A 57671-nucleotide genomic window follows, 5' to 3' on the forward strand; every position below is an offset into this window, starting at 1 on the left:
GCCAGCGCGAATCATTTGCATGCAAGTTGCGATCGCCCTACGGTTCCTGTGGAGATCTGAGGCATAGGCTCCCTATGTCAATAAAAGCATTGCTTTAAAGTTTTGCCCCGATTATGAATAAGTTTATCCGATTGCCACTGTTTTGTCAACTTTTTTTTCTCCTTTTTCGCCGGCGCGAGAGGCGGGAGGGATAAAGGGGTGGTAATGATTTTGCATCACAACTGCAAATAAAACCCGATAGGATGGGAATTGTTGTTCTCGAAAAAATCTATGGTTTCTCGGGTTAGAGCACCGGAATTGCCACAGAATAAAGCGTGGCTGAATTGCGATCGCCCGCTATCCTTGGCGCAATTGAAAGGGCGGATCGTGATTCTCGACTTTTGGACCTATTGCTGCATCAACTGCCTGCATATTTTACCCGACCTGAAATATTTAGAGCAAAAATACAAAAACTGGTTGACTGCGATTGGGGTTCATACTGCCAAATTCGACAACGAACAAGAAATCGACAACATAAGAAAAGCCATTTTGCGCTACGATATCGAACATCCGGTTATCGTCGATCGCGATCGCCACATTTGGGACCAATATGCAATTCGCGCTTGGCCAACCTTAACGGTTATCGATCCGCAAGGCTATGTAGTGGGTAGCGTTTCCGGAGAAGGCAAGGGCGAGGTATTAGATGAACTGATTGGCAAATTAATCGAAGAACATCAAGAAAAAGGAACGATCGCCGCGCAAGAAATCCAGACCCTTTTAGAAAAACAGCGCCAAATCGAAATCACGCCCCTTGCCTTTCCCGGGAAAGTGCTAGCCGATGAAAAAAGAGATCGCCTGTTTATTGCCGATTCCGGACATCATCGGATTGTCGTCGCCACCTTCACTGGGGAAATAAAACAGATTATCGGTAAAGGGACGAAAGGATTAAAGGATGGTTATGTCAACGAAGCGCAGTTTTTTTCACCGCAAGGAATGGCATGCGATCGCAACCAAAACCTTCTCTATGTTGCCGATACAGAAAACCACACCATCCGAAAAATTGACTTATCTGCACAAACCGTAGAAACCATTGCCGGAACCGGAAAACAAAATCCTGCCCTGCATCTGCCATCGGGAAAAGCATTAGAAACCCCTTTAAACTCTCCCTGGGATTTAGAATTAATTGAAGGAGAGATTTTATTTATCGCAATGGCCGGTTCTCATCAAATTTGGGCAATGGATTTAAGAGTTGGCCAGATCGGGATTTATGCGGGAAGCGGTGCAGAAGGGTGTTGGGATAGTTATCTCAGCGAAGCTGCATTTGCTCAACCCAGTGGCATCAGCGCGAATGGGGAAGAATTGTTTGTGGCGGATAGCGAAATTAGTTCGATTCGCGCGGTAAGTTTAGAAGAGAATGCCACAGTGAGGACAGTCTGCGGAAGTGGAGATTTATTTGGGTTTGGCGATCGCGATGGGATTGGGGAAGAGGTAAGATTGCAACATTGCCTCGGCATGGAATATGTGGAAGGAAAACTGTGGATTGCGGATAGTTACAATCATAAAATAAAACGAGTCGATCCGAAAACTGGCCTGTGCGAAACGGTGTTGGGGGGTGACAGGGAGGACGATCGCAATCTGCAAAATCAAGAGAGTAGGTTTGACGAACCCGGGGGGTTGAGTGCCAGCAGTTCCGATCTTTATATTGCCGATAGCAATCACCATAAAATTCGCCGAGTAGAATTTAATACCCTGAGTATTTCCACCTTAGAATTGCCCGGTTTGTGTGCCCCAGGGGGTTGTGTGGCGATCGCATCGGATAACGGCGATCGCGGGAGGGAAAAAAGCGGTGAAAAGGAATAATTAAGCGTTGCTGGAAGTTGGGTGAGGGTGCATTCATCGCCGGAAGGGATGGGAATAAGAGTCAGTTAGGCCCTGGGTGAATGAGATCGCGGCATTTGGGTAGAGATTTTTGTCTCAGTGCCCTTGTCTTGGATCCTTAACAATGGGAAATATCGGGATGGAATAAAAAAGCGATCGCGGCGGATCCGTGGGGTGTGGTGTAACGATCGGCAACACTGAGTGGGGAGATTCACTCCACCGAGAGGGATGATAAGCAGAGGGATTGGAGTGGAGTGAATGGGGCGATCGCGCAGTAGAGATCGAATTAAATTCGACAGGAGGATACCAGTAGGGTTAGAATTGCCTCGACTAGGTATTTCAAAAGTCTGCCTGCGGTGACAATCAACACCATAAAACGGTTCAAAAATCGGTTAATTTGTTGAGCGTATCCCATTGTAGGCAGAGTTAACCTGTGCAGAGGCGTCAATCCAATGAACTTGCTATTAAATTTCATTTCGTTATTGGGCATCGCCGGACTTTGTTTGATTGCATGGTTCGGTTCCGAGGATCGTCGCATCATTCCCTGGAATGTGATGTTTTGGGGAATTGGTTTACAAATGGTCATCGGCGCGATCGTGTTTGGCTTTGGCAGTCAACTGGTAGAAGGACTCAGTACAGTTCTAAATGCCGTGTTAGATGCGTCTGAAGCGGGGGCGAGGTTTTTGTTTGGCGGACCGAATTCGATTTTAGTTGCGGATCCAGATTTTACTGCCGGACCGGGACCTGCGGGACGATGGATTGCTAGAGCAGTGGGACAACCCTATGTGGCGGTTCCGGGCGATCGCATCGGTACGGATAACCTAAACCCTGGATTTGCGTATGTGCTGGCATTTCGTGCCTTGCCGCAGGTGATTTTCTTTTCCGGTTTGGTGAGTTTGCTTTATCGACTGAATATCATCCAACCGATCGTCAAGTGGTTTGCGGTTATTTTCCAAAAAACCATGAAAATTAGCGGTGCAGAATCCCTGTCGGGGGCGGCGAATATTTTTGTAGGAATTGAATCAGCGATCGCGGTCAAACCGTTTCTTCTCGACATGACACGCAGCGAACTCTGTGCGATTTTGGCCAGTTGCTTCGGGTCGATCGCCTCTTCCGTATTAGCCCTTTATGCCGGCTTATTGCGGCCCGTATTTCCCTCCATTGCAGGTCACTTAGTTTCCGCTTCGATTATGACCATTCCGGCGTGTTTTGTGATGGCCAAATTATTAGTACCAGAACGAGACGAACCGAAAACAATGGGGAAAATTCCTGAAGAACCGGAAATCGACCCCGAGAAACGTCCCAATCCAATGGATAGTTTGATTGGTGGAGCACTGGATGGGGTAAAAATGGCAGTGGGAATTGCCGCAGCGATTATCGCAATTCTCGGATTGGTGGCGTTGCTGAACACCTTTTTTACCACGATATCCAGTTGGATAGTGGGTGATGCATCGGCAACAAGTGAATCGCTTATCGTGCAGTTTTTTGGCAATCCGTTAGCGAATATGTTAGGGATGTTGTTTTTGCCGCTAACATTTTTAACGGGAGTTTCTTTGGACTGGCAGGAACTTTGGACCGCTTCGGTGCTGATCGGGCGAAGATTGCTGGAAACCAATATTCCGCCGTATCAAGCCCTATCTGTGCTGTCGAAAAGTGGGGCAGTCAGCGATCGCGTAGTGCTGATTGTGAGTTACGTGCTTTGTGGGTTTACTCATTTTGCGTCCTACGGGATTTTTGTGGGGGGATTGTCGGGGTTAATTCCCGAACGGCGATCGGAGGTTTCTTCGCTGGGTTTTAAAGCACTGTGGGCCGGAACTTTGGCAACATTAATGACCGGCTGTATGGCGGGATTGTTTGATTTGGGCAATCCGGCAATTTTAGGGAAATAAGCGTAGCAGAAAAGAATCGGCGAACATCGAAAACGAGGAGAATTGACGATGAAATGGAATCGGTTGTGGCCGTTGGGGTTAGGATTGCTGACGGCGTTGGTGCTGGTTTTGGCGTCGGAACCGTCGTTTGTTTTCCCGGTGGATTCATCTGCCCACAGACAAGGGTTATCTGCTAGGGCGGTAGAGGTGGGAACCCTGGTGGCGCAAGAGTCCGAGTCGGAGGATAGCGAAAATGTTGCGCCCGATCCAGAAGCGCAACCGCAGGAGGAGTCTGGCGAACCCGCCGCATCGGAAACCCCACCGGCGACGGTAGAGGAAGCGGTGGAAGGGACGCCGTTAGTGCTGAGTGAAAATCTTTACAGGGATCCGAACGGTCGGTTTCAGGTGGGGATTTTAGGGCAATACGATCCGGAATTTACTCTGGAAGATGTAACCGATGAAGTCAGTTTGGAAGAATATCGGGTGAATGCGATCGGGGGGATTGCGTTAATTGAAGCGCCCGATGGAAATTTGGCTTACACCGTGGTGGTGCAACCCTTGGCAACGACGAGAACCCGGACGAATGAGGAGTTAGCCGAAATTGCGATCGCGCAATTCGAGCGTGGGGAAGGGTTTCAACCGGGTGAGTTTCAAGTGATGAGCCCGGGGCAAATTTTGATTCCCTGGACTGGGGTGTTAAATGGGTCTCAGGGGATGAGCGGGGCGATCGTGGCCCGACAAACCGCTCGAAATGTGTATTTGCTGTTGATTTCGGCCACTGAAGCGGGGGAACCGAAGTTGGAGGAGGCGATCGCCCTGTTATCCAGTTCTCTTGCACCGCTTTAATCCTGCGATCGGGCAAGGGCTTTCTATTATTGTCAATCTGCAATAACCGAGGAAGATTGCCCGATGGTGGGAATGCACAAACCGGGAAGTGAAGTTCGCCGGAATCAGTCTCTCAAATAGCCGAGGACTTGCAGGATTTTGGCTTCGTCATCCAAGGAACCCACAATCCGGCGCATGGGCAACGGCCAAACCTTGACTAAGGTTGGGGTAGCGGAAATTTGAGACAATTCTGCTTGTTCCGGGTGTTTGGAGACATCAATCACTTTTAAGGTGTAAGGATGTCCTAAAGAGCGTTCTAAAAAATGGTGTAGTGTCTGAAGGGTAAGTTCGGTGGTTCTACTGTGACCCGAGACAAACAGGCGCAACACATAGCCTTGGGTAGGCGATCGCTCGGTGGCGGGAAACCGCAGTTTGGGAGAGATATGTTCCTCAACGATAGGGCGATCGCTTTCCTGAGACTCCAACCGCAAAATTAAATCGTGATTGTCCCACAATTGGGGAAATTGCTGACGATAAGTGGCCAACACCATTGGGTGACACAAGTCTTCGGGCCACGGACTGGGAGACCACTGGAATTGCCACAGGTCAAAAATCATATTGAGCAGTGCTTGATATCGCAAAACCGGGGGATAAGCCACTGCCGAAGTTCGCACCTGTTCCGTATCCGGATCCCGCCATCGGTCAACCGTGGCGGTGTAACAAGGCACGAGGAAATGGGGCGGTTCCGGAAGGCCCAACCATTCCTGCAAGGCAGCACACAGATGCAAATGCCAGCGATTTTGTTTCGTTGGGTCGATGCAATAAATCAGGTCTCCACCCGGTGTAAATAAAGCAATGCCTTTAAAAAGTTCGGGAAGCGAAACTTGTGAATTATTCACAGAATTGCCTGCGCGCTAAACTGGGCAACGATAGAGTCGGACACAGGAAAGGGTGAACTCGGCATCAAGACAAAAGTAGAAAGCATAGAGGATGAACCTAAAATAACTTAAATTTTCAAGTTGACCTAGGAATAGATTTTCATCCTTAACACTTTCCACTTTAGTTAGTAAAAATTGCCATTTCTCCGCAGCCAATTTCCTTAAATCCGACCTCGAAGCATTTGAGCCATTTCATTGGGAGTTGGCGATTGTTCCAGGGCAATTTCTTCAGTAATTCGCCCTTCTTGATAAAGTTCATAGAGAGAGCGGTTCATCGTAATCATGCCTTCATAAGTATCTTTCAGCATGATTTGGTGGATTTCCTCATACTGCTCCTTGACGATGTATTCTTTAATCACATCGGTATTGATGAGGATATCGTGGAAACCGGCTCGCTTGCCATCGGTAGTTTTACACAATAACTGAGCGATGATAGCCACGAGAATTTCTGAGAGAGAAACCCGAATGGAGATTTGCTCTTCAGCGGAGAACATATCCAGAATCCGAGTTAGGGTTTTCACCGCACTATTGGTGTGCAGGGTACCCATAACCAAGTGACCGGTAGATGCCGCTTTAATGGCAATACTGACGGTTTCTTTATCCCGAATTTCCCCCACCAATATCATATCCGGGTCTTGACGGAGTGCGCCTTTGAGTGCGTTAAAAAACTTCAGAGTGTGGCGACCGACTTCTCGGTGCTTGATTAAGGATTTTTTACTTTCATGGACGAATTCCACCGGATCCTCAATCGTGATCATGTGGTAGGCGAAATTCTTATTCATGTAGTCGATCATTGCCGCCATTGTGGTGGACTTACCCGAACCCGTCGGCCCGGTGACCAACACTAACCCTTTGTGGTAGCTGCAGATCTTTTTAAAGACTTCTGGCAGGTTGAGTTGCTCCATCGTCAGAATCTTGGCTGCAATGAGTCGCAAAACCATTGCCGGACCGGCTAAGGAGTCGAAGGCACTGATCCGCACCCGAACGAAACCGAAGTCAAATGCGCCATCAAAGTCCAAATTTTCTTGGAATTGTTGAATTTCCTCATTGGACATGCACTCGCGCAACCAACTCATAAAGGTATTGAGATCGGTTTTGGGATAGCCCGTATCGGTGATATCGCCGCGCTTGCGGAAGCGAGGCAGTTCGTTGACGCCAAGGTGAACGTCAGAAATGCCTTCTTCGTTAGCTCGAGAGACAATTTCGCGCAATGTGGGGTGGCCCGGACTCGGACCTGGACCTTGGGGGGCATCAGGTGCGGCGGGAGTGGCCTGTGGTGTTGGTGGGGGTGGAGGGGCTTGTTTGGCTGCGGGGGCGGGAGGTGCCGGTGGGCGACCCGGTGGGGGTGGCGGCGGCGGTTTTGGTGCTTTTTGGGAGCCACCAGGAGGGCGTTTGGCAGGGGGACGACCCGGTGGTGGGGGCGGCGGGGGTGGAACGGGTGGACGCTTGGATTGGGTCATGTGACTCTCTTAATTTAGATGCAACAAGATTCATCGAATTAGGAGCAAGGCGGCTGCAGCTTGCTGACGCTGTGGAAAAGGCAGCCTTGCGCGATCGCGGGGGTGTACTCTTTAGAATAGAAGCGAACCCCTATCTAGGTGAAAGGTTTCCCAAAACTCTGCTGGTTTTAACAGGAGGGGTTGGCTGAAAGCAAGTTGTGCTGTGCTGTGGATGAGGTCAAGCGTGAAACAAGCGATTAAAGTGTGTATTGCCCTGGGAACTCGTCCGGAAGCGATTAAGTTGGCTCCGGTGATTCAAGCGTTTGCGCGATCGCCGGCGTTTGAGACGGAAGTCATCTTAACTGGTCAGCACCGGGAGATGGTGGAACAGGTGATGCAACTGTTCCATCTGAAAGCGGATCGGGATCTTGCCATTATGAAGCATAAGCAAAGCCTGACGGATATCACCGCTCGTAGTTTACAAGGGTTGGAAGATTTATTTCAACCGGATCCCCCGCAATTGCTCTTGGTGCAGGGAGATACCACCACAGCATTTGCGGCGGCCTTGGCGGCATTTTACCAAAAAATTCCCGTGGGTCACGTGGAGGCGGGGTTGCGAACTGATGATTTATTCAATCCCTATCCCGAAGAAGCCAACCGCCGCTTGATTTCGCAACTAGCGCAACTGCACTTTGCTCCCACGGTGGAAGCGGTGGAGAATCTGCATCGGTCTGGGGTGACGGGGGAAATTCATCAAACTGGCAATACAGTCATCGATGCGTTGCTTTCCGTGGCGTCTGGTCAACCGCCTTGTCCGGTTTCCGGGTTGGACTGGGAGGGCGATCGCGTGTTGTTGGCGACGGTTCACCGCCGGGAAAATTGGGGCGCACCCCTGGAAGGGATTGCCCGAGGATTTCTGGAGATTTTAAAGCAGTTCCCCGATACGGCGCTGCTGCTACCTTTGCATAAAAATCCGACGGTGCGCGAACCGTTACAAGCGCTGTTGGGCAATCATCCGCGCGTGTTTTTAACCGAACCGTTAGATTATGGGGAGTTGGTGGGGGCGATGCAGCGCTGTTATTTGTTATTAACCGATTCGGGCGGATTGCAGGAGGAGGCTCCTGCACTGGGAAAACCGGTGCTGGTGTTGCGCGAAACCACCGAACGTCCCGAAGCGATCGCCGCCGGTACGGCGATGCTGGTGGGTACCGATTCGAGGAATATTGTGGCGGCAGCTAGCAACCTGTTACGCGACGCGAATGCTTACCATAAAATGGCCAATGCTGTCAACCCCTTTGGTGATGGTCGGGCAGCACAGCGAATTGTGGATATTGTGCTGAAGTATTTTAAGGGGTGAGAGAGACAAAAGCGGCGACGAGGAAAAGTCGCGCCAGGGCAGAGAAAGCCCACCCGAGGCTAATTTTAATGCCTCGGTTTTTTATGAAAAATATAATTACGGTAGAGTATTGTCAGAGAGTTTTATTCCTATATGTGAGAATCGGAGAGAATTTGCTTGACGCGCGCGATCGCTGCTTCTGGGGTATCCACCGCAAACACAGTCTCTGGGGATAACATTTTCAAGAACTCGTGACTTTTTGGGTTGTTATTTAACAGAATGGCCCTTTTATTTGCCTTCAGGGCCAGAGCGATTTCCGAGAGAGTTCCCGCACCAATCCCGCAAGCAATCACCACATCGCTAGAGAGGACATTAATCTGATTGCGAGCGCTTCCCATCCCGGTGACAATGGCAATATCTACTGCATCGGAGAGATTTACCGGGCGATCGCTGGGCAAAATTCCCAAGGTTAACCCATTGGCATCCTTTGCACCGTTGCTCGCCGCATCCATCACCCCTGCATTGCGACCCCCGGTTAACAAAACCCAGTAGTTTTTGGCGATGAGTCGTCCCAATTGATATGCATTTTGTAGGTCTGTTTCTGTGGCACCGTTGCCCGGCCCCATAACCCCGATAATAGTTTTTCTCATCTTCTCCTAGCCCCTGCCTTGTGACGCCGAAATTCACCGCGATGTTATGGGAATTATGACACGAGTCGAGGAAGAAAGGCTCGAGCGTTCTTGAACTCGGATTCTGACGAATCTGGAAAAGGGAAAACTGGAGAAACCCCGGAAAGAATCTGGCAGATTTGCGACAACGGAAGGCAAATTATCCGGATGTCTTGCACAAATCTGGAAATCAGACTATAGATGCACCCCTGATTGACATCATTCCCCCAGACTCGTGCTGGGGGATTTTATTAGGTGCAGACTGCAATAGGGACAGTCGGGGTTGGATTTTGAGCAAGTGTTCTGGTTTGAGTCAGCAACGGGTGAATAGAACGAGTCAGTGTACTCTGAGTGTCGTCCTCTAGCCAAAGGCTAGAGGGCTTTTTTTGGCGTTAAGGGTTGAAATTCAACTCGCCAGGGGTAAAAAACGCGCGATTCGATGGAATTTCCCGGATGGGAATCGCCGATTGGGGAAGATAGGTTGCGGATGCACCCTGATTGATATCCCCCCCTAGCCTCCCGCTAGGGGTTTTTTTATGGGGATGGGGGAGGGGTTGGAAAAAAAATTGCCAAAAACTTGTCAAATTACCCGGATCGCGCGAGCAAAACGAGAATACAGATTATAGATGCACCCTGATTGACGCCCCCCTAGTCGAGTCGGCTAGGGGGATTTTTTTTGCTTTTCGGGGTGGCGATCGCCGCGATAATTTTCCCATCCCCCACAAATCCGCCACAACACTCCTCCCATCGCAATGGAGTTGCCCTGTCCATTTGGATCCGGTTCGTGGGTTTTATTTAGGACTACCGCAAATCCTGGGATTAAGCACTAGCTGTAGGGTAGGCAAATATTTGCCCACCCTACCCGTGAAGGTGCTGCGGTGGTTCTGTTATTATTTCATTCTCGGTGGCCAGTGCGGATAAGCCCCGGGTTGTAGAGACGGGATTCATCGGGGAGAGAGGGGAGAGAAATAATTTGCCCAGTTGCTGAAAACCGAAATTTTGCGAGAAAGGGCCGGGAAAATCGGGCTTGTTTCACTTTAAGGATGCGGGGTTTTGAGAGGGGTAGCCTCCGGGTGTGGGAAGTGAAAAGGAGGGTGAGGGTCAAAGGGTAGAGGCGAGAAAGTTGTCTGAGGAGAGGAGAGGGGTGAAACGACGAAAGTTGCGAGGGAATGGACTTGAGTGGATTGAGTTGCCGGAAGGCTTTGGCAAATTGTAAAATTTTTTACTAAAATAAAAGGTAAAGAAGCGGCGATCGAAGCTGGGGGGTTGATGTGCGGCAAAAAATCAGTGAATTAGAGAAAATACTCAGGCAGAATTGCTTAAAGGTGGGGAGATCGCCTCATGGGTTTGGGTCGAGAAATGTGGCATTGAGGTGATAGAATCAAAAGTTGGCTTGTCAGCCAAAGATCGAACCGCTGTGTTCTGAAAATGCTCCTAGTTTGCGAACAAAGGAGTGATTTTGTCGTGCCAAACCAATCGAGCGCCCAAAATCTGTAACAATCACTACCAAATATAGCGCAAGTTATGACCTCTGAAATTCGTATCCTGATGTGTCCCCCGAACCACTACGATGTGGATTATGTGATTAATCCGTGGATGGAGGGGAATATTCACAAATCGTCGCGCGATCGCGCTGCCGAACAGTGGCATAAGCTGCACCACGTGCTGAAAGAACATGCCTTGGTGGATTTAGTCGATCCCCAACCGGGTTGGCCCGATATGGTCTTTACCGCAAATGCGGGATTAGTCTTAGGAGATAAAGTCGTCCTGAGTCGGTTTTTCCACAAAGAACGACAAGGGGAAGAACCTTTCTTCAAACAATGGTTTGAGGTGCAAGGCTATAAAGTATTTGAACTCCCGAAAGACTTACCCTTTGAAGGGGCGGGAGACGCGCTGCTCGATCGCCAAGGACGGTGGTTGTGGGCGGGATACGGCTTTCGTTCGGAGCTTGATTCCCATTCCTATATCGCTAAATGGCTCGACATAGAAGTGGTTTCGCTGCAATTAGTAGACGAGCGTTTCTATCACTTGGACACCTGTTTTTGTCCTCTCAATCGCGGCTATTTACTTTATTATCCTCCGGCATTTGATTTCTATTCCAATCGGATTATTGAGATGCGAGTTCCGCCGGAAAAACGGATTGCGATTGACGAACCGGATGCGGTAAATTTTGCCTGCAATGCGGTGAATGTGGACGATGTGGTGGTGATGAATAAGGTCAGCGATGAGCTCAAAGAGCAACTGGCCAAAGTGGGATTTAAAGTAATCGAAACCCCACTGAACGAATTTCTCAAAGCAGGGGGGGCGGCGAAATGCTTGACCTTGCGAACCACCGAACCGATGCAGTTGGACGTGCATGCGAACCAACCGGTGGAAAGTCGGACGATTCGCCTGGAAGGTCATCTGTTGGATACCGGGGCAATCAACCGCGCGTTAGATACGATTGTGGAAGGTGGCGGTAGCTTCCAAGTGCTGAATTTCAATTTGGGGGCGCAGCGACAAAGTACCTCCACGGCGGATATCAAGGTATCTGCGCCGTCACACCAAGTCATGGAAGAAATTTTGGCGCAGTTGATCGACTTGGGTGCGATGGATTTGCCCCAAGACGAACAAGATGCGAAACTCGAACCGGTGGAACAAGATGGCGTATCGCCGGATGATTTCTACGTGACGACGATTTATCCCACGGAAGTGCGGATCGACGGGCAGTGGGTGCGGGTGCAAAACCAGCGGATGGATGCGGCGATCGCGATTACCCGCAGTGAGTCCGGACCGGTGGCACAATGCAAGCTGCTGCGCGACTTGAAAGTGGGCGAAGAGGTTGTGGTGGATGTGGTGGGTATCCGCACGGTTCGCAAGACCGAATCGCGGGAACAACGCCACACGCAGGAATTTAGCTTTATGTCGGCGGGGGTTTCTAGCGAACGCCGGGTCGAGTTGGTGGTGGAACAAGTGGCGTGGGAAATGCGCCAAATCCGCGATCGCGGCGGTAAAGTAGTGGTGACTGCAGGACCGGTGGTGATTCACACGGGTGGCGGCGACCATTTGGCGCGGTTAATTCGCGAAGGATACGTGCAAGGACTCCTGGGGGGTAATGCGATCGCCGTCCACGATATCGAACAAGCGCTGATGGGCACCTCGTTGGGTGTGGATATGAAGCGTGGTGTGGTAGTGCGCGGCGGGCATCGCCACCACCTGAAGACGATTAATATGATTCGTCGCTACGGGAGCATTGCCAAAGCGGTAGAACAAGGTGTGATTAAGCGAGGGGTGTTGTATGAGTGCGTGAAGCAGAACGTGCCCTTCGCGCTGGCGGGTTCGATCCGCGATGACGGTCCTCTGCCCGATACGCAGATGGATTTGATTAAGGCGCAGGAAGAGTATAGCCGTCTGTTGCAAGGGACGGATATGGTTTTGATGCTGTCTACGATGCTGCACTCGATTGGCGTGGGGAATATGACGCCTTCAGGGGTGAAGATGGTCTGCGTGGATATCAACCCGGCGGTGGTGACGAAATTGAGCGATCGCGGTTCAGTGGAATCCACGGGAGTAGTAACGGATGTAGGTCTGTTCTTGAGCCTGCTGGTGAAGCAGTTGGAGGAGTTGACCAGTCCCTATAACGCGCCTAATCCTGTATAAGACTGAGGCGATCGGGTCGTGACATTGCCAGGGTGAGGGGGAATCTCTCCCTCACCCTGGCCAGGTGAAGACACAGGAAATAGAATTAGACCCTTTTTAAAATTTTGCTTCATGGAAGTGGTTTACAACCCTAAATTTTTACTAGCATATTTCACCGCATTTGTCAATGTATTTTTGGGAAATTTTGTCCAGAGGCAACGGCTGCAATAATCGCGATTTTATAACATCAGTATCCACCTTGGCTAAGGACATACCAGTGCCTTGTCCCTACAAATTATCCGTCACCGTTGGTGGTTGCAAATCGGGACTGAAAAACCCTGCAAAGTCCGCAGTATTTATTGGGTTTGTTGGCGAAGCTGCTCTCTGACCCAGTTGCGAAATTTTTTAGTCATGGAAATCTCTCCCATTTGTCTGCTTTCTGTTAAAAAGCGGGGAATTTCCTTCACGGGTATCGGGGAAAACGTGGGGCTGGTTTCGCATTCCACGTACTGTCCCGATTGTAAGCAATAAACCTGCAAACCGCCATTTTTATAGCGCCAAAATTCTAGCACGCCGAGACTGGCATAAATTTCAAATTTATTCAAATTGGAGCGACTATATTCTACTTCCAGAACCAAGTCGGGGGGCGGATCGATGTCGAGGTCGATATTGACTTTGGCGCGCACTTGCGGTTCGTTTTGGATGTAGTAGCTGCTATCGGGTTCGCAAGCGCGTTGTAAGTCTTCTCGCTTGCAGGTGAGCGAACCAGAACGCTTGATTTCTAGTCCCATTTCTTCTGCCAAAACAACAATGAGAGCCTCAATCAGTCGGTTGGAGTTTTCATGGGGCATCAAGGGGGTCATAATTTCCAATTTTCCATCGGTATAGCTGACTCTGGCGGCGCGATTTTCTCCCATTTCAGCCAGCAGGGTTTTAAAGGTTTGCCAACTGACGTTGAGAAGGGTGCGTTGTTCTCCTAGGGGGGTTGGGGTTTTAATCATAATGGTTTGGAATTGTCGGTAAAATAGGGAAGAGTTTTTATGAAGCCGATAAAAAGCGGGCGATTGAAATCGCGCCTTTGCAAGCTAAGTCCGCCTACGCGGACTAATCCGTTTTGTGAGTGTTTCTTCGGACAGGATTTTACGGGAGGCGGAGCTTCCCAGGGGGCGTTCCCCCCAGGGGGGAACGAGGGATGTTTGGGAACGAGGGATGTTTGGGAACGAGGGATGTTTGGGAACGAGGGAAGGGTTTTTATTATTTTAGCCTAGGGTGGCCAAGGGGCGGAAAAAGAGGAGGGACACAGCAAAAGCTATGTCCCTCGCAGGGGGTTTTATTGGGTGTAAAGGGGGAGGGTGGAAGGGTTTTTTGAGGGGGGTTTAGGAGGGAGGAATTATTGGGTGGTGGAGAACCATTCTACGATGGCGTCAGCGAGTTTGGCGGCGAGTTTTTTCTGTTCGCGATCGCTGACAATCCACTCAAATTCGCGGGGATTGATCATAAAGCCGAGTTCGAGTAGAACTGAGGGAGCGACGGCGGGACGAGTGAGGGCTAAGTTATTCCAAAACACGCCATAGGAGGGACGATTCAGTTCTTCCACCAGGTAGTTATGCAAAAATACCGAAAGGTCGTGAGCTTGGGGATGATACCAGAACATGCCGATACCGGCGGTATTTTCGGCATCGCCCCAGTCGGGTAAGGCATTATAGTGAATGCTGAGGGCGAGGTGAGGTTCGGTGGCTTCGATAATTTCCACGCGATCGTGAGGCCATAAATCGTCATCGCCTTCGCGGGTCATCACCACGGTTGCGCCGCGCTGTTCCAATTCCTGACGCAGGAGTTTGGAGACGATGAGGGTGACATCTTTTTCCGGATAGCCGGTGGGGCCTCGGGCACCGAGGTCATTTTCGCTACCATGTCCGGGGTCGAGGAGAATGGTCAACCCGTTGAGGGGGTTGTTGCGCGTGCTAGTGACGCGGGGGGGATGGCGCAGGGAGAGGATGAGGGTAGTGCCTTCGTAACGCAGTTTGTATCCCCACTGTTGGGAGGGTTTGAAGTTAAAGGTATATTCGAGGCGATCGCGGGTGGGTTGTTGCCAGTCCATGCGTGCCACCAGGGGATCGTCGTTGAAGGCAATGGTGTCGGTTTGGGCGGTGGTGTTATGTAAGGTGAGCGTCAGGGAGCGATCGCCTTGGTTGACGCTGACGGGGACGGGGGTTTGCAAGGGAAACAGCACTTCGGTCCATCCGGGCACCTGACGCGATCGCACGCTGCGAATCAGCGATCGCGGCGGTACTGCGCCCCTGGTTATCCGGGTTTCTTCGGCTTTAATCCAGGCTCCATAGTCCAGGCGCAACCATTCTCCTTCTCGCCCCGTCACCGCTGCTGTGGTGCCTTTTGGTAACGGCGTCAGGCGGGAATAACTGGTGGAAGGACCGGTGCGCGCCACCCCCGAATCCACCGTCACCTCGGCAATTTCAAATTGCGTGGGTGACATAATTTCAATATTGCCTGGGGCAACCTCGGTTTTGGTTTTTCCGTTGAGGGAGATTTGATAGCGCGGTGGTCCCAAATTGCCTGGGTTTTGCGGTGCGCTGGTGCAACCTTCAAAATGGCCGATTTCCACCCGGGTGGGGTTGTTGGTGGCGGTTAAAGCGGCGAGATTGGAGGGGAGAGAAACGGTTTCGGTGCGCGCCATCAGGGGGAGGCGTTGATTTCCCACTTGCACCGAAACGGTGGCATTCGGTTGGGCGATCGCTTCAAAACAAATCAGCTCTCCGGGCATGCGGGCAATATCCACCTTTGGCGTCAAGGAGTCTGAGGCAAATGCCACCCCTTCGGGCACTGGGGGCACGTCAGATTCGCGGGTGACTTTGATTTGCAATTCTTGGTCTTGATAGCGCAGGGTAAATACATTGACGCCCAATTCCAGGGGAAATGTGGGGGCAAAATGACCCCCGGGACTGCGCTCGATCGGGCGATCGTTGATATAGACTTGTCCTTGCGGTGGCGCAGTGCCAATTAAAAAGATTGTCTCCGAGGTGGTTTTATGTTCTGCACTCGGGTACGCCACGAATAGTTTTTGTTCTGCCCATGCTGGAGAGACCATCATAATAGATGCAATTGCTGCTAGTCCTAGAATGTTTCGCATTTGGAAATCTGGATAAAGTAACACAACAAGGGTGAAAGAAGGAGGCAGACTATAATTCCTCTAACTTTTGATAAACGGCAAGCAGGGATGGAAGCTCTTCCCACGGCACGCGGGTTAAGCGATCGTTCAATGAGGAAAAGACCCAATCGGGAGACATTACCGACAATACCGCACCCAAGCAAGCTTTGGGACGAAAACGCCGTTTTTTAACATACGGCTCATCGGGAATTTGGTCAATAAAATTTTGCGCGTTTTCTACTAATTCTGTGTCTGAATTGGAACGAGTTTTAAGAGAATTGAGTAAAAAGGTTTCCAAAGCGCCCTCACTGTGGGGCGGTACCGCGATCGCCAGCACTGTTAACCGATGGCTTTCCGGAGGCGTTTTCCGCGGGTCTGTGCGCGCATTGACCCATTCCCCCAGTTGCAGATTGTCCCTATTTTCTAATTGACTGTCCCTTGCCCACTGGGCGATAATTTCTACAGATTCCGACTGGTTGCGGGTATCGCGATCGAAAAATACCACAATTTTTGCCACTCGATTCTTCGGTTCTCTCTCCCGGCGCGTGCGTTCGATCGCTGCTTTCAGTTTGACCGGAATTTCATCAATTCCGCCACAGCCCCAAATACCCACTTCTCCCTCGGATTTTTCGGGATGCGCGTAACCAGTTTAAGACTTCGTTATTGCGATCGACTTGAAAGTTAATCACTTTTTTTTTGATGTTATGACTACCCCAATCGCTGGAGAAAATAGCTGATGAGAATTGCGTCGGTCTTTCCTTCGCCAAAAATCATCCGTTTCATCAGCGCAACTCCAATTCATACTTATGGCGGCTTTCATACGCCTCGCGACCGGTTAGCGGCCAAACTTCTGGAATCCCCGCCTCTGCAGAGGGTTTAATCGTGAAGATGCGAACTGGGTCTTCTTCTGAATTGACAACTGCCCCATTTTCGCCGTAGAGCGCTTCTAAAAAGCTATCGGCAAATTCAATACTGTGTGAAGTCACAAAGAGCTGGTTATTAAATTCATTGGCATATTTAACTAACAGCGGAATAAATGGGGATTGTGCTGCTGGGTGCAACGTCACCTCTAATTCTTCAATGCAATGGACGCCGTTTTGAAAGATTAACATTTGCCCGAGTAAGTAAAACCATCGCCGCATTCCATCACCAAACGAATAAAGCGGGAGTCGTCTTCCATCTGTAGTGGCGATCGCCACCGGCGCAGGGGTACCATTGGGATAGGGGATCAGATCGATGTCAAGGACTTCGGGAAAGGCTTGCTTCATTTCTGCAATAAATTGACCAAAAATATCATACCGCTTGAGTTGGCTGAAGATGCGAAGGTCTTCTCCGAGGGTTCTATGGTCTAAAATTTCATGTAATGTAGCCGAGCGAAACTGGGGTTTTGCCTCAAATTGAAATTGAGGAAAATATAACTGGTTTTCTAATTTTTCGCCATTGAATTCAACGCTCCATTTTCCTAAATAAGTATCGGGAATATTTCGATGCTGGCTTCGGGTTTCAGCGGTTGGCGAGCGCGCGGGTATAAGCTGGGTGAATCCTCTAGTTTGAGAAGAGAAACTGCCGGACAATTGGCCTAAACCGAGCGGATCTAGGAGAGATAATTCGGCGGCGGGATGAAAGGACGATTTGAGGAGATAGGGTGAAGGAGTATCGAGAGTTTTTGCTGAGAGGGTAAAGGTATAGGGGAGGGAAGAGGTATCTCGAAATAGGCTAAAAATTTTTTCGCCCAGGTCTAACGGGCCGGAAACTGCATTATCCGCTCGGTTCAACACCACCTGACCCATAACGGCGGCTAAATTAAGACCGCAGGCATGGGTGTAAATTGCTTCGAGTATGCTACTTTTTCCCGCATTATTTGGGCCAAAAAAGAGATTAATTTTGCCTAGGTTATTGAGGTTTAAGTGTTTGAACTGACGGAAGCCTTCGATCGCGATCGCGTCATATCGACTGCGAGGGCGATCGGATGGGGAATTGGAATTAGCTGGCGGCATAGGTTGAGTGAGGGAGAAGGGGTGGCATGGGATTATTATAGCGTTTTTCGGCGCGCATTTTTCGGACAATTTATGGAAAAAAAGAACCAGAGGGCGCACCGACGACCCGAGGGAGAATCGGGGTGGCGTCTAGGGAGGGTCAATAATATTTTAGCGGGGGTCAAGGGGGCGGGCTAAAATAATGCCAATTTGTCCATCTACAGCTTCTACATAGGATTGCAAATCTGGAGAGATTTTCACTTCGCCACTGGGAGAAGCGTGAATAAATCCAATTTTGCCATCGGGATATCGATAAACGAATCCGGTATGGGTGACATCGAGTCCGGGGATATCCGTAGCGGTGGCGATGATATCTCCGGGTTGCAGGTGGGGGTAGAGGGTGTAAATTTGATGTTGGGGAATGTATTTGAGTTGAAGTTGATTGAGATTTGCTTCTACATTTTTCAGGCATTGATAATTGGCATTGCTGGCGGCAATTTGGGGGTAGCTGTGCCAGTTGGCGGTCATAAAGTTAAACTGTTTGTGCAGTGGGAAACCGCCGAGTTTTGGGGTAATGTTTTCGACAATATTGCGCGTTTGGTTATCATTAATCCAGTCAGAAAAGTAGTGGAGTCTGCTACAATAGCCGTTGAGCTGTCCGTGACGATAGCGCTGTTCGAGCAAGCGATCGCGAAATCCGGGGTAAGAATAATCTTCCTGGGCAATTCCGCGAGCGATCGCCAATACGGTTTCCACAAATAGTACGCAATCAAATCCTTGCAGGGAAATGGTCAATTGCTCTTGATTGGACTTGTCTAATAATCCGGCGATATAGGGAGTCCCGAGGAATTGTTCGGCGATCGCCTGGATAATTTCCCCCAAGGAGCGATCGAAGAGGTTGCGGGCGATCGCATTTTGCATCATCCGGGCAAAGCGGCGACCATTTTCATCTGGGGGAACCTGCAATCTGGGAGGCAAAACTGGCTCGTGCAGTGGGGGATAATTTTGCAGTGTGGGTGCTTGATTTTCGCTCCAATCTGCGGGAAGTTCGTGGGGGGCGTCATTTTGCGGTGCAGAAGCCGAGAAAGCGGAACGGGGGGGTGCTGCAACCATGAGCGAGTCAGGGGTAGGCGGTGCAGAGCCATCCAGGAGAGTGGCGGGAGCGACGATCGCCGCGCCTAACAGAGTAAATTGTAGCATATTTTGGGGAGTGAATAAATGAAGCATTGGGGAATTTTTGGTCAGTAAAGGTTACTCAGAGAACGCTTCTCGTTTTTCCGGGACAAATTAACTGAACCGGACAAGAAAGCCAGGGTTACATTGTTCGGATAACGAGTCAAACAGAAGCCAGGTGAGAGTGAAAAAGACTCGAAAAATTTCAGGCAATTTTACCGCTATCCGATGGCGGGATAATCGGGAGAGTCCGAGGGAGAAGATGAGCCAGAAGTGGTGGGAGAAACGCCCAAAAAACAGGAAATGGCTTGCCGGACAAGTTAGCCTAGGAGTCAGGGGGAATGCAAGGGAGAGGAGTGGAAATTTACCCAACTTACCAAAGTTTTACCATTACGGTCACAAAAAATTGGCCCAGATTGAGGGGGAAAAGGCTGATTTGGCGGTAGATTGGGGGGAAATGGAGGGGAGGAGGGGATTGAGCACAGGTGGTAAGCGGGGGTAAGGGAAGGAAAAATGAGAGGCTGAAAAACGGCGATCGCCAGGGACAATGCGCCGGTGGTGGGAGAGTGGAAGTAGCGGAGAGGAAAGGGGAAAGGGGGGTGGGATTTGGCTGTTGTTGAGGCGATCGAGTGGGGCGATCGCCTGGATGAGGAAAAGCGGAGGTAGCGGGGGGAGAAACCTCCAGGGCGACAGTTCATGCTTGCGGATTCCTTGGAGGGTGAAAACCGGGGGCTATCCTGACTCATTGGCGATCGCAATAGGGGAGATTTATGTTAAACTGAGTCTTGTTGAAAATTGAACGGCAACAACCATCGTGAGGGAAAGCTCGTGGCAAAAGCAATGAAATAAAGGGATTCTCAAACAATAGATCCGGCACTCATCGCGAGAAAAATTTCAACCCCGAACGCAAGGGTAAGCTTTTGAGTACAAGGTCACGAGGCGATCGAGTCTGGTAAGATGCAGGTTGCACGAGCGAATCCATTTGAAAGCGGGCGCGATCGGCAACGGCGGACCGGGCGAAACGGTGGCAAAATTAACGCAGTATGTAGGCGCAAGAAACGCAGCGTTGGGCAATTTTTATGACTAAATTTGTGTTTGTAACCGGCGGCGTAGTATCCAGTATCGGCAAAGGGATAGTCGCCGCGAGTTTGGGACGGTTGCTCAAATCGAGAGACTATTCCGTGTCGATTTTGAAGCTCGACCCTTATATTAATGTAGATCCCGGCACCATGAGTCCTTTCCAACATGGAGAGGTGTTCGTCACGGAGGATGGTGCGGAAACCGACTTGGACTTAGGACACTACGAACGCTTCACCGATACCTCGATGTCGCGTCTTAACAGCGTCACCCAAGGGTCGATCTATCAGGCGGTACTGAATAAGGAACGCCGGGGGGATTATCAAGGCGGAACGGTGCAGGTGATTCCCCACATTACCCATGAAATTAAAGAGCGGATCCATCGGGTGGCGAGAAATACGAATCCGGATGTAGTGATTACCGAGATTGGCGGAACCGTGGGGGATATCGAATCTCAGCCATTTTTGGAAGCGATTCGCCAGTTTCGCAAAGATGTGGGGCGCAATAACGTGCTTTACATCCACGTGACGCTGGTGCCTTGGATTCCGTCGGCGGGGGAAATGAAGACGAAACCGACGCAGCACTCGGTGAAGGAGTTGCGCTCGATCGGGATCCAGCCGGATATTTTGGTCTGTCGCTGCGATCGCCCGTTGCAACCGGGACTGAAGGACAAAATGTCAGAGTTTTGTGACGTGCCGGTGGAATGCGTCATCCCCGCACAGGACGCCAACAGCATTTACGAAGTGCCCCTGATTTTGGAACGGGAAGGGTTGGCGCAGCAAGCGATCGAGCTGCTGCGACTGGATGAGCGAGAACTGGATTTAAGCCAGTGGCAAACCTTGGTAGAACGGCTATATCAGGGTGGAGAACCCCTGGATGTGGCGATTGTCGGGAAATACGTTCGCCTCACCGATGCCTACCTGTCGGTGACTGAAGCGCTGAAACATGCGGCGATCGCGCTGGGAGTAGAGATCGACCTGCACTGGGTCAACTCGGAAGATATCGAAGCTTACGGGGCGAAAAAATATCTGCAAAACGTTCAAGGCGTGCTGGTTCCCGGCGGTTTCGGCATCCGAGGGGTGGATGGAAAAATCGCCGCCATCCAATACGCCCGAGAAAATACCCTGCCATTTCTCGGCTTATGCTTGGGAATGCAGTGTGCGGCGATCGAATGGGGCCGTAACGTGGCGAAGCTAGAAAATGCCAATAGCGCCGAATTCGATCCCAATACCAGCAACCCGGTAATCAACCTGTTACCGGAACAGCAAGATGTGGTGGATTTGGGCGGTACCATGCGACTCGGATTGTATCCCAGTCGCCTGATCCCCAACACCCTCGCTGCCCGTCTCTATCAAAAAGAGGTGGTTTACGAACGTCACCGCCATCGCTACGAATTCAACAATGCTTATCGCAATTTATTCCTCGAAACGGGATATGCGGTTAGCGGTACCTCTCCCGATGGGCGACTGGTGGAAATTATCGAATTTTCCCATCATCCGTTCTTCATCGCCACTCAATTTCACCCCGAGTTTCTCTCGCGACCGAGTACCCCTCATCCGTTGTTTCTCGGTTTCCTGCAAGCGGCGTTAGCCCACAGTTCCGAGTCACCCGCCCCGGTGGAATCCGAACAGCGATCGCCGGCCCTGAGTTCTCCAGGCCAATCTCGAACCACGACAACGGGCTGAAATGCTGGGAAAAGCGGTGTGAGGAGGTCTTGTGACGTATTGGGTCAAGTTCATTTATGACAGAGAAACCTACGTGGTCGATCTAGAACGGATCGGTGCGTTTTGTCAGTCTCCAAATGGCAAGCTAACCTTTTGGTTGCCAACCAGCCGCAATCCCGTTGTCATCCATCCGCGAAGCAATGCAGAGGCTTATCAAAAGGTGCTTGATTATCTGAAAAAAACCACCCAATACTCCCTAGACGCCTATTGGGTAAAAATTCACTACGAACGAGAAGAATATGACATCGACCTGAATCGAATTAGTTCTTTCTCTTGCTCTCCCGGTAGCCGGAAAATTTCTTTTTATTTGCCCGATAGCGGAATGCAAATTATCATTCATCCGCAAAGCAATCCGGAAGACTATCGCAAGGTAATCGAGTACGTACACAAAACCACGGGATTTCACTTGGACGGCTAAACCAGTGGCGAGGTTGCCCTAAAATGAGTGAATCAGGACTATTAATCCCTTGTTTCTCTCCCCTGATTCACTCATTTACAATTACTTCACTTCTACCCGTTGCCAAGCTAATTTGGCTGCACCGACAATTCCGGCGCGGTTGCCTAATTCAGCCACGACTAATTGCAAATCCCCCCGACAAATCGGCAACACCCGGCGCTCGATTTCTGCTCTCGTGGCGCTTAAGAAAAATTCGGCGCTGGCACTGATTCCGCCACCCAGCACGATCGCTTCGGGTCCGAATACATAAATCAAACTCGCCAAACCGGCACCGAGTTGATGTCCGTAAGTTTCCCAAAATTCCAACGCTTGGCGATTGCCTGCTTTAGCTGCATGACCCAATTCGTCGGGAGTGGTTCGGGTGGCGCGTTGAATCGCCTGCACCGACAGATGCTGTTCTAAGGATCCTTGGTTGCCGCTATGGCACTCCGGTCCGTAGAGATTCAGGGTAATTAATCCCAACTCCCCAGCGGTGCCCGTATGACCGGTAAACAATTTGCCATCGAGAATAATGGCACCGCCCACGCCAGTTCCCAGGGTCAGCATTAGCAGGTTGCGAAACTGGCGACCGGCCCCTAACCAGGCTTCTCCCAACCCGGCGCAGTTGCCATCGTTGGCCAAAATCACGGGTTTGCCGGTTTTTTCGGATAGCCAGTTTCCCAAGGGGACATCATGCCAATTAGCAAGGTTAATCGCTACTTTGGCAATTTGTCCCGAGGGGTCTACAGGACCGGGGGTACCGACTCCGATCGCCAGAGTGCGGTTTTCTGGGTCGAGGGTGGCGATCGCTTCTGCCATGACGCCAAATACGGCTTCTGGCGTGGAGGGTTGCGGCGTCGCCACGCTGACGGCTTGGTGACAGTGACAGCTTCCATCGGCACCAAAGCGGCCTAATTTTATCGCACTTCCCCCGATATCCACGCCGATAACGTAAGGGGTATTGTTGGGTTCTATTACCACATCGGCATCTGTAGTCATAATCTAACCTAAATTTTCCTCTGCTTTATTGTACGAGGTGACGTTAACCTTGGCATAGAATCAACGGGATGCGCGCCGCTTCCAGAACCCCTAGGGTGTTTCGCACTGCATCCGATACAGTTGAGTATAATGCCCGCCTCGAGCCAATAGTTGGTCATGGGTGCCGATTTCCACAATCCGCCCTTTGTCTAAGACGGCGATCCGATCGGCATTTTGCACCGCCGACAATCGATGGGCGATCGCTAACGTGGTGCGATTGCGGCTTAGATTGTCAATTGCCTCGCGAATTGCCCGTTCGGAAATCGTATCTAAGGCACTGGTAGCTTCATCTAAGATTAAAATATCCGGATCTTGCAGCAAGGTGCGTGCGATCGCCAATCGTTGCCGTTGTCCTCCGGATAAGCAAATTCCGCGATCGCCAATCTTCGTCTCGAATCCTTGGGGCAATTCTAGAATAAATTCATATGCATTTGCTTGTTTCGCGGCCTCAATCACTTCCGCCTCGGTGGCATGCGGTTTCCCATAGGCAATATTCTCCAACACCGAGGCATTAAATAACACAGTTTCTTGAGTGACAATTCCCATCGCCTTTCGCAAGCTTTTGACATTGAATTCCCGCAAATCCCTGCCATCTAGGGTAATTTTACCCGCAGTGGGGTCGTAAAACCGAGGTAACAACTTCGCCACGGTGGATTTTCCCGCCCCTGATGCCCCGACTAAGGCTAAGGTTTCTCCCCGGTAAAGCTGGAAATCGATGCCGTCCAAAACCGGTTGGGCGCGATCGCCATAGGCAAAGGAAACGCGATCGAAGCGGATTCCTTGGGCGATCGGCACATAATGGCAATTCCCATTTTGAGAAAAGGGTTTGTTATCTCGCCGCAAAAATTCATTCACGGCTTTTATACTGCTGGCGCGATTGGCAAATTTGCTGCGAAATCCGTTCAATTGGGCAATTAAGGGCAACAGGCGAAACAGCAGGAATAAATAAGTCAGCAAAATTGCTGAAAGCGAGGCCACTTGGGTGGGAAAAAATGCATTTCCCAGTCCGACAATTAGCAGAATGGCAAATAGACTCATCACTTCCGATAGGGGGGCGATCGCTGCCGAGTTGGCTTGGGCTAAAAAATCGGCTTGTTCGCAGTTTTCAATCGCCTGCAATAAGCGCCGATATTCTTTTTCTTCATTGGCGGTGGCTTTGATGAGTTGGATGCCAGTCAGGGTTTCCATCACGCGAATGGAATATTCTTGTGAGGTTTCGGAAAAGCGTTTGCCAAAATGCCGAGATCGGGCGATGAAATGCTGATTGACGGCGGCGATCGCGCCGACAACTGCGGTGGAAACTAGGGTTAATGGGGGCGAAATCGAAATCAACAATCCGAGAAATACCAATACCGCGATCGCCGCGATCGCCATCCGAATTCCATTGCGAATCGAACTCGCCGCCCGATTGATTTCAATTCCCAAACAGTTGACCAAATCCCCGAGTTTTGTGGTATGATAAAATTCTAGGTCAATTTCGAGTAACAGTTGAATTCCTCGCCCCCGCAAATCCGCAGTCAGCGATCGGGTGAGGGAATTGGCCATAATGGCATTTCCATATTGCGCTAAATTTCGCAACATTACCAGCAATACCACCCCGCCCGTCATCGCCGCTAAATGATGTGTGGGCGACAGCGCATCAAATGCCGTGACGAGGCGATCGAGTATTAACGGTGCATCGCTAAAATCCACCGGATTGCCCACAAATTCTACCAAAATCGGCACGATTAAAGTGGCGCTGACTCCATTAAAAACCGATTCGGCGAGACCCAGAAAAATGGCGATCGCAATAGCCCCGGGATGGCGTTTCACTAAATCCAAAAGCAGTTTATTTTCACTCATAGATAGATAGCCATTTTCGATGCAAATAAAATCCTTTTTTAGGTGGTAAAGTGCCCAGCATATTCACCGATATATTCCGATTATTGCCCCTTTAGCAACCCAGCGCGATCGCCCTTGTCCACGCAAATAATGCCTTCGGTGACTAAGCGAGAAATCAGCGGTAAAATATCAGCCTGTAGGTCAAACTGGGGCAATCGACTAATAACCTGTTTGAGGGTAAAAGTTTCCTTGGCAAACAACCAGTCCAAAAACTCCCGAGGTAAGCCTTTCAGGGCAATGGATTTATTTCCCACAAAAATGTTATATTCATCGTTTTCCAGGGATTCGATTCGCACTCGTTGAAAGGGCGGACGCTTAAATTGGGTATTGAGTTTATCCCGAAAGATATCGTAGCCCATTTGATAGGGAAAAGAATAGGGAATGGGTGGTTTTTCTAAACTGGCGAGATAGTTAGCATATTGGGTACTGAGGGAAGGGTCGAGTAAGTAATCGATGAGGCGGTGAATTAAGCCATCAATTTGAGCCGTCATTTGGGTAGAATCTTGAGGGGCGATGGGGGATAGGTTTTGACGCCACTCTTCTTTTTCCTGCAACTGCGTGACTAACCAATCGACAAAATCAACGCCGGTTTGACAGTCAATTCCTAAGGTTAAATGCAAGGAAGGCTCATCTACTGCGATCGCATAATGCCAATGACCCCGAGGAATATATAAAACATCACCGGGATTGAGGATGCAGTGCAGATAAGGGTCTGTAGTCGGCGGGGATAAATCCGAGGAGGGATGAACGGATAAAGGGTATTTAAAGGTGTCTCTAAACACCAACCATTCTTTTTGTCCGGCAATTTGCAAGATAAAGACTTCATGGGTGTCGTAATGACACTTAAATCCCTGTTCTCCGGGCCAAGAGCAGTAGCTATTGACCTGGGTGCGATGACCGATTTCATAGCGCAATGCGGCGGCAAATTGGGCGATTTCGGGCAAGCGGGTATGGAGGCGATCGATGATGAGGGTTGCACCTTCTTGACAGCGCTGGATTAAACTATCGCGATCGTCGCTTGGGGATAAGATTTCGCCATGTTTCGAGAACCGCAATTCCGGATGACTGATATTATGGAAATTTAACAACTCGTTGAGTTTGTCCCAGGAAAATAGATGACTCAGTTTGTCTGGCGATTCTGCTTTGATGAGTAATCCTTCTTGACTCCAATTCTCCGAAAAAAATTGTTTCAAAGAATAGGGATACAGGAGGCGGGAAAAGGCTTTCATTTTTTTTGTAAAGTACCGCATTATTTTAATGTATCATGCTTCAGGCATTTTTCAACATATAACCAGATATTTTTGGCAAAAAATAACGCACCTAATCTGGTGCGTTAGAAACAGCAATTCTTGATTAATAAGCCGAGAAATGGTTTAGTCGCCAATGGAGTTTAGCGGCGACCTCCGGCATCTACATCGTAGCCATAATCCACATCTTGGCCATCCATTGTCAGGGGAGTGCGGGTGCGACGGGGGGGATGAAGGGTGGTGACTTTAATTTGGATGCGGGGTTTTTCGAGAACGGCGGTAGAAGAAGAATTGGCTGGCATAATCAGTGACCTCCTAGTTAAAAATTACGGGGTATTTGGCGTAGAATTACGCGCTTTAATAAGAATTAAATGGTTAGATTCGGATGGAGAATTTGAGGGGGAATCAATCAAAACGGTTCGCGTCAAATTCGTAGTTGAAATCGGAATCTTCTGAACCCGGATTGGAATTGCGCGATCGCCCGCCAGTTTGGGTAACATTCATTTGAATGCCGCCGGGGGTCACCAGAGAACCATCGGGGCGGGTGATTGTATAAGCATCGAAGTCGTCATCATCCATATCGCCGACGAGGGTTAAGGGTTCCCCGGGATTAACGGCGATCGCGCCTTCCCCTTCCGGAATGCCATCCACGAGAATTTGCCCATTACCCGTATCGAAGAGGAAACTATCCGGTTCCGTGCGCGCTACAACGGTGCCAGTGAGGGTCATCATGCCCATGCCGGTGAGCGGATCGGTGGCGACGGGTGCGGGTGTAACCGGCAGGGGTGCCAGGAGCGATCGCGCCCCTGCGGCGATTTGTTGCGCCATTGCTGGATTATACATGGGATTCCCACTGCCGATCCGACCTTCTGCCGCGCCGTACATCACAAAGTGTTCCCAAGGATCTGCCCCTGCTGCTACTACATCCGGATTATTGCTTTCGTAAAAACTGCGGTCGAACAGTTCCGGCATCCGCCCTTCAGAGGCTCCGTAGCGGACGAAATGCTGCCAGGGATCGGCTCCTGCCGCCGCTACATCGGGATTGCGGGTTAAATAGTCGGAGGTATTGAATCCAGACCCGATTGCCGGATCCGCGATCGGCATGGTGGGATTCAGCGGTTGAGCGATTTGTGTGCCGCCCAGAATCGCCGATCCATCGGCACGAGTAATGGAAAATGTATCGATTTCCGTCCCATCCCATTCTCCCACTAGCACATTGACTTGTTCCCCGAGGTTCAACCCCAGTTGATTCGCCCGCAAGGGTTCGGTATCGACGATCGCACTTCCGCCGGTCCAATTCAAGATAAAATCATCGCCGTTGTCGGCAAATCCGCCCACCGTTCCGGAAATCACTGCACCCGGTTGGATGCCGATCGCGGTGTTGGTTGGTTGTACGAAATCAAAGTCCATTGTTCTCATCCTCGGTCTGTTTCAGCGTTATTCTTAGCTTCGGCGATGAATCTAAAATAATTATTAAGGCAACATGAGAAGATTCTCACTGAGGCGGCGATCGCTTCCCTGGGGCAGATTGAGGGTTTACGATAAAACCAGATAACCCCACAGGCGATCGCCGCAAGGAAAGCAAAGATGACGGAGATTTTACCCATTGGCAGCGTCTTGACCACCGATGCCCAAGGATTTATTATGAATGAATGCAGTTTGGAGAAAATCTCGCCGCCGTGGAATCTAGTGGTGGAAGAGATAAAATCGGCTTATTTGCGCCATTTAGGCAGCACCCTACACAGCATTTACCTGCGCGGATCCGTACCGCGCGGGCAAGCAATACCGGGCATTTCTGATGTGGATACCTTTGCGGTGGTTTTGGGCGATCGCGAAGCCTTGGATTTGTCCTGGAAACGCGAATTTCAAGAGTTTATTACCACACAGTATTCCTTTTGTCAAGGGGTTGAACTCACATTAATTCCCCTCACCGATATTTTCCAAACGCGCCGCGATCGCCCGAATCCAATTCAACTGTTAATCAAAACTCAAGCCCTCTGTATTTTTGGCGAATCCTCGCGGGAGATTCTCCCGGGAATTAAACCGGGAATTGATGCTACAATTCAGGCATGGACGATTCGCCGCGATATTACCAAAGTCATGGAAGATTTGCAAGCCTTAGAGAACGATGGCACATGCGACGAACGGTTCGTGCAAAAAGTTTGTAGCTGGATAATGAAGCGCATTCTTCGCACCGGCTTTGAGTTAGTGATGGAACGAGAGGGCGTTTATACCCGGGATTTATATCCCTGTTGGGAAATTTTTTCCCGCTATTATCCCCGAGAGAAAGACCACATGAAACGAGCATTACAATGGGCGATCGCACCCGGAACTAACCCCCGGGAAATCCGGCCTTTTTTAGAGAGTTTTGGCGGCTGGTTAATCGCGCAAGTTGAGGAAAACTTGTTGCCAAAATAAGACCATTTTCACAGCATTAATAATGTAAAAGTGCAAAAGATTTCCAACGTTTTTGTACCAGTATGCTGAGTCTCGGGTGGGGCGGATTAAAAAATAGCCCGCGTCGGCGGGCTTTGTCCGAATAGTCCCACCCTGAAGGGGTGCGGATATTTTCACACCCTTATTCGTTTCGCATTTTGGGATTGACAAATTCGTTCAATCCTTCTCCGAATAAAGATAATCCCACCACCATTAGGGTCATGGTACAACCGGGGAAAAATGCGGTCCACCAGATACCAGTGGGAAGGGCATCGAGAGCTTGACGCAAATCGTGACCCCATTCTGGCACTTCTTCGGGAAGGCCCAATCCGAGAAAACCCAATCCGCCGAGGACCAAAATTGCATCAGCGGCGTTGAGGGTAAACAATACCGGTACGCTTTGGATCACATTTAGAAATAAGTAGCGCGAGAGGACCCGCCAGGTGGAAGCGCCCATTGCTTGCGCCGCTTCGATAAACAGTTCGGTTTTGACGCTGACGGTGTGATTGCGAACCACCCGATAATATTGGGGAACATAGGCGATGCTGAGGGCGATCGCGGCATTCCAGATTCCGCGTCCCACCACAAATGCCAGGGTAATCGAAAGCAACAATCCGGGCAAGGTGTAAATGGTATCCATTAAGAATAACAAAACCCGGTCTAATCTTCCCCCTAAATATCCGCTAACCAAACCGAGGGGAACCCCGATCGCCATACTGAGTGCGGTTGCCAAAATCACCACTTTCCAGGCGACTACACTGCCCATCAAGGTGCGACTAAACACATCATATCCCAGGCGGTTGGTACCAAACCAATGGGTCCAGGAAGGGGGTTCGTGAATCGGGTTGCTCAAAAATTCGGTGGGGTCTTGCAGGATTCCCCACTGGATGAACAACGGCGAGAAGATGGCAATCAAGATGAAGGTCAGGGTAATGGCAAGTCCCACCCACATCATTTTGGTGGAGAGGGTGGGGCGATCGGTTAACCGCAAAAAGCGCGGTACGCGGGATTTGGTGATGGTCATCGATGGAATTACCTCAGGGCGGAGAGTATTTTACAACAATCTAATTGGGTTGCATTCCCCAATCCGGGCGATCGGGAAATTTCAGACAGTCAGTTTGCTGGCTCAATTCCCTTCATTTCCCCATAGCTGGCGCGAGAACGTGGGTTTATATTTACCATGTTTTGTCAATTTTGTCGAGAGTTTTTTAGCAGTTGGGAAAATATTTTGCTCTGGTAACTTCACCCCGGGCAAATCCCCCACAACCCATGTCATTGGTCATTGATTATTGGTCATTTGTGGGTGGTTATTTGTCATTTGTCCTTTGTCATTGGTCATTGGTCATTGACCGACCTACTTATTCTAAAATTGGCAGATGGTTGAGGCCAATTTTGGCGGCGAGTTGGGTATTTTCATGGGGGAAGGGAATTCGGTACTGAATGCGCGGTAACAAAGCTTGCCATTCTGGTGCGGTTAAGGGGGTTTCGATGAGAGAAATTTCGGGGGTTTCTTCTCCCGCGTCCAGGTCTTCTCGGGAGAATAAGTTTAAGCCAATAGTAGCTAAAATTAAATCCGGTTGCATGTCCGAACTCTCCGGAAGGGTGCTGCATTCGATGAGGATGGTGATGTTTCCTGGGTTGGGATGCTCGATGATGGGGGCGATCGCAGTTTCTAATTCTTGCAGGAGGGTTTCCTCGGGTTGATTCCAGTCGGGAAGGGCGATCGCATTGGTCTCGGTGAGGTTGAATTGAGCCAAAAAACTCTCGTCTATCTCTCCAGATTTGACCGCTTTTAAAATCGCTCGCACGTGAATCACTTGTCCGGGAGATTCTTGATGTTCGAGTTGAACGATACTGAAAGCTCCTTTAAATCCATAGCTGCGACAGAGTTCGAGATAAGCGGGAAATTCGACCGCATAATACATGAATGAGTTAATATTCCAATAGCTGACATGAGTGGGGTCTTGAAATGCTCCCCTGCCATCGGTAGAAGGGACAAAAATATCGACTTTTCCGTTTGGTTTGCAAATCCGCCAAATTTCATTCATGGTTTGAATTCTATCGGGCAAATGCTCGATAAAGTCATGCGCTCTAACTTCATCGACGCTACTATCGGGAAAGGGAAATTGTTGGGTGAGATCGGCGACAATATCCACGTTAGACCAGGGATAAATATCCACGCCGATATACCCGGGTGGTTTTTTTGCTCCACATCCTAAGTCAATGCGAAGGGGTTGGGAGGTTGGGGTTAGTATCTGCGGTACGGGAGGGTGCTGTGCGAGTCCTGCGCCGTGGAGGGAACAGTAATGTTTGGTCGGATGAAAAGACTGTTGCAGCAATGAGGAAATATCGTAAGTCGAGCCGTAGGAAATGTCTAAGGGAATTCCCCATTTTTGTTTAAATATTTCCCAGTTTTTTAATAACAGTTTTTGGCGATATTTTTTGCCTTGGGTTTTAAAGCTTTGACTGCCAAAATGATGGATAAAGCAGCTTTGGGCGATCGCAGCTTGGAAGCCGGCGATCGCGGCGCGGATGCAAAAGTCGTCGTCTTCAAAATTACCGAGGCCGTAGCGGGTATCTAATCCGCCAATTTTGTCCAGTACGGTGCGCTTAATCAGCAAACAAAATCCCACTACCCGCCAGGAATATACCATTTCTCCCTGCCGTTTTTTCCCCCATTCGCTGGCAAATTCTGCTAACCCTTCCAGGGAGTCGATGGGGTAGTTGACTTCGGCAATTCGTTGCGGGCCGGAAATGTAATTGGTCACCGGTCCGACGAGACCGACTTGCGGATGGGTTTGGGCAACGGCGAGCAATCTTTCCAGCCAATTCGGCGTGACCACCGTATCGTTATTGAGTAAAAGAACATAAGCTCCTTCGGCGATCGCCATGCCTTGATTATTACCCACCGCATAGCCGAGATTTTCGCTGTTGAGAATCAGTTTCACCCTCTGACAGCAATCAGGGGGTGAATTGGCCGATTTCTGCTGCGATGCTTGCCACTGACGCCGCCATTTGATTAAATATTCATCGGTGCCATCTGTTGACGCATTATCCACCACGATCGCTTCATAAGGAATCGTGGTATGCTCCTGAATGCTGGCCAAGCATTTTTGGGTATAATCGAGCTGATTGTAAGCCAGGATAATAATCGAGACGAGGGGCGATCGCTCGGTTCCTGCAAGGGGCGGATGCACGGATGGCGCTGGATTCATCACGGCTTCAATCTCCGATAATTTTTAACTCCCTATTGTACCAGTTCGCGGCGGTGGGAAAAATCAGTCAATCCACATGGATACCGGGCGATCGCCGATAGGGACACAGCACTGCTGTGTCCCTACGTTACCACTGGAAAAAAAATCGTTGATTTTCCGGTCGGTAGAACCTACGGCGTTGCCTTCGAGAGCGGATCGCAATCAGAGGAAACCGGGAAAAACCGGGCTACAGATGCTTTTCAATCTGTTCGCGATACTGACTTTTTTGCTTAACGCCTTTCATTTCATGCACCAGGTCTTTATTTTTGAAAAACTGAACCGTGGGGGTACCGATGATGCCGGCATTATCGGCAATTCCGGGGTCTTGGTCGATGTCGATTTCCACGAAATGAATTTTCCCCTCGAATTCATCCACCACCTTGTTTAAAATCGGTTTGAGGGTGTGGCACGGCCCGCAGGTGGGGGAGACGTATTTCACCATAATCACGCGATCGCTCTCGTGGTAAAGCTTCCGCAAGGCATATCCCCCGGCGTGGCGCGTTTCTTGGATATCGAAGGTCTCTTCCGTATCTGCTGCTTGCGCTTTTTCTTCCGGTTCTGGCGCTTTTTCCGACTCTTCGGTTTGATGGAACTCTTGCGCTAACCCTTTTTCGGCTAACAAACGTTCCGCCAACATCGCCCCCATGCAACCGGTTCCCGCCGCCGTGACTGCTTGGCGGAATTCGTGGTCCTGGACGTCACCCACGGCGTACACGCCTTCGACGCTGGTTTCTACGGAGTTGGGTTTGGTGACCACGTAACCGCGTTCGTCGAGTTCTAATTGCCCTTTAAACAGTTGCGTGTTCGGGGTGTGACCGATCGCGTAGAACAATCCCTTGACGCGCAGTTCGTGTTCTTCCCCGGTTTGCTTGTTCTTGATTTTTATCCCTTCCATGCGACCATCTTCGCCACCAAACACATCCTGTGCCTCGGTATTCCAGTGAACGGTGATTTTCGGGTTCTTTAACACCCGGTCTTGCATCGCTTTCGAGGCGCGCATTTGATCCCGGCGCACTAACAGGTTCACGTGACTGCCGTATTTGGTCAAATATACGGACTCTTCGGCGGCGGTATCGCCTCCGCCCACTACCGCGAGATCCACTCCTTTAAAGATGGGACTCGCCCCATCGCAAATGGCGCAGGCGGAAATGCCGTGACTCCAGAATTGATGTTCGTTGGGCAGTCCTAGGCGTTTCGCGGTGGCACCGGTGGCAATCACGAGGGTGTGGGTCTTGAATTCCCGTTCGTCGGATTTGACCACAAAGGGACGCTGACTCAGGTCTACTGAGGTGACATCTTCGGTGTACAGTTCCGCCCCCCATCGCTTCGCCTGTAGTTTCATCCGTTCCATGAGTTGCGGTCCGGTGATGCCTTCGGGAAAACCGGGGTAGTTCTCCACTTCGGTGGTGGTCATCAGTTGCCCGCCAGGAATACCTCCCACCTGAAACCCTTCAAATACCACGGGTTTCAGGTTGGCGCGGGCGGCATAAATGGCGGCGGTGTATCCGGCAGGTCCAGATCCGATAATGACTAGGTTTTCAACTGCAGGGTTTGCCATTGGCTTCTATCCAAACTCATAACGACTTCGTTTTAAGCCTATTATAACGGCTTGCTAACCATTATCGGTGATTTGAGTCACCTCAACCGATGGAGGGGGAGGAAACTGAGGCGATTTCAAAACAGCAATCGGTTTTTGGTGATTGTGAATTGTCAATTGGCAACTCAATCGGGCGCGGGAGAAAAACCGCGCTGCAGAATGTGGGGCGTTGAGCGCTACGATAAGGTCGAGATGTTAAGGGTGATAACAAGCGATGGAACGAGTGCTAGAACCGGAAGTGATGGATACCTGGGAAGATGCGGTGGAATACGATGCGATGGATTTTGTGGAGGTGAATACGGCGTTTGCGGAAAGCGCGATCGCCCTCGGACCACAAGCAGGAACCATCCTCGATGCCGGCACGGGAACTGCCCGGATTCCGATTATTATCTCTCAGCGTCGTCCCGAGTGGCACATTACCGCGATCGACTTATCGGAAAATATGTTGAAAGTGGGGGCGCAAAATGTGCAGCAGGCGGGTTGTGAGGCGCAAATTCAGCTAGATTTCGTGGATGCGAAGCAGATGCCTTATCCCGACGATCGCTTTGATTTTGTCATCTCCAATAGCATCGTGCATCACTTGAGCGACCCGATGCCATTCTTCCGCGAACTCAAGCGGGTGCTAAAACCGAATGGGGGGATATTTTTGCGGGATTTAATGCGGCCTGCGGATGTGGCAACAGTGGATGGGTTGGTTGCCCGGATTGGCGAGGAGTATAACGAGTATCAGACGAAGTTATTTCGCGATTCTCTGTTTGCTTCCTTTACTTTACCGGAAGTGAGGCAAATGCTGGCAGATGCTGGGTTGTCGGGGGTGGAAGTATATGCCTCTTCCGATCGCCATTGGACCGCCCAGCGCTCTTGGCAACCGGAACGGTAATTCGGTCGAGGATTATACGCGATCGGCGGCAGAGCCTCCAGAGGTCGTTCCCAGCATGAGCTGGGAACGAGGGTGTTATACTAAGGGGGTATAAGTGTGATAGACGCGATCGCCGAAACAGACAAAGCGAACTTGGGCGATCGCCGGATTGGCGGAGAGAAACTGCTTCACCTCTCCCACGGCAATTCGGGCGGCGCGGTCCAGGGGAAATCGATAGACGCCGGTACTAATTGCCGGAAAGGCGATAGTTTTGATATCATGTTGTAGGGCTAAGTGCAAGCTATTTCGGTAGCATTGGGCGAGCAATTCATCTTCGCGATCGCCCCCGCCATGCCAAACCGGACCGACGGTGTGAATCACAAATTTAGCTGGCAAATTGTAGCCACTGGTGATTTTAGCCTCTCCGGTTTGGCATCCGTGAAGTTGGCGACATTCCTTTAATAAATCCGGGCCGGCGGCGCGATGAATGGCACCATCCACGCCACCGCCGCCGAGGAGAGTTTCATTTGCTGCATTGACGATCGCATCGACCTGTTGTTTGGTAATATCGCCTTGGATGACTTGGATTTTCTCGGTCATACGCTCACTATTAAAACGAGGACATGGAGGAATCAGCGGGAATGAGGAAAGAAATCCAAAAATGGAAGTCGTTGCGATCGCAGCTTGTCTTCGAGAATCAATGGTGCAAAGTTCGGCGCGATGAAGTGCAACTTCCCAGCGGCGAAATAATCGATGACTTTTATGTAAACCTGCGCCCCGATATCGCCCTGGTCTTTCCCCTAACTCAGAATAACGAAATTGTCTTCGTCCGTCAATACCGACATGGGGTAGGAGAAATTTTACTCGAATTACCCGCCGGAGCTTTCGATCCGGAAACTGAAATTGCCGCCGAAGCAGCAGCGCGAGAAATGACCGAAGAAACCGGCTATATTTCCGAAGAACTGATTCCCCTTGCTACCCTTTACGATAATCCGGTGAAAGACACGAATGCCATTCATGTCTTTTTCGCGAAAAACGCGCGCGATGGCGGGGGGCAAAAGTTAGACTTAACCGAACAAATCGAGGTAGTATTAGTGCCCGTTTCGCGAGTCATGGAAAAAATCAACCGGGGGGAAATTTGCGTTTCGGGCAGTGTTGCGGCTGTTTTTTTAGGATTGAATTTTTTAAACCAACAAAAAAACATAACTTAAAAAAAAGGTGGGCATTCGCCCACCTTTTTTTTTACCATCCCATCGTGCCCGAACTGCCTTTAAACGGACCGACAATTTCCTTGGTAATCCAACCGCCGTAAAAATCCCCTGCTTGGGCGTCTACTTGTTCGCCATCCACATAACAGGCATCCATTTGATTGGCATAAAACCCCAGAGAATTTTTGATGGGAGAAAACTTCGACGTGGGTACGGGGTAAGACCACGCCCCATTTTCCACTGATTTATCGCCGACGGTGACGCTGTAGTAATTCGCCACCCCTTTCCACTCGCAGAAACTGCGGCGATCGTTTTTGCTGATATATTCCATTTTGATGTCTTCCGTGGGAATATAGTACACCGGCGGGTGACTGGTTTCGAGGACTCGTTGGGCGCGATGGGTATCCGCAATGGTTTCGCCGTTGAAGATAACTTGAATGTGTTTGGAGCACTCTTCTAAGCGCGGAGGGCGGGGATAATCCCAGACAGATTCTTGTCCCGGACCGGGTTCGATTCGTTGAGGGCGCATAATCATTTTAGAGGGTCGTTGTTTGGGGTTGTATGGAGTTTAATTTAGTTATTATAGCGCGGCTAAATTATTTTTTCAACTGGGTTTGGGGAGAATTGGCAAGGAGTTGACCCAGGTTGTGCTTTCACCCTGGGCGAGTCAGGGATTGCTCCTCATTTTCACAAATTTATTTTCCGACTTGAGGAGGGTTAGCAGAGGAAAGTGCTGGGTTTCCAGGGGATGCCGGATTGGGGACACTGGGGGAGACAGGCGATCGCACTCCAAAAGCGATGCACCGCCCTCTATTTTCTGGCTGATTCAACTCACTTTGCGATCGCCCATCTCGGGGAAAAGGAATCCCGGGGGAATAAAACCGGGGAAATGGCGGTTAAAAATGCATTCCTTGGGCGATATGCGCTTTTTTTATTGTTAATTAATTGGGAAAAGCCGATAAAATGTTCCCAATCGGGAGGGAAGCTTTTTTATCCCCGATGGGGGAAAGAAAATCCGGAAGGGTTGTAAAACAACTGAAAAATACCCCCTTTGGGGGATGGCAAAATACCGGAAAAGATGTTTGTTAAAATTGAGAAAAAGTAAAACGCAGGAATCGAAAAACTTTTATAAAATTGCTGCGTCTTTTTTTTAGAAGCAAGTAAAGCTAGGAGTAGAAAATCGATGAAACCTTATGCAACAGTATCCACTTTAGTATTAACTGGAATTTTGTCTTTGACGGCGGGTCTGTGGGGGATAGAAGCGGCGCGGGGGGAAATGGCGGAATTGCCTTTCTCGCGGATCTTGGTAGCGAAAGGCGATCGCGACTTTGATGATGATGACTTGCCGCGATCGGTGCAAAGTGCCGTGGTGCGGGATTTATCGCGCCGTGCCAATATTTCCGAACGTCAGATCCGGGTGGTGGAGGCGAGTGAGGAAACCTGGCCCGATAGTTGTCTGGGACTGTCTAGAGGAGGAGAATTTTGCTCGCAAGTGCTAACCGAAGGATGGCGGGTGGTGCTGAGCGATGGACGCGATCGCTGGGTGTATCGCACTGACGAAACCGGGGCGGTGGTGCGCCTCGCCGCCGGTTCAAACGTGACCGGTAGCGTGCCCCAATCGGTGGCTAATTCGGTCTTGCGCGATGTGTCCCGGCGGGTGGGACAACCGAGGGAGAGCTTGCAAATTGCCAAAGCGGTGCAGAAAACCTGGCCGAATGGATGTCTCGGGGTTTCTCGCCCGGGACAGGTCTGCACCCAAGCGCTGGTGGAAGGATGGCAAGTGACGGTCATCAGCGATCGCAACCCGGGACAGCGGTGGATTTATCATACCGATAGTAGCGGCGATCGCATTGTGCTAGCCGAGAGCTACGACAGTCAATCCACCCGGGGGTCGGGGTTCGATACTGCGGAGATTGCGCCCTTGCCGATTCCGCACAACGAATTGCCACAACCCCTCTCGCGAGGGATAGTGTTTCGGGCGATTAGCAGTGGCGGATTTGCCGGACGCACTTACGAGACGGTGCTGATGGAGGATGGTACCTTGATTCAAGTGCAGCGCGGGTGGGGAAATGCCACCGATCGCGATCGGCGCGTCACCCGGATTCCTCGCCGGGACTTGCGCCGCTTTCAGCGCTTGCTGGCACGCGCCCAGTTCGCTCGCTACGATGGGTTGAGCTATGGTGCCCCTGAAGGCGCTGCCGATTATATTACCGTAACGCTTTCTAGCGATTCGAGTACCTGGCGATATGCGGATATCGTGCAAGAAAACTTGCCGGACCATTTGCAGCAGGCGATCGGCTCCTGGAATCGGATCGTCACCCAACTTTACCGCTAATCGCCGGATGTCAAATTCCCCGCCAACCGTGGGTTTTTAGGGAAATCTGTACTTTTTCGGGATCCCACCGTGGCGTCTTTTGACCTTCAATCCCTCCGGAAGCACCGGGGGGACGTTTTTTCTGTGGGTGGCGATCGCCTAGGGGGGGGAGTGCCAGGGGGAGGGAATTTGTCGCCTCTGATGTGGAGCGATCGCTCCGGAAGCCGCGATCGTTCGTTATTCTTCAGGTGGGGAGGAATCCGACGCTTAACCCTACTTTTGGGGAACTCGCATCTGAGGTGTTGATGTCTACGTTGCTGGTTTGGTGGTTTTCCATCCCCCACACCGGGCGCGGTTCCCGAGAATTCGGGCGCGACTGGGGTTCACTGATTTCACAGGAGGTGCTATGGATACCGAGAACAAACGCCCCCCAACCAAACCCCCCCAACCCCTGATTCTTGCTTTTATGCTGACTGGGGCGCTGCTGCTGCATACTCATCCCAAGGTGACGCCGGAGGCGCGGGCATTACCCGATCCGATCGCCACCGCGTCAAAATTTTTGCACAGTACCCGCACGTTTCTCAGTCACACCATCGATCCCTACCGTCTTCCCGACGCGATCGCAGAAGCAGTTCGCCAAGACTTATCCCAAAAACTCGGAATTGAGGTTTCCAAACTGCAAATTACCGACTACCGTCGCGAAAACTTGCCCCAACCCTGTGATGACAAGGCGATCGCCGAGAAAACTTGCGATGGCGCGCCGCAGGAGGGATGGCGGATTGTGGTCTCGAATTGGTGGGTCTATCGCAGCGATTTGCAAGGCGACGCGATCGCCCTGGAGACTCCGGATGTTCCCACCAGTTATCTGCCCGATACGGTAGCGAGTGCGGTGTTAGAAACTGCTGCGCGCCGTTCCGGTTTACAAATCTCCGAGTTGAGTATTGAGCGGATCGACTCGCGCCAGTGGAACAGTGCTTGTTTGGGATTGCATCCCCCCCATACCCCTTGTTACCAGGAAAAAATCCCGGGTTGGCAAATCGCGATCGCCACTCCACAGGGTCGTTACATCTATCACACCGATAACACAGGCGAGGTGGTATTGTTCAATTCTGCCTTATCCTCCGCCCACAGCAACCCCGTGGAACCCCCTTTACCCTCAGAACTCGTGGTAGCGGTCAAGCAAGATTTATCGGAAAAAGTGGGGATTGCGCCCACAGGGTTGCAGGTGATGGAGTATAGTCGCCAAACGTGGGGCGATCGCTGTCTGGGTCTGCTCAATTCCGATGCAGTTTGCCAACCTCTCCCCGTGGACGGATGGCGGTTGGTGTTATCCAATGGTGAGACCCGCTGGGTTTACCGCACTGACGCCGAGGGTCACACCGTGGGATTAGAAACCTCCATCCCGGACGAACTGCCGCCGTCAAATTCTCAATAAGCAATCGAGCATTTTACCTTTTTTGTTTTTCAATCCAAAAAATTGTCAGTTGTCAATCCGTTACTTTTATTCCGTCGCACATTCAATTTGCATAATTGCCGATTAAATTGAAAGCGCCTTTTGCCGGGGATAGTCTCACCAATTCGGGGTGCTAAACCTGGGAAATCATTGATTTTTTGTCCCATTAGGGTGATTATAGGCGTCAAATTGGCGAAAATTGGCGAAAATCAGAGGATTGAGCCTTGGGGTTCCCGGGAAAAATGGCAGAGCAAATTATGCAATTTAAGTGAACTTTATTAAAACTTTATTAAATCTACGGTTTTCCGGTCGAGATTGTGTTGATTTTAGTCTAAGGGTTTGGTAGAATTCCTTATCAAACAGTAGATGAGTTCGGAAATGACGATCGTTCACCCTGGACATTTTGAACCCCCTTGCCAAAACGTTGCTGGCGATCGCGAAACTGGCGCGTTGTCGGTAGTCCGCCCAGAGGAACCGACATTTTACTATTTCGCCTATGGGTCTTGCATGTGCCCGGTAGATTTGAAGCGATCGCTCGGAGAAAGCACCTATCCCTACATTGTCGGACCGGCGACCTTAGAGGGGTATCGGTTAGTGTTTTATGGGTATTCCGACTTACGCAACTGCGGCGTATTGGACGTAGTGAAAGACCCAAGCGCCTCAGTGGAAGGGGTATTGTACCGACTTCCCCTGCGACTGAGCGATCGCCTAGACGAGCGAGAAAAAGGCTATCATCACGAAATCATCCCCATCCAGTGCGGTGGGAAAAATTACCCCGGAGTCCGCACCTACGCGGTGGATAACAAACTTTCCGAAGAGCTTCCGCCGAACGACTGGTATTTTAACGTGGTATTGCGCGGTGCGGTAACTTGCGGACTGTCCGAACAATATTGCTGGCGGTTGTTCCATCGGATGCATCAATTGCAAACCCGCCATTCTCAAAACCGACCCTTAAAATCAGCATGAAAAAGCGATCGCCACCTCAATCAGGCCCAGAGAATATCCATCTGGAGGGGGGTAAAATTGGGGTGGCCAATCGCGAGGGTGGGGAAGTTGGGAAACCGCACCGATAAATGCCCGGGGGAGACGGGAGAAGGGAACCGAGAATTAAGAAGAACTCGAAGAAACCGGAGAGACGCGACGTTCCAGGGAAATTTCCAAGCGATCGCCCGGTTTGGGATCCATGACGCGAGTGGAAATATGGTGCTTCGCCAACAGCGATCGCAAATCTTCCACACTTCCCTTTGCGCGAATCATCGACATCAGCAGACCTTCAAACACCACATCGCCGCCTGCTGCTGTGGGGAGCATCACTTGCGGTTGGAGCATTTTTGCCGCTTGTAACGCACTATCTTTGCCTTTAATAATCGGCCCTAAAACCGGAATCGAGAGGTCTACAATCGGGGTAATTACCACATCAACGGGCGCTTCTTGCTGCAGGGAGGGAGAGTGATAGCCGTGCGGTTCGTAATACAGACTGATACCGGTTTCGAGATTTTTGAGAATATAGGCATTTTCCACTAAAAATGGGCCGATAGGGGAACCCGGGATCGCTTTAATTTCGAGGCGATCGCCCAATACAAACTTGCCCCCATGCGCCAGAGTAGTCACTTGGGGATAACCGAGGTCCTGGACCACCTTCGCCGCGTTCGGGGAAGCCACCACTGGAATTTGGCGATCGAGTTGCTTTAAAGTAGGCGGATGGGCGTGGTCTTCCAACCCTTGAGACAATAAAATCAAATCGATATTATCGGGAATGGGGCGCTCAGTTCTGCGGAAGCTTTTAAATAACCAGGTTTGATTGCCGAAGACTAACGGACCGACGAACCAGGGATCGAGGAGGATCCGTTGTCCTGCCATTTCAATCAGCCAAGAATTACTGTCTAACCAAGTCAGGTGCATGAGTAAAGCGTGATTTTGCGATGACATCTGAAGATTATTGTACGCAGTCGTTACAATCGTTAACAAGATTTTCAGCCGATCGCTCGCAGGGAGGCGCACCAGAAGCGGGTCGCATCAGGTAGACGATCGCGCCCACACAGACTCAGCCAGAATCGTACATTTAACCGAACCACAACCTAAGATGGTACAAACTCCAGTAAAAACCAGCTCCTCCAAAGAACTCGCCATGCAGGCGGTGGAATTAATTCGCCAAGCGGGATGCGAATATGGGGATATCCGATTATGTACTTACCGACATCAAAACCTAACCGCCCGCGATCGCTCCTTAAGCAATTTAGCCGATAACGTCAGTTCCGGGTTTGGCGTGCGCGTGTTATTCAAAGGCGCGTGGGGATTTGCCGCCAGTCATCGGCAAACCCCGGAAGAAGTGGTGCGAATTGTTGCCCTAGCGGTAGAGATTGCCAAAGGGAGTCATTTAACCCAACAGACCCCCGTGCGCTTGGCCCGGGTAGAAGCGTATCGCGACACCTACATCACGCCCATCGACATCGATCCGTTTGCCATTCCCATCGGGGAAAAAGCCGAACTGCTGCTGACGATTAACGATCGCCTGTTAGGATATGAAGCCGAAGGGGTAAAAAAAGCCTATTCGTTCCTGCGCTTTACCCGGGAAGATAAAATCTTTGCCTCCACCGAAGGGTCGGCGATCGAGCAAACTATTTATCGCAGTTATCCTGGATTTGGCTGTACGGCGATCGCCAATGGAGACGCCCAGAGTCGCAACTACGAACGAGCGCCATTAAATGTGGGCTACGAACATATCGATAAAGCGGATTTGTTGGGACAAGTGGAACGAGTGGCGGGGGAAGCGATCGCCAAAGTTCATGCGCCTTCATGCCCATCGGAGATTCGGTCTACGTTAATTCTCAAACCCACCAATTTGTTTTTAACCATTCACGAATCCGTGGGACATCCCACCGAACTCGATCGCGTGTATGGGTACGAAGCGAACTTTGCCGGTACCAGTTTTGCCACCCCCGAGCATCTGGGCGAACTACAGTATGCCGCACCTTGGGTGAATTTCAAAGCCGATCGCACCCAACCTCGGGGACGGGGAACGATGGGATATGACGATGAAGGCGTCTTAGCACAAGAATGGCATGTTGTCAAGGATGGGATTTTAGTAGATTATCTCACCGACCGGGAAACTGCCCACCGACTGGGACGCGGCAGTAGCAACGGAGCGGCATACGCCGATAGTTGGTACAACGTGCCAATGGTCAGGATTCCCAATCTCGGATTGGAACCCGGACCCGAGGGCGGGAGTCACACCGCTACCCTAGAAGAGATGATTGCCGACACCGAGGAGGGGATTTTAATTGACGGGATTGGCAGTTTCTCCATCGACCAACAACGGCGCAACTTCCAATTTGGCGGCGATGCCTTCTGGCAAGTGAAGCACGGCAAAATTGTCGGCATGTTAAAAGATGTGACGTATCATTCCCACACCACCGAGTTTTGGAATCGGGTGGATGCGATCGGGCCGCAGTCAGAGTGGATGCAATGCGGCACCAACATGTGCGGGAAAGGAGAACCGATTCAGGTGGCCCAGATGACCCATGCTTGCGTGCCCGTGCGGGTGCGCGACATCGCGATCGGCGGCAGAACCTAGTCTGTAGCGTCTTTCCCGCAAGTCTATCTATTCTGGAGGGCTAGTGCGCGGATGCGCGGGTTAAAGATGACGGACAACAGAAAAAGGGAAAAGGGAAACGGGACGAGAATTGATATGCCGGGTTTTCTCTTTTCTCTTTTTTTAGGTGTTTTGCTACGACGGAATCTTTGTCAAAAAAATACAAGGAAAGGGGATGGGTTTATCAAAAATTCAAACAACTTCCACCGCAGGCCAGTAAAAGCCGGTTAAACTATGAATCATAAAAGCGAGTAAATTAAGTCCTTTATAATACTTCTATGCAATGGCAACTCAGCGCCCCGGGGTTTGGGGTCAGCTCCCGATGGGGGAGGGCACAGCTTAAATGGGGGGAACGAAACAACTCAGCAGGGGGGAATAGAAGGCGGATTGGGGTCTTTCCCAGACGCTTGGGGAGAGGGGCGATCGCTGCTTCGCGCGGTACCCCCGAGGAGAGAGAAAATTGGGGTTCCGGTTCGCGCTTCGGCGCTGGGTAGGGATTTCTAATGACCGCGCCATAGCGGTTGAATATGTGGTGTCAGACAACAGCGATTCATGCACAGAGCCTCTGGCGATTCAATTATCAAGCGCGCAGACCTCGACCTGTTTCATCGGTTGATGTCTCCGGTTTGGATATTCGATATCGAGAGAATGCAGATTTGGTGGGCGAATCAGGCGGCGTTAAAGCTGTGGAATGCGGCGAGTTTGGAAGAACTGCGCGATCGCGACTGGGATCGGGTTTCGCCGCCGACGCAAACGCGACTGCAAACCTATTTAGAAAAATTTCAGCAGAGAAAAACCGTGGTGGAACAATGGACGTTTTATCCAGAAGGGAAAGCAGTATCTGCCTGTTGTCTTTGTTCCGGGATTTGGATCGGGGCGGGGCGGTTGGCGATGTTGGTGGAAGCGCTGATTGGGGAGCAAATCGAGCGCATCGAGTCCGATCTGCGGCGATCGACCGAAGCATTGCGCCACACCAACACTCCGATATCCCTGTACACCTTGCAGGGATATCCGATCGTGCAGAATCCAGCGGCGATTCGCTGTTATGGTGACGAAAGAGAGAGGGAGGGAGTGGGGGAAAACGGCTTGTGCAGACGGTTTGTGGATGGAAGCATTGCCGATCGCGCCATGAGTTGCATTCAAAGGGGGGAGGTGTTTGCGATCGAAGCGCAGGTGCAAACCCGCAGGGGGATCCGATGGCATGCGATCGAGATTCACCCCACCCCGGATCCGGTAACGGGAAAGCCCAGTGTGTTGGTGAATGAAAAAGATATTACGGAACTGAAGGAGACCACTTCAAAGCTCAACCAGCGCGATCGCCTCCTGGAAGGGGTGGCAAAAGCGACCAATCAACTGCTGACCAATCCAGACCGGGAAACGGCGATGTCTCAAGCCCTAGAGGCATTGGGAAGTGCCGCCCAAGTCGATCGGGTTTATTTGTTTGAAAATCATCGCGATCGCGAAAGCGGGGAACTGTTGATGAGTCAGCGATGGGAATGGGTAGCATCTGGCGTGACGCCACAAATCGATAATCCAGAGCTGCAAAATAGCCCGTATAGTATAGCTCCTTGGTGGTATGGGAACCTCTCTCAGGGTGAGGCGATTAGCGGTTTGGTGCGAGATTTGCCCTTACCGGAACGAGAAAGTTTAGAAGCGCAAGAGATTCTCTCGATTTTGGTGGTGCCGATCGCGATCGAGGGAGAATTTTGGGGGTTTATTGGGTTTGACGACTGTCACCAGGAACGTCAGTGGTCCGAGACGGAGAAATCGATTTTGATGGCTACAGCGGGCAGTTTCGGCGGCGCGATCGCCCGTCAGCGTGCCGAGGACAAACTGGCACAATTAAACCAGCAGCTCGAAGCAATGGTGGAAGAACGCACCGCCAAGTTAAAAGCAACCAACGAGCGATTGAAAGCGGAAATTGCCGAAAAAGCTCACATTGAAAACCAGTTGCGGCACAATGCCTTTCACGACGGTCTCACGGGGCTGCCCAATCGCACGTTATTTATGGAGCAGTTGAACGAAGCATTGCAAGTAGCCAAGCAAAATCCAAATTATTTATTTGCGGTGTTGTTTCTGGACTTGGATCGGTTTAAAATTATTAACGATAGTTTGGGTCACAGCGTGGGCGATCGCCTGTTGGTGGAAATTGCCGCGCGCATCCGCAAAACCCTGGCGGTTCGACCGCACAGCTTTCGGCACAACGAGCATCTGGTGGCGCGACTCGGCGGGGATGAATTTGCGATTTTGCTCAAGGATATTCGCTCGTTACGCAACGCGCGCCGGATCGCCGATCGCCTGCAGTCCTCTTTGACTCGTCCGTTTGACCTGCACGGGCAAGAAGTGTTTACTACAGTCAGTATCGGCATTGCCTTGAGTTCCACCGGATACGATCGTCCGGAAGAGTTGCTGCGCGATGCCGATATCGTGATGTATCGGGCCAAAGCCTTGGGACGCTCTCGCAATGAAGTATTCGATACCGCCATGCACGATAGCTTTGTGCGAGCGATCGAGTTGGAAAATGACCTGAGACGGGAACTGGCTGATGACAAAAGGCGAGCAGAGCGCTCTCGCTTGCATCTCACTTCTGCCAGCAAAGCCGCCCATCAGACAGAAAAGGTGGCGGAGAACCCGGAATTAAATGGCTCTTCTGCCTCTCTTTTTGTATCAAATCCTTTGCCGAAGTCTTCTACTTTCCTCCTTCACTATCAACCGATTGTGGCCTTACAATCCGGTCGCATCGAGGGGTTTGAGGCGCTGGTACGCTGGCAACATCCGAAATTTGGCTTTGTTTCTCCGACAGAATTCGTCCCGATCGCGGAAGAAACCGGCACGATTGTCTCTTTGGGTGAGTGGGTTCTGCGCGAGGCGTGCGAGTGCTTGCGAATCTGGCAAGATACATTTCCCGACTATCCGCCGTTAACCATTGCGGTGAATCTTTCCAGACGCCAGTTTTCTCACCCAGATTTGATCCGGCAAATCGATCGCATTCTGGAAGAAACTGGGGTGGCCCCGGAGACTCTGAAACTGGAAATCACCGAAAGCGCGATCGTGGATAATCCCGACGTGGCGAGGGAGATGCTCCTCCAACTTCGCGATCGCAAAATTAATTTATGCATGGATGATTTCGGCACCGGATATTCTTCTTTAAGCTATCTGCATCGCTTTCCCCTAGATACCTTGAAAATCGACCGCTCTTTTATCAGTCGGATCGGCGTGGAGGGCGAAAATTCCGAAATTGTCAAAACCATTATTACCCTCGCCCACGATTTAGGTATGGAAGCGATCGCCGAAGGGGTGGAAAATTCCGCTCAATTGGAACGATTGCAAAGGTTGGGCTGTGCGATGGGTCAGGGCTATTTATTCGCCCCACCCCTGGAAAACAACTCCGTGGGGGAATTACTCCGCAAAGATTGGAAAATTGCCATGAATTTTTGAGAGAATAGCAATCTTAAATTTTCCATTTATCTTCCTTGGCGATAGCGGGAAGCGTACTCCTGGTAGGCGATATATACCGCTTCGAGAAAGACTTCGGCAGTAACTTTTTGCGGCACTTTCTCCAGGGCGATCGCTCGTTTTGTCTGGGTGGCTAAATTGCGACTCACTTGCACTTTCGCTTTAGACGTCAGGGTATTTCTACGTTGCAAATATTCTCGAACGATGGCAAAATCATCCGGCGTTAGCAATGATAAATCCCCTACTTCTAGCAAGTCATCGGCTAAAGAATGAGCGGTTTGCGAAAGGGAGAAATTTGCCTCGGCAATGGCTTGTTCTTCTTGAATCACTAAAGTTCCCGCCACCCAATCGCCCAGGCGCTTTTCCCGCTTGCCAAAGACGATAAAACCTACGCCGATTAACAACAAATCGTCCACCGGACGCAATAAAGCGCGAAGGCTGGCTTGTTGCATGCCGCAAGGACGTCCATCATCGCGAATCACCCGAATGTTTACTCGTCGCTTACCCGGGGTTTGACCCTGCCACAGCACCTCAAAAAACACGAAATAACCAGCGTAAATGACAAAGAGCACGAACAGCAGAATTGCTATCAGCCACAGTTGCAGGCGATCGCCACTCCCCGCCAATCTTTCGATAAATCCAATTAAATAAATCGACGCGAAAAACCACAGAAACACTATCCCCAGTTGAATTAACGTCAAGTATAAATAATCCACCATTAGAGCATAAGCGCGGTTGCCAATTCCTGCTAAAGTTAGCTCTAATTCGACACTTTCTGGCGTTTGCAGCCGGATTTTATTAAACAGCTTCATAGGTATTAATCGGGAATTTCGTTAAATTATCGGCACATGCCAGTTAGGAAAAAGAAAACCGCCCAGAATGATTTCGCCTCAAATCTGGCTTTTTCAAACCGTTTGCGCCGTCAGTACAGGCGGGAGGAAGTTTTTGCCATACCCTCAGGATTCCCAAGCGTCAGTATCTTGCAACTCTAAGCCCAACCCTTCGCGACGGGCGCGCAGGTCGTAGTAAATCATCGCTTTCAGGGCTTGCCAAAATGGCACAAGCACGACCCCACTCCCAAGGCTAATTAACAACAGCAATATAAAATGGATGGTTACATATAAACCGGTTTCTGGGATAAGAAAAAAGGAGAGAATGACCCGCAGAAGGGGGTCTAGAAGTTGGAGCAATATCACTATCGGTAGAGTAATCAGATAGGCGAGGAGAAATACTCCCACAATCCGCCACGCTGAATACTTCGTCAGTTCCCAGCTTCGCGAAATTCCCCCCGCAGCATCCAGGTTTTCTTCAATGGCGATGGGTAACTCGACCACGGATAAACGGCTAAACAACCAGAGATATCCGATCGCACCCACTAGGAAAGCGATCGTGCCGACTAAAATTCCCACTAACGTGCCCGCGATCGCATTTTGCGAACCGATCGCCACACCAATGGTAACGCCGACGATCGTAAACGCAATAGTTGCGCCAATCAATGCTCCCAGGAAAATCAGGGAAATCAAAATCCCTGCCCCTAGCAACCGCCACTTTTTCGGATCCACCTGGCGACGGGCTGACTCCACGGTTTCCGGGCGTTCCATCACTTCCGCAAATGCCAGACGCGAAATCATGGCGAAAATCGCACTGCATTTCGCCCACCCATAAATCGGAATTAATACCCACAGATAACCAGTCAATGCCAGAGTACAGTATAATTTAAAGCGATCGCGATACAGGCGCAACGCCCCACTGACGGCATTGCCCACACTCAGGGGTTCTATCCGGGGTTGGTTTCTCGGCGTTTTCGACATAATCCTCATTCTCCTATGCTGATTAAGATCGAGTTTAAGGCTATCTTAGACGAAATTACCAAAATATCGAGAAAATCTTTATGAACGTTCAACGTTGGATTGCAAGGCGCGAACCGAACTGGAAACGGTTGGATGCATTGTTGGCGCGCGTAGAAAAACGGGGCATCAAATCTTTACAAGCCACGGAAATCGAAGAACTCGCCAGCTTATATCGGTCAGTTTCGGCAGATTTAGCCCGCGCCAGAACCCAGCAGGTGGGTAATATTATCCTCCAAGACTTACAACGGTTAACCTCACGCAGCTATCACCTGATTTATCAAGGCTCTCGGCGTCAGGAATGGGGCGCAGTAGTGGAGTTTTATCGCCGGGGTTTCCCCCGGATTGTAAAGCAAACTTGGCCTTACATTGCTGTAGCCACCGCTACATTCTTTCTCGGGGGGTTAGTGGCTTGGTGGTATGGGTGGCAAGACCCGACATTTCTCTCCCTCGTTGTGCCTCCAGAGTTAATCGAAAAAGTGCGCGACAAAGGGGAATTGTGGATGGGTTCTATCGTCGGCATCGAACCCCTCGCCTCTAGTGGCATTATGGTGAATAATATCCGGGTTTCTTTTGCCGCTGTTGGCGGAGGAATCACCGCCGGAGCCTACACGATTTTTATTATGGCTTACAACGGAGTGCATATCGGCGCGATAGCCACGTTAGTGGGGCAAAATAATTTGGCTTACCCATTTTGGGCGTTTGTCTTTCCTCACGGTTCGTTAGAATTACCCGCTATATTCTTGGCCGGCGCGGCGGGTTTGCTCATTGGCAGAGCGCTTTTATTTCCCGGTCGCTATAAGCGCGTGGATTCTTTAAAATTCTACGGTTATCAAGCCGCTCAGTTAGTGTTTGGCATCGTCCCGATGTTGATAATTGCGGGAATAATCGAAGGGTTTTTATCTCCCAATCCCGCCATTCCGGACTTTTTAAAATATGTAACTGGCATGGGTTTATTTGCGGTTTTGGTGGTGTATATTACTCAGCCATCAAGGCAGCAGTTTTGAGTTGGTTTTTACTAACTTTGCCGGGATGAAAAGGTAGGGACAAGGGGGTTTCTCTTGTCCCTATTTCTTTAAGTGAGATTAAATCCGATTGCGGGCTTTGAGTTGCAAATAGCGGTCTACTAATTGTTCGCTAATTAAGTTGGCAGGGGCATCGAGGACGAGGACGCCTTTTTGTTTTAATTGGGCAAAGGCAACCTGACGCTGGGATAACAGGTCGATCGCGATCGCACGCTGATAGATTTCCCTAGGGTCTTCCGTAGGGGTTTGGGCAATTGCATCCACTTGCGGATCGCGCAGGGTGACGCAAAATGGCAGATAGCGCGGCGTCAGGCGTCGCAAGGCGGCAAACAATTCCGCCGAAGCGGTTGCATCTACGATATCTGTAATCATCACCACCAATGCCCGTCGGGTTTGCTGACTCACTAGGCGCGTCACCGCACCTACATAGTCGGGTTCGAGCAAGACCGGTTGAATGGGAGTGAGAGTTTCCATTATGTGAGAAAACTGATGCTGGCCGCGTTCTGGGGGCAGCCAACTGTGTATATCGCGATCGAACACCGCCACTCCCACGCGATCGCCGCGATTTAATCCCGCCAATACCAGGGAGAGGGTGGCATTCAAGCCCCAGTCAAACCGCTTCATCCCCTGCACCTGCGCCGTCATCAACCGCCCGCGATCGAGCACAATCAGCAAGGTTTGCTCACGTTCCGGTTCCAACACCCGCACCAGAGGGCGATGTCGGCGCGCGGTGGCTTTCCAGTCGATCGCCCGGGTATCGTCCCCGACGCTATATTCGCGCAGTTCTGCAAATTCGGTTCCCATGCCGGTGCTGAGCCTGCGGCGCATGGTACCGGTGGACTGCAATGTGAGGCGAATCGAGAGCGATCGCAGGCCCACCAAATCCGGATAAACCGCCACTGTTTCCGAGGCTTTCACCGTCCAGTGAGACCAAATCCAGCCCCAGGGACTCAACTGGCGCACTTGAATGTCCCCCCAGTGATATTCGCCCCGTTTGTCCGGTTTGATAGTATAGCTCAGCCGTTCGGTGGCGTTCGGCGGTAAGGAGAGGCGCAAAGTGCGATGAGACGCGGGAAAGGCGATAGGATAGGCATCGGCGATCGCGATTTCCGCCGAGTGAGAGCCGGAACGCACCCACAGCACCACCGGATTATCCCGTCCGATGGAGAGTTTTTCCGGCACATCGCGGGTCACTTCCACCCGCCGCCCCCGCACCCGCTGACCCTCGACCAGGGCCACGAGTAAGAGAATCCCATCGAATCCCAAAGTTCCCACAATAGCGATGGTGGGCGAAAACAGAACCGCCAACAGGATGGCGATCGCGATGCCCACACCGAACAATACATAAAGAAGTTTTGACGGAATCACGGTTGTAAATCCTCCCTAATTCTGTAACGATATGATATCTCGATATCTCACTTACGCTTACCTCGGTACCGGCACTTGTTTGAGCAGGGAGGCGATCGCGCTATCCACCTGTACCCCATCTAACAGGGCATCGGGTGTGAGGATAAACCGATGGCGCAACAAAGGCAACGCCACCGCCTTCACATCATCCGGGGTCACATACTCTCGCCCGGATAGCCAAGCCTGCGCCTTGCTGGTTCGCAACCATGCCACTGCCGATCGCGGCGAAGCCCCCAGTGCTAAATCCGGATATTGACGCGATCGCTGCACCAATTCTAACAGATAATCCAGCACCGGTTCTGCCACTCGCACATCCTTGACCTCCTCCCGCGCCGCGAGAATTTGTTGCACCGTGGCGATGGATTTGAGTTGGGCTAAATCCAACCGTTTCGCCTCAAATCCTGCCTGAGAATTGAGCAACATTTGCTTTTCCGCCCCCGGATCGGGATAATCCACCACCAGTTTAAATAAAAAGCGATCGAGTTGAGCTTCCGGAAGCGGATAAGTTCCCTCAAATTCCAGAGGATTTTGGGTAGCGATCGTCCAAAACAAATCCGGAAGTGCCATGCTTTCTCCATCTAGCGTTACCTGCTGTTCTTCCATCGCTTCTAGCAGGGCGGATTGGGTTTTTGGCGGTGTGCGATTAATCTCATCCGCCAGCAAAACTTCGGTAAAAATTGGGCCGCGCTTTAATGTAAAACTGCCAGTATTCATCTCGAAAATATTCGTTCCCAAAATATCCGAAGGCAAAATATCTGGCGTCAGTTGAACCCGGCGAAAATCCGCTTGAATTAATCGCGCCAGTACCCGCACTAACAGGGTTTTTCCAGTTCCCGGAACCCCTTCGAGAATCACGTGGCCCCCCGCCAGCAGGGCCACGAGTAATTGTTGCACTACGGTAGATTGACCCACCACGATTTTTTCTAGCGCCTGACCTAGGCGAGTGACAGTAGTATTAGTTTGGCTCATGTTGTTCTGTGATTATTCAAGAATTGTCCGGTATTGAGCTTTTGCACTTTTATCGGTTATCTCCACCTTTATAACAGAAATTGCTAGGGTTTGAACGTTCAATTACGAGAAAAACCGGTTGCGGATGGAACTCCATTTTTTTACCCAACCGAGCAATTCCGAATCGCTCAGTTTTCCCGGATGCGAAGCGGTTTGCAATTGCTGTAGAATATCCGCAGCGGGACGCCCGGTTTGCTGCGCCCAAGCATTGGCTAAAATTTCTGGTTCTACGGGCACTTGTCCCAATCCTAATGCTTGTTGCAGTTGTCGTTGTTCTTCCTTCCCCAAGCGGTGGATAACGAAGTCACGAGTGCCCGCTTTTTGCAATACTCCTGCTAAGGCTTCGATATAGGCTTGGCTATTATTAATCTGAGGAGTGGGGAGGGTTTCTATTTGCCCGAAACGCCGATTTTTGGCACTGATTAAAATTAGCAACAGAATCAGTGCTTGCACCAAGACGGGAAATACGGGAGTTTTGGCCAAATAATCGGTTAGAGTAGCCGTTTGTTGTTCTTCGAGTACCTCTGGGTCGCGGTATCCGTGAATGTATTCATCCACCAAAATCGGGCGATCGCCTGTGGCGACCAATTGCGCCAAAAACGGATAGTTCCCCGGTTCGTTTTGATAGGCATTGGCGGCTAAATGACGGGTGGAGGCGAAAATTACTTTGCCTTCGCCAATGGTAGTTTCCCAAACAATTGCGCCGAATTCATCGCCGAGTAATTGGGTTTCTCGTCGCGTTTGCCGTCGCCGCGTTGCAATTTTTATCTCTCCTACAGGACTGTTTTGCCGAGTCACAAATGGCGCTTTAGTTGCGGGTGTCATTATCCCTAGCATAACCAAAGTGTTGCCTTTTTTTACCCACTCTGTTTCAGTTTGGGATAGGGATGAAACTCTCAAATTTCTGTAGACTCGCAAGAGGAGGGTTTCTCTGCCATTGGAGTGGCGATCGCTTAGTTTTTCAAAGGGTTTTTGCCAGCGTTCGATGGGGATATTTTGCCGTTCCATGTAAGCATACCACGCCCCGTAGCCATCCGGGTCGCGCCCATAGGTGGAACCGCTATTATACTGACTGCTGGCTGGTGCGCCGAGAAAGGTAAAAATCGCGATCGCCGCCACTGCGATCGCGCCAAATACCCATAACCGACGCGAGGAAATATTGCTTGTCATTTTTCACCTTAACCTGGTATAAGTTTAAAAAATAAACCACAACTGAGAAGCTAATTTTGGGGTAATTCAATCCGGCGATAGGCTTCCTTACAGCGTTCGTAATCCTCGGCGGTGATTTCGGTATTATTAAAGCACAGTTCTTCGTGAGCGTTCAATAAGGTTTGATACGCACTGAAGGTACTTTGTTGCTGAATTAAACGGCGATATTCGCCATCGGTACGACTGAGTTGATAGGGAACAATTCCGCGATCGCTTAATTGCCGTAACATCGCCATATACAAGCAGCGACAAGCTTCGCCGTAGTTTCCCTGGCGCTGAAACTGAAGCGATCGCTCTAGCCAAACCTTGGTGGGACGAGTTTCTGACACCGAGGGCACTAGTTTCTTTCTCTCCCCGCGCCAGTTTTGCCACCCAGAGAGATATGGGAGCAAAAGCGGGGACAAACGCCACAGCAACCACAATCCCAAGGCGATCGCGATCGACCACACCAGCACTATTCCCCCTTCTCCCAAGTGCGGAATCTGTAATTGCGGCGCATCCGGAAAGGGAATGCGCGACAGTTGCAATTCCCACCACTGAGAAGCGCGTTGTTGCAATTGCTGCAGTTGCCACCCCCAACTGGTGGTTTCAAACTCTTCGGTTGCCATTATTTTACCTCCCGTTTTACCTCATAGCAGCTAGGATAAACCCATTTAGCGCGATCGTCTAGGGTGGGGGGATAAAGGGAGTGATAAATGGCTTCGGCAACTGCTTTTGCTAATTTCGGGGGAACGGCATTTCCAATCTGCTTGTATTGTGCGGTTTTCGACCCCACAAAGGTAAACGTATCGGGAAAAGATTGCGCTCTAGCACACTCGCGCACTGTGAGTCTTCTTACTCCTTCCACAGTGCCGGATTTCGGCATTCCTCCCTTCATTAAATACTGATGATATTCCAATAAAATTCCATCCGGATCGAGAATGGGGGTGCGGTTTCCACCTGCTGTTGCTGGAATCGTGCGACAGGGTTCGTTTAAGTTAATCGGTCTGCCTTGACCATTTACTAACATTCCCGCCCAAGGACTGGGGCGAAGCACGGGGTTTTTTGCATAAGTAACTTTAGCCGTATTTGGCTCATCTGCGGGAACGTCAGCCAGTGCTTCCCCCGCCGAAATATAGGGATTTGGCGTACCCTTACCGTGAGTTTTTTCTGGAAATTCAAACAAACATTTCCCCAAAAAACCGACAAAAAATAGGCGGTCGCGATGTTGCGGGACGCCATAAGATGCGGCGTCCAATACATCAATATAAACCGAATAGCCCAAGCGGCGAAACTCTCGATAAAGCCATTGGGAATATTCAATATGTTTTGTGGTTTGCAATCCAGGAACATTTTCCATCAAAAATGCTGGCGGACGGATTTCTTTCACCGCCCGAATAAATTCCGGTACGCGATCGCGCGGGTCTGCTTTCGCAAGCTGCTTACCGGCTACGGAAAAGGGCTGACAAGGCGGACCTCCTGCTACTAAGTCAATGCCTTGAAACTGGGTAAAATCAATTTTACGAGCGTCTTTTGTGATAAGATGGGTGGCAGGGAAGTTTTGTTGGTAGGTGGCGATCGCCCACTTTTCGTTTTCTATGGCCGTGGTAACATTCCACCCTGCCATATGAAGACCCAGGGAAAGTCCTCCAGCCCCGGCAAATAAATCTATTGCTGTTTTGAAGTGCTTTTGCAAATGAATATTTTTCATAGGTTAACCTGCGCTGAATGTTGTGTAATACCCGACAGCCCTTGCCTCGGCTTGGACGCAATCGGCCAGTTATTTATTTTTCAAATATTGGCACAGGTAGCGGCTTTTGTCAAGAGATAGTTGAGGTCAACGAATCCTTCTGGATTTTAATCCCATTCTTACCTACTCGTAACTTGAATCTGGTAAACTAAATGACCAAACAAACTGTAGATAACCAACGGGCAATGGAAGCCTTGGAGTCGGCTTGGAGGAGTGTGGACGACGAAAGAATTTCCCCGCGGTCCTCCGTCGCTACCAATATAGAGGAAATTATTGCTGTCCCCAGAAATATTGCTTTCAAATATATTTTAGTGACGGGAACTCTGGCTAAATATGTAAATTCTCAAATTCATCCGAGAGCATTACAAGCCAGTAGCGAATTACCGGGAGCGTATGATGCGCGGAGTCTATGCCATTCTGTTGTCGTTCCATTTGAAAAAACCAAAGGGAATCTCTTTGGTCTTTCTAATGAACCTTTCCTCAGCAAGCCAGCCAGAAATCGAGAACACGACCGCTCGAACCCTTTACAAAACAAGAAATTAGCCAATGCTTTGCATGATGTTCTAGATTGCATCAATGCCTTTTCTCCCGCCGAAGTATTCCGCAGTTTAGTTTATATTCTCAGGCTGGCGAAACAACGAAGCGAAAGGATAATAGAAGCTACGATAGAGCCGGAAGAGCCAAATTACGATCGCGTGATTCGATTTGTGCAAAATTTCCTCCAAGAGGCAGAGGGAGGAGTGCGTTTAGTGGCAGTTACGGGAACTTTTTTATCTCTGCTCAACCAAGAATTTGAAGTAAAAGTTTATCAACCGAAGGTTTCCGATCGCTTTGCTCGAACCGCCGGAGATATTGAGATTTTGCACCAACAAACGTTAATAAGTGCGACGGAGTGCAAGCATCGCCCCCTGACTCTTGATGATATCAGACACGGCATCAGAAAGGCAAAAGAGTATGGCGTGGCAGAATACTGCTTTATTTATGCGGAGGGACTAGAGAGAGAGCGAGAGTCGGATATCCAAAGTGAAATTGCTGAACGAAGAGGAAATCTCGATATTCTTCTCATTAATATTTATCGGGTTTTACCTGCTTGGACTAGCGTCCTCAATCCGAATCGGCGGTTACTGTTTGGCGAGAAAATCGTGGAAATATTGCGAGATATTCGGCAATTCGATAGTGCTAAGACAGCCGCTAACCTCTGGAATGAATCCTCGTAAGGCGGTGGTTCACTAGCAATTAGAAACCGGGGTTATTCACAACATATTGAGGAAATTGCCATGAATTCGGGTCAGGAACACCGATTTCTTGTGCGGTTTATCTAAAACCACACCTATGCTCTAGCCGATTTCTTCCAAAGAGGCGATCGCCGCCCTTAGCCTGTACAATAGAATTGAAACTCGAAACGCCTAAGGTTTACATTCCTATGACCCAAACAACTGTCCCCATTTTAATTAGTGAAGAGGATGCCTTGTCGGTGGTGGACTCGGCGATCGCACAGTCTGAAGCAGAAGGAGTGTTCGTCAGTCTCAGCGCTGGGGAGTCCTCCCTGAGTCGGTTTTCCGAGAATCAAATTACGCAAAATATCAGCCGCAATCGGTTTAAGCTCACAATTACTAGCTATTTTGGCAAGCGCAGTGCTTCCGCTTCCACCTCGGAACAAACTCCAGAGGCGATCGCGCAAACCCTGCGGCGATCGGAAGAACTGGCGCGCATTGCACCGGAAGATCCGGAATGGGTACCTTTGCTCGAACCGCAAGTTTACGACGCGCGCATCCCCGGATTTGACGAAGCAACTGCCACGATTACGCCTCTCACGCGGGGCGAAAAGGTGCAACAAGTGTGCCGCTTGAGTCGCAAGGCGGGGGTGGAAGGATTCGGCACTCTCAGCGCCGAAGTCTCCTTACAAGCAGTGGGCAATTCCCTCGGATTGCGAGCCTGCAATCAAGGCACAGAGGCAGATTTCAGCTTTACTGCTAAGGTTGATGGCGGATCGAGTTGGAATCGTCGCACAGCTTGGGCTATCGATCGCATCCCCATGCCAGAAATAGCTCACAAAGTTATCGATCGCGCCTTTGCCTCCCAAAACCCTCGCAAAGTGAGTCCAGACAGCTATCCGGTTATCTTTGATGCCGCCGCTTTTGCCGATTTATTGCCTTGGGTAATTTGGAACATGGACGCCCGGGCCGCCGATGAAGGGCGATCGTTCATGTCGCGCACCGATGACTCAGGCAAACCGGTGGGCAACTATGTGGGAGAACAACTGTTTAGCCCCTTGGTACAGGTGCAGCGCGATCCGGGTCATCCCTGGTTGCAGTCGGGCACCTTTTTCAACGATGGATTGAGCAATCGCTATCTGAAGTTAATCGAAAACGGCATTCCGCAAACGCTCTCCTACAGCCGCTATTGGGCGCAGCAGCAGGACAAAACTCCCACTGGTACGCTGTACCCGATCGCGATGACCGGTTCGGATAAAAGTTTATCCGACTTAATCGCCGCTACCCCGCGCGGAATCCTCGTCAGTCGCGCCTGGTACGTGCGTTACGTCAACCCCCGCACTCTGGAAGTCACCGGCATGACCCGGGATGGCACTTTCTGGATCGAAGACGGCGCGATCGCGTATCCGATCGAAAACCTGCGCTTTAATCAACGTTTACCGGAAATGCTCCACCAAATCGATGCCCTCAGTACCCCGCAACGATTTGGCGGTTGTGTGGTTCCCGGGGTGCGCGTTAAAGCCTTTAACTTCACCAGTATTACCGAGAGTGTATAAAACCGGGAATTAAAATCGCGCCTGGGCGTTCCCTGGCTCAGCCAGGGAACGCCCCCCTGGAGGTTCCGCCTCCGAGTATATCTCATTCCCGCATCGCAAGTATAAAGGCGAATGATGCCAGTTTCATCGTTGGGATTTGCTGCTATAATCTCAAACAGTCGCAAACCCAAATTCTGTTGGAGTCAATCGGTCATTTATGAAACTTCCCATCCAAGCGATTACTAACTTGTATCGCAACGC

General features: G+C 50.6%; 47 protein-coding genes (1 of these 47 running past the window's edge). 20 read left to right on the forward strand and 27 right to left on the reverse strand.

Features of this window, described 5'->3' with window-relative positions; genetic code table 11:
• Positions 1-270 precede the first annotated feature (270 nt).
• The 3 genes from LKK83_RS26445 to LKK83_RS26455 all read left to right on the forward strand — a co-directional run bounded on the left by LKK83_RS26445 (position 271) and on the right by LKK83_RS26455 (position 4571).
• Positions 271-1839: a thioredoxin-like domain-containing protein gene (locus LKK83_RS26445; protein ID WP_324634464.1), complete on the forward strand. Its 1569-nt coding sequence runs from the start codon at positions 271-273 to the stop codon at positions 1837-1839.
• A gap of 470 nt (positions 1840-2309) precedes the next feature.
• Positions 2310-3746 (forward strand): NupC/NupG family nucleoside CNT transporter, encoded by a 1437-nt coding sequence (locus tag LKK83_RS26450; RefSeq protein WP_324634465.1) that lies wholly within the window; start codon positions 2310-2312, stop codon positions 3744-3746.
• 48 nt (positions 3747-3794) lie between these two features.
• The gene (locus LKK83_RS26455; protein ID WP_324634466.1) at positions 3795-4571 is read left to right on the forward strand and encodes a hypothetical protein; all 777 of its coding nucleotides are present in this window, start codon (positions 3795-3797) and stop codon (positions 4569-4571) included.
• A 104-nt stretch (positions 4572-4675) separates the two neighbouring features.
• Here LKK83_RS26455 and LKK83_RS26460 read toward each other — a convergent pair whose 3' ends face one another.
• Together LKK83_RS26460 and LKK83_RS26465 are read right to left on the reverse strand one after the other, a co-directional pair.
• Positions 4676-5449: a circadian clock KaiB family protein gene (locus tag LKK83_RS26460; RefSeq protein ID WP_324634467.1), complete on the reverse strand. Its 774-nt coding sequence runs from the start codon at positions 5447-5449 to the stop codon at positions 4676-4678.
• A gap of 200 nt (positions 5450-5649) precedes the next feature.
• A complete protein-coding gene (locus LKK83_RS26465) occupies positions 5650-6948 on the reverse strand; it encodes a type IV pilus twitching motility protein PilT (RefSeq protein ID WP_324634468.1) in 1299 nt (432 codons plus the stop codon).
• 211 nt (positions 6949-7159) lie between these two features.
• Between LKK83_RS26465 and wecB the strand changes: the two genes are divergently transcribed.
• Positions 7160-8284, forward strand: coding sequence for a non-hydrolyzing UDP-N-acetylglucosamine 2-epimerase (gene wecB, locus LKK83_RS26470; RefSeq protein WP_324634469.1), 1125 nt, complete (start codon positions 7160-7162; stop codon positions 8282-8284).
• Between the two features lie 128 nt (positions 8285-8412).
• On the opposite strand, the gene LKK83_RS26475 is transcribed toward wecB, so the two are convergent.
• Positions 8413-8913: a TIGR00725 family protein gene (locus LKK83_RS26475; RefSeq protein WP_324634470.1), complete on the reverse strand. Its 501-nt coding sequence runs from the start codon at positions 8911-8913 to the stop codon at positions 8413-8415.
• A gap of 666 nt (positions 8914-9579) precedes the next feature.
• Positions 9580-9702, reverse strand: a complete 123-nt coding sequence (locus LKK83_RS26480) for a hypothetical protein (protein ID WP_324634471.1) — start codon at positions 9700-9702, stop codon at positions 9580-9582.
• A gap of 753 nt (positions 9703-10455) precedes the next feature.
• Here LKK83_RS26480 and argZ point away from each other — a divergent pair.
• A complete protein-coding gene (gene argZ / locus LKK83_RS26485; RefSeq protein WP_324634472.1) occupies positions 10456-12570 on the forward strand; it encodes a bifunctional arginine dihydrolase/ornithine cyclodeaminase in 2115 nt (704 codons plus the stop codon).
• Between the two features lie 335 nt (positions 12571-12905).
• Here argZ and LKK83_RS26490 read toward each other — a convergent pair whose 3' ends face one another.
• From LKK83_RS26490 to LKK83_RS26510, 5 genes are all read right to left on the reverse strand, one after another.
• Positions 12906-13550: a Uma2 family endonuclease gene (locus LKK83_RS26490; protein ID WP_324634473.1), complete on the reverse strand. Its 645-nt coding sequence runs from the start codon at positions 13548-13550 to the stop codon at positions 12906-12908.
• A gap of 389 nt (positions 13551-13939) precedes the next feature.
• Positions 13940-15697: an N-acetylmuramoyl-L-alanine amidase gene (locus LKK83_RS26495; RefSeq protein WP_324634474.1), complete on the reverse strand. Its 1758-nt coding sequence runs from the start codon at positions 15695-15697 to the stop codon at positions 13940-13942.
• Between the two features lie 49 nt (positions 15698-15746).
• Positions 15747-16328 carry a hypothetical protein gene (locus LKK83_RS26500; RefSeq protein WP_324634475.1) on the reverse strand — a complete coding sequence of 194 codons (582 nt, stop codon included), beginning with the start codon at positions 16326-16328 and terminating at the stop codon, positions 15747-15749.
• Between the two features lie 169 nt (positions 16329-16497).
• Positions 16498-17712: an AAA family ATPase gene (locus LKK83_RS26505; RefSeq protein WP_324634476.1), complete on the reverse strand. Its 1215-nt coding sequence runs from the start codon at positions 17710-17712 to the stop codon at positions 16498-16500.
• Between the two features lie 150 nt (positions 17713-17862).
• On the reverse strand, positions 17863-18918 hold the full coding sequence (locus LKK83_RS26510) for an N-acetylmuramoyl-L-alanine amidase-like domain-containing protein (RefSeq protein WP_324634477.1): 1056 nt from the start codon (positions 18916-18918) through the stop codon (positions 17863-17865).
• A gap of 910 nt (positions 18919-19828) precedes the next feature.
• Here LKK83_RS26510 and LKK83_RS26515 point away from each other — a divergent pair.
• From LKK83_RS26515 to LKK83_RS26525, 3 genes are read left to right on the forward strand one after another with little or no spacing between them, the layout of a single operon-like run.
• Complete coding sequence (locus tag LKK83_RS26515) at positions 19829-19951, forward strand: hypothetical protein (protein ID WP_324634478.1); 123 nt, start codon at positions 19829-19831, stop codon at positions 19949-19951.
• Positions 19944-21626: a CTP synthase gene (locus LKK83_RS26520; RefSeq protein WP_324634479.1), complete on the forward strand. Its 1683-nt coding sequence runs from the start codon at positions 19944-19946 to the stop codon at positions 21624-21626. Before LKK83_RS26515 ends, LKK83_RS26520 begins: the two co-directional genes overlap by 8 nt.
• Positions 21627-21657: 31 nt before the next feature.
• Positions 21658-22083: a hypothetical protein gene (locus tag LKK83_RS26525; protein ID WP_324634480.1), complete on the forward strand. Its 426-nt coding sequence runs from the start codon at positions 21658-21660 to the stop codon at positions 22081-22083.
• An 81-nt stretch (positions 22084-22164) separates the two neighbouring features.
• Here LKK83_RS26525 and LKK83_RS26530 read toward each other — a convergent pair whose 3' ends face one another.
• The 5 genes from LKK83_RS26530 to LKK83_RS26550 all read right to left on the reverse strand — a co-directional run bounded on the left by LKK83_RS26530 (position 22165) and on the right by LKK83_RS26550 (position 27677).
• Complete coding sequence (locus LKK83_RS26530; RefSeq protein ID WP_324634481.1) at positions 22165-23100, reverse strand: ROK family protein; 936 nt, start codon at positions 23098-23100, stop codon at positions 22165-22167.
• A 90-nt stretch (positions 23101-23190) separates the two neighbouring features.
• Positions 23191-24981: an ABC transporter ATP-binding protein gene (locus LKK83_RS26535; protein ID WP_324634482.1), complete on the reverse strand. Its 1791-nt coding sequence runs from the start codon at positions 24979-24981 to the stop codon at positions 23191-23193.
• 80 nt (positions 24982-25061) lie between these two features.
• On the reverse strand, positions 25062-26270 hold the full coding sequence (locus LKK83_RS26540; RefSeq protein ID WP_324634483.1) for a cupin domain-containing protein: 1209 nt from the start codon (positions 26268-26270) through the stop codon (positions 25062-25064).
• 140 nt (positions 26271-26410) lie between these two features.
• Complete coding sequence (locus LKK83_RS26545) at positions 26411-26569, reverse strand: hypothetical protein (protein ID WP_324634484.1); 159 nt, start codon at positions 26567-26569, stop codon at positions 26411-26413.
• A 103-nt stretch (positions 26570-26672) separates the two neighbouring features.
• Positions 26673-27677 (reverse strand): hypothetical protein, encoded by a 1005-nt coding sequence (locus LKK83_RS26550; protein ID WP_324634485.1) that lies wholly within the window; start codon positions 27675-27677, stop codon positions 26673-26675.
• 177 nt (positions 27678-27854) lie between these two features.
• Between LKK83_RS26550 and LKK83_RS26555 the strand changes: the two genes are divergently transcribed.
• Positions 27855-28685 carry a nucleotidyltransferase gene (locus LKK83_RS26555; protein ID WP_324634486.1) on the forward strand — a complete coding sequence of 277 codons (831 nt, stop codon included), beginning with the start codon at positions 27855-27857 and terminating at the stop codon, positions 28683-28685.
• 160 nt (positions 28686-28845) lie between these two features.
• On the opposite strand, the gene LKK83_RS26560 is transcribed toward LKK83_RS26555, so the two are convergent.
• From LKK83_RS26560 to trxB, 3 genes are all read right to left on the reverse strand, one after another.
• Positions 28846-29727: an ABC transporter permease gene (locus LKK83_RS26560; protein WP_324634487.1), complete on the reverse strand. Its 882-nt coding sequence runs from the start codon at positions 29725-29727 to the stop codon at positions 28846-28848.
• Between the two features lie 334 nt (positions 29728-30061).
• Complete coding sequence (locus LKK83_RS26565; protein WP_324634512.1) at positions 30062-31918, reverse strand: glycosyltransferase; 1857 nt, start codon at positions 31916-31918, stop codon at positions 30062-30064.
• Positions 31919-32144: 226 nt separating this feature from the next.
• Positions 32145-33515 (reverse strand): thioredoxin-disulfide reductase, encoded by a 1371-nt coding sequence (gene trxB / locus LKK83_RS26570; protein ID WP_324634488.1) that lies wholly within the window; start codon positions 33513-33515, stop codon positions 32145-32147.
• Positions 33516-33768: 253 nt separating this feature from the next.
• On the opposite strand from trxB, the gene LKK83_RS26575 reads away from it, so the two are divergent.
• The gene (locus LKK83_RS26575) at positions 33769-34434 is read left to right on the forward strand and encodes a class I SAM-dependent methyltransferase (RefSeq protein ID WP_324634489.1); all 666 of its coding nucleotides are present in this window, start codon (positions 33769-33771) and stop codon (positions 34432-34434) included.
• Positions 34435-34509: 75 nt separating this feature from the next.
• On the opposite strand, the gene LKK83_RS26580 is transcribed toward LKK83_RS26575, so the two are convergent.
• The gene (locus LKK83_RS26580; protein WP_324634490.1) at positions 34510-35013 is read right to left on the reverse strand and encodes an O-acetyl-ADP-ribose deacetylase; all 504 of its coding nucleotides are present in this window, start codon (positions 35011-35013) and stop codon (positions 34510-34512) included.
• Positions 35014-35054: 41 nt separating this feature from the next.
• On the opposite strand from LKK83_RS26580, the gene LKK83_RS26585 reads away from it, so the two are divergent.
• Positions 35055-35624, forward strand: coding sequence for an NUDIX hydrolase (locus LKK83_RS26585; protein WP_324634491.1), 570 nt, complete (start codon positions 35055-35057; stop codon positions 35622-35624).
• A 31-nt stretch (positions 35625-35655) separates the two neighbouring features.
• Here LKK83_RS26585 and LKK83_RS26590 read toward each other — a convergent pair whose 3' ends face one another.
• The gene (locus LKK83_RS26590) at positions 35656-36150 is read right to left on the reverse strand and encodes a DUF427 domain-containing protein (RefSeq protein ID WP_324634513.1); all 495 of its coding nucleotides are present in this window, start codon (positions 36148-36150) and stop codon (positions 35656-35658) included.
• A gap of 654 nt (positions 36151-36804) precedes the next feature.
• Between LKK83_RS26590 and LKK83_RS26595 the strand changes: the two genes are divergently transcribed.
• The 3 genes from LKK83_RS26595 to LKK83_RS26605 all read left to right on the forward strand — a co-directional run bounded on the left by LKK83_RS26595 (position 36805) and on the right by LKK83_RS26605 (position 40354).
• Complete coding sequence (locus LKK83_RS26595; protein ID WP_324634492.1) at positions 36805-37956, forward strand: hypothetical protein; 1152 nt, start codon at positions 36805-36807, stop codon at positions 37954-37956.
• Between the two features lie 385 nt (positions 37957-38341).
• Complete coding sequence (locus LKK83_RS26600) at positions 38342-39370, forward strand: hypothetical protein (protein WP_324634493.1); 1029 nt, start codon at positions 38342-38344, stop codon at positions 39368-39370.
• Positions 39371-39754: 384 nt separating this feature from the next.
• Entirely contained in the window at positions 39755-40354 is a 600-nt protein-coding gene (locus LKK83_RS26605; protein WP_324634494.1) for a gamma-glutamylcyclotransferase, read from the forward strand.
• Positions 40355-40495: 141 nt separating this feature from the next.
• On the opposite strand, the gene LKK83_RS26610 is transcribed toward LKK83_RS26605, so the two are convergent.
• A complete protein-coding gene (locus LKK83_RS26610; RefSeq protein ID WP_324634514.1) occupies positions 40496-41290 on the reverse strand; it encodes an MBL fold metallo-hydrolase in 795 nt (264 codons plus the stop codon).
• A 181-nt stretch (positions 41291-41471) separates the two neighbouring features.
• Between LKK83_RS26610 and LKK83_RS26615 the strand changes: the two genes are divergently transcribed.
• Together LKK83_RS26615 and LKK83_RS26620 are read left to right on the forward strand one after the other, a co-directional pair.
• Positions 41472-42962, forward strand: a complete 1491-nt coding sequence (locus tag LKK83_RS26615) for a TldD/PmbA family protein (protein ID WP_324634495.1) — start codon at positions 41472-41474, stop codon at positions 42960-42962.
• Positions 42963-43532: 570 nt separating this feature from the next.
• On the forward strand, positions 43533-46418 hold the full coding sequence (locus LKK83_RS26620; protein ID WP_324634497.1) for a sensor domain-containing phosphodiesterase: 2886 nt from the start codon (positions 43533-43535) through the stop codon (positions 46416-46418).
• A 26-nt stretch (positions 46419-46444) separates the two neighbouring features.
• On the opposite strand, the gene LKK83_RS26625 is transcribed toward LKK83_RS26620, so the two are convergent.
• Positions 46445-47248, reverse strand: a complete 804-nt coding sequence (locus LKK83_RS26625; protein WP_324634499.1) for an RDD family protein — start codon at positions 47246-47248, stop codon at positions 46445-46447.
• A 144-nt stretch (positions 47249-47392) separates the two neighbouring features.
• Positions 47393-48247 (reverse strand): DUF975 domain-containing protein, encoded by an 855-nt coding sequence (locus LKK83_RS26630; protein ID WP_324634500.1) that lies wholly within the window; start codon positions 48245-48247, stop codon positions 47393-47395.
• A gap of 80 nt (positions 48248-48327) precedes the next feature.
• Here LKK83_RS26630 and LKK83_RS26635 point away from each other — a divergent pair, with 80 nt between their 5' ends.
• The gene (locus LKK83_RS26635; RefSeq protein WP_324634501.1) at positions 48328-49290 is read left to right on the forward strand and encodes a stage II sporulation protein M; all 963 of its coding nucleotides are present in this window, start codon (positions 48328-48330) and stop codon (positions 49288-49290) included.
• 78 nt (positions 49291-49368) lie between these two features.
• Here LKK83_RS26635 and LKK83_RS26640 read toward each other — a convergent pair whose 3' ends face one another.
• From LKK83_RS26640 to LKK83_RS26660, 5 genes are all read right to left on the reverse strand, one after another.
• Positions 49369-50676, reverse strand: coding sequence for a DUF58 domain-containing protein (locus tag LKK83_RS26640; RefSeq protein ID WP_324634502.1), 1308 nt, complete (start codon positions 50674-50676; stop codon positions 49369-49371).
• 57 nt (positions 50677-50733) lie between these two features.
• The gene (locus tag LKK83_RS26645) at positions 50734-51684 is read right to left on the reverse strand and encodes an AAA family ATPase (protein ID WP_324634503.1); all 951 of its coding nucleotides are present in this window, start codon (positions 51682-51684) and stop codon (positions 50734-50736) included.
• A 102-nt stretch (positions 51685-51786) separates the two neighbouring features.
• On the reverse strand, positions 51787-52893 hold the full coding sequence (locus tag LKK83_RS26650) for a DUF4350 domain-containing protein (RefSeq protein WP_324634504.1): 1107 nt from the start codon (positions 52891-52893) through the stop codon (positions 51787-51789).
• Positions 52894-52943: 50 nt separating this feature from the next.
• Positions 52944-53540: a DUF4129 domain-containing protein gene (locus LKK83_RS26655; protein ID WP_324634505.1), complete on the reverse strand. Its 597-nt coding sequence runs from the start codon at positions 53538-53540 to the stop codon at positions 52944-52946.
• Positions 53540-54622 (reverse strand): DNA cytosine methyltransferase, encoded by a 1083-nt coding sequence (locus LKK83_RS26660; RefSeq protein ID WP_324634506.1) that lies wholly within the window; start codon positions 54620-54622, stop codon positions 53540-53542. The genes LKK83_RS26655 and LKK83_RS26660 overlap by 1 nt, the downstream gene beginning before the upstream one ends.
• Before the next feature lie 191 nt (positions 54623-54813).
• Between LKK83_RS26660 and LKK83_RS26665 the strand changes: the two genes are divergently transcribed.
• From LKK83_RS26665 to LKK83_RS26675, 3 genes are all read left to right on the forward strand, one after another.
• A complete protein-coding gene (locus LKK83_RS26665) occupies positions 54814-55878 on the forward strand; it encodes a restriction endonuclease, SacI family (RefSeq protein ID WP_324634507.1) in 1065 nt (354 codons plus the stop codon).
• A gap of 206 nt (positions 55879-56084) precedes the next feature.
• Positions 56085-57431 carry a TldD/PmbA family protein gene (locus tag LKK83_RS26670; protein ID WP_324634508.1) on the forward strand — a complete coding sequence of 449 codons (1347 nt, stop codon included), beginning with the start codon at positions 56085-56087 and terminating at the stop codon, positions 57429-57431.
• Positions 57432-57627: 196 nt separating this feature from the next.
• Positions 57628-57671, forward strand: partial view of a YkvA family protein gene (locus LKK83_RS26675; protein WP_324634509.1) — the start only. 259 nt of this gene lie beyond the right edge of the window; the window shows 44 of its 303 coding nt (coding positions 1-44); the start codon lies at positions 57628-57630; the stop codon falls past the right edge of the window.

The sequence above is a fragment of the Phormidium sp. CCY1219 genome (assembly GCF_035615515.1).
Taxonomy (GTDB): Bacteria; Cyanobacteriota; Cyanobacteriia; order Cyanobacteriales; family Laspinemataceae; genus CCY1219.

Coding starts and splice junctions, on each gene's coding strand:
- LKK83_RS26445 (WP_324634464.1), top strand. CDS start 271: ATGGTTTCTCGGGTTAGAGCACCGGAATTGCCACAGAATAAAGCGTGG.
- LKK83_RS26450 (WP_324634465.1), top strand. CDS start 2,310: ATGAACTTGCTATTAAATTTCATTTCGTTATTGGGCATCGCCGGACTT.
- LKK83_RS26455 (WP_324634466.1), top strand. CDS start 3,795: ATGAAATGGAATCGGTTGTGGCCGTTGGGGTTAGGATTGCTGACGGCG.
- LKK83_RS26465 (WP_324634468.1), bottom strand. CDS start 6,948: ATGACCCAATCCAAGCGTCCACCCGTTCCACCCCCGCCGCCCCCACCA.
- wecB (WP_324634469.1), top strand. CDS start 7,160: ATGAGGTCAAGCGTGAAACAAGCGATTAAAGTGTGTATTGCCCTGGGA.
- LKK83_RS26475 (WP_324634470.1), bottom strand. CDS start 8,913: ATGAGAAAAACTATTATCGGGGTTATGGGGCCGGGCAACGGTGCCACA.
- LKK83_RS26480 (WP_324634471.1), bottom strand. CDS start 9,702: ATGGACAGGGCAACTCCATTGCGATGGGAGGAGTGTTGTGGCGGATTT.
- argZ (WP_324634472.1), top strand. CDS start 10,456: ATGACCTCTGAAATTCGTATCCTGATGTGTCCCCCGAACCACTACGAT.
- LKK83_RS26490 (WP_324634473.1), bottom strand. CDS start 13,550: ATGATTAAAACCCCAACCCCCCTAGGAGAACAACGCACCCTTCTCAAC.
- LKK83_RS26495 (WP_324634474.1), bottom strand. CDS start 15,697: ATGCGAAACATTCTAGGACTAGCAGCAATTGCATCTATTATGATGGTC.
- LKK83_RS26505 (WP_324634476.1), bottom strand. CDS start 17,712: ATGCCGCCAGCTAATTCCAATTCCCCATCCGATCGCCCTCGCAGTCGA.
- LKK83_RS26510 (WP_324634477.1), bottom strand. CDS start 18,918: ATGCTTCATTTATTCACTCCCCAAAATATGCTACAATTTACTCTGTTA.
- LKK83_RS26520 (WP_324634479.1), top strand. CDS start 19,944: ATGACTAAATTTGTGTTTGTAACCGGCGGCGTAGTATCCAGTATCGGC.
- LKK83_RS26530 (WP_324634481.1), bottom strand. CDS start 23,100: ATGACTACAGATGCCGATGTGGTAATAGAACCCAACAATACCCCTTAC.
- LKK83_RS26535 (WP_324634482.1), bottom strand. CDS start 24,981: ATGAGTGAAAATAAACTGCTTTTGGATTTAGTGAAACGCCATCCCGGG.
- LKK83_RS26540 (WP_324634483.1), bottom strand. CDS start 26,270: ATGCGGTACTTTACAAAAAAAATGAAAGCCTTTTCCCGCCTCCTGTAT.
- LKK83_RS26545 (WP_324634484.1), bottom strand. CDS start 26,569: ATGCCAGCCAATTCTTCTTCTACCGCCGTTCTCGAAAAACCCCGCATC.
- LKK83_RS26550 (WP_324634485.1), bottom strand. CDS start 27,677: ATGGACTTTGATTTCGTACAACCAACCAACACCGCGATCGGCATCCAA.
- LKK83_RS26555 (WP_324634486.1), top strand. CDS start 27,855: ATGACGGAGATTTTACCCATTGGCAGCGTCTTGACCACCGATGCCCAA.
- LKK83_RS26560 (WP_324634487.1), bottom strand. CDS start 29,727: ATGACCATCACCAAATCCCGCGTACCGCGCTTTTTGCGGTTAACCGAT.
- LKK83_RS26565 (WP_324634512.1), bottom strand. CDS start 31,918: ATGAATCCAGCGCCATCCGTGCATCCGCCCCTTGCAGGAACCGAGCGA.
- trxB (WP_324634488.1), bottom strand. CDS start 33,515: ATGGCAAACCCTGCAGTTGAAAACCTAGTCATTATCGGATCTGGACCT.
- LKK83_RS26575 (WP_324634489.1), top strand. CDS start 33,769: ATGGAACGAGTGCTAGAACCGGAAGTGATGGATACCTGGGAAGATGCG.
- LKK83_RS26580 (WP_324634490.1), bottom strand. CDS start 35,013: ATGACCGAGAAAATCCAAGTCATCCAAGGCGATATTACCAAACAACAG.
- LKK83_RS26585 (WP_324634491.1), top strand. CDS start 35,055: ATGAGGAAAGAAATCCAAAAATGGAAGTCGTTGCGATCGCAGCTTGTC.
- LKK83_RS26590 (WP_324634513.1), bottom strand. CDS start 36,150: ATGCGCCCTCAACGAATCGAACCCGGTCCGGGACAAGAATCTGTCTGG.
- LKK83_RS26595 (WP_324634492.1), top strand. CDS start 36,805: ATGAAACCTTATGCAACAGTATCCACTTTAGTATTAACTGGAATTTTG.
- LKK83_RS26600 (WP_324634493.1), top strand. CDS start 38,342: ATGGATACCGAGAACAAACGCCCCCCAACCAAACCCCCCCAACCCCTG.
- LKK83_RS26605 (WP_324634494.1), top strand. CDS start 39,755: ATGAGTTCGGAAATGACGATCGTTCACCCTGGACATTTTGAACCCCCT.
- LKK83_RS26610 (WP_324634514.1), bottom strand. CDS start 41,290: ATGCACCTGACTTGGTTAGACAGTAATTCTTGGCTGATTGAAATGGCA.
- LKK83_RS26615 (WP_324634495.1), top strand. CDS start 41,472: ATGGTACAAACTCCAGTAAAAACCAGCTCCTCCAAAGAACTCGCCATG.
- LKK83_RS26620 (WP_324634497.1), top strand. CDS start 43,533: ATGCACAGAGCCTCTGGCGATTCAATTATCAAGCGCGCAGACCTCGAC.
- LKK83_RS26625 (WP_324634499.1), bottom strand. CDS start 47,248: ATGAAGCTGTTTAATAAAATCCGGCTGCAAACGCCAGAAAGTGTCGAA.
- LKK83_RS26630 (WP_324634500.1), bottom strand. CDS start 48,247: ATGTCGAAAACGCCGAGAAACCAACCCCGGATAGAACCCCTGAGTGTG.
- LKK83_RS26635 (WP_324634501.1), top strand. CDS start 48,328: ATGAACGTTCAACGTTGGATTGCAAGGCGCGAACCGAACTGGAAACGG.
- LKK83_RS26645 (WP_324634503.1), bottom strand. CDS start 51,684: ATGAGCCAAACTAATACTACTGTCACTCGCCTAGGTCAGGCGCTAGAA.
- LKK83_RS26650 (WP_324634504.1), bottom strand. CDS start 52,893: ATGACAAGCAATATTTCCTCGCGTCGGTTATGGGTATTTGGCGCGATC.
- LKK83_RS26655 (WP_324634505.1), bottom strand. CDS start 53,540: ATGGCAACCGAAGAGTTTGAAACCACCAGTTGGGGGTGGCAACTGCAG.
- LKK83_RS26660 (WP_324634506.1), bottom strand. CDS start 54,622: ATGAAAAATATTCATTTGCAAAAGCACTTCAAAACAGCAATAGATTTA.
- LKK83_RS26665 (WP_324634507.1), top strand. CDS start 54,814: ATGACCAAACAAACTGTAGATAACCAACGGGCAATGGAAGCCTTGGAG.
- LKK83_RS26670 (WP_324634508.1), top strand. CDS start 56,085: ATGACCCAAACAACTGTCCCCATTTTAATTAGTGAAGAGGATGCCTTG.